At 64.5% G+C, this 55,893-nt stretch carries 55 protein-coding genes (1 of these 55 only partly in view); 32 read left to right on the top strand and 23 right to left on the bottom strand.

What is annotated here, in order from left to right:
- Window positions 1–831: the 3' portion of an AEC family transporter gene (locus ASG57_RS31605; protein WP_024341100.1), read on the top strand. The gene continues 93 nt to the left of window position 1, outside the view; only the last 831 of its 924 coding nucleotides appear in the window; the start codon falls outside the window, past its left edge; it ends in the stop codon at window positions 829–831.
- On the opposite strand, the gene ASG57_RS31600 is transcribed toward ASG57_RS31605, so the two are convergent.
- From ASG57_RS31600 to ASG57_RS31585, 4 genes are all read right to left on the bottom strand, one after another.
- Window positions 828–1,592: a CPBP family intramembrane glutamic endopeptidase gene (locus tag ASG57_RS31600; protein WP_024341099.1), complete on the bottom strand. Its 765-nt coding sequence runs from the start codon at window positions 1,590–1,592 to the stop codon at window positions 828–830. The genes ASG57_RS31605 and ASG57_RS31600 overlap by 4 nt on opposite strands.
- A gap of 135 nt (window positions 1,593–1,727) precedes the next feature.
- Window positions 1,728–3,371 (bottom strand): isovaleryl-CoA dehydrogenase, encoded by a 1,644-nt coding sequence (locus tag ASG57_RS31595; RefSeq protein ID WP_024341098.1) that lies wholly within the window; start codon window positions 3,369–3,371, stop codon window positions 1,728–1,730.
- 97 nt (window positions 3,372–3,468) lie between these two features.
- The gene (locus ASG57_RS31590) at window positions 3,469–4,242 is read right to left on the bottom strand and encodes a M15 family metallopeptidase (protein WP_057198847.1); all 774 of its coding nucleotides are present in this window, start codon (window positions 4,240–4,242) and stop codon (window positions 3,469–3,471) included.
- Window positions 4,239–5,540 (bottom strand): NADase-type glycan-binding domain-containing protein, encoded by a 1,302-nt coding sequence (locus tag ASG57_RS31585; protein ID WP_051350486.1) that lies wholly within the window; start codon window positions 5,538–5,540, stop codon window positions 4,239–4,241. Before ASG57_RS31585 ends, ASG57_RS31590 begins: the two co-directional genes overlap by 4 nt.
- 264 nt (window positions 5,541–5,804) lie before the next feature.
- Here ASG57_RS31585 and ASG57_RS31580 point away from each other — a divergent pair, with 264 nt between their 5' ends.
- The 4 genes from ASG57_RS31580 to ASG57_RS31565 all read left to right on the top strand — a co-directional run bounded on the left by ASG57_RS31580 (window position 5,805) and on the right by ASG57_RS31565 (window position 10,070).
- Complete coding sequence (locus ASG57_RS31580; protein WP_024341095.1) at window positions 5,805–6,752, top strand: aspartate carbamoyltransferase catalytic subunit; 948 nt, start codon at window positions 5,805–5,807, stop codon at window positions 6,750–6,752.
- A gap of 5 nt (window positions 6,753–6,757) precedes the next feature.
- Window positions 6,758–8,059, top strand: a complete 1,302-nt coding sequence (locus tag ASG57_RS31575) for a dihydroorotase (RefSeq protein WP_024341094.1) — start codon at window positions 6,758–6,760, stop codon at window positions 8,057–8,059.
- A gap of 47 nt (window positions 8,060–8,106) precedes the next feature.
- A complete protein-coding gene (gene plsY / locus ASG57_RS31570; protein WP_024341093.1) occupies window positions 8,107–8,703 on the top strand; it encodes a glycerol-3-phosphate 1-O-acyltransferase PlsY in 597 nt (198 codons plus the stop codon).
- Between the two features lie 383 nt (window positions 8,704–9,086).
- The gene (locus tag ASG57_RS31565) at window positions 9,087–10,070 is read left to right on the top strand and encodes a patatin-like phospholipase family protein (RefSeq protein ID WP_433994145.1); all 984 of its coding nucleotides are present in this window, start codon (window positions 9,087–9,089) and stop codon (window positions 10,068–10,070) included.
- On the opposite strand, the gene ASG57_RS31560 is transcribed toward ASG57_RS31565, so the two are convergent.
- A complete protein-coding gene (locus tag ASG57_RS31560) occupies window positions 10,067–11,311 on the bottom strand; it encodes an amidase (protein ID WP_024341091.1) in 1,245 nt (414 codons plus the stop codon). The genes ASG57_RS31565 and ASG57_RS31560 overlap by 4 nt on opposite strands.
- Before the next feature lie 90 nt (window positions 11,312–11,401).
- Here ASG57_RS31560 and dprA point away from each other — a divergent pair, with 90 nt between their 5' ends.
- The gene (dprA, locus tag ASG57_RS31555) at window positions 11,402–12,544 is read left to right on the top strand and encodes a DNA-processing protein DprA (protein WP_029674290.1); all 1,143 of its coding nucleotides are present in this window, start codon (window positions 11,402–11,404) and stop codon (window positions 12,542–12,544) included.
- A gap of 94 nt (window positions 12,545–12,638) precedes the next feature.
- Here dprA and ASG57_RS31550 read toward each other — a convergent pair whose 3' ends face one another.
- On the bottom strand, window positions 12,639–13,061 hold the full coding sequence (locus ASG57_RS31550; RefSeq protein ID WP_024341089.1) for a winged helix-turn-helix transcriptional regulator: 423 nt from the start codon (window positions 13,059–13,061) through the stop codon (window positions 12,639–12,641).
- Window positions 13,062–13,145: 84 nt separating this feature from the next.
- Here ASG57_RS31550 and ASG57_RS31545 point away from each other — a divergent pair, with 84 nt between their 5' ends.
- The gene (locus ASG57_RS31545) at window positions 13,146–13,754 is read left to right on the top strand and encodes an FMN-dependent NADH-azoreductase (RefSeq protein WP_024341088.1); all 609 of its coding nucleotides are present in this window, start codon (window positions 13,146–13,148) and stop codon (window positions 13,752–13,754) included.
- A 68-nt stretch (window positions 13,755–13,822) separates the two neighbouring features.
- Here the strand turns inward: ASG57_RS31545 and ASG57_RS31540 are convergent, their stop codons facing one another.
- Complete coding sequence (locus ASG57_RS31540) at window positions 13,823–14,596, bottom strand: glucose 1-dehydrogenase (RefSeq protein ID WP_024341087.1); 774 nt, start codon at window positions 14,594–14,596, stop codon at window positions 13,823–13,825.
- A gap of 119 nt (window positions 14,597–14,715) precedes the next feature.
- Between ASG57_RS31540 and ASG57_RS31535 the strand changes: the two genes are divergently transcribed.
- The gene (locus ASG57_RS31535; RefSeq protein WP_024341086.1) at window positions 14,716–15,195 is read left to right on the top strand and encodes a winged helix-turn-helix transcriptional regulator; all 480 of its coding nucleotides are present in this window, start codon (window positions 14,716–14,718) and stop codon (window positions 15,193–15,195) included.
- On the opposite strand, the gene ASG57_RS31530 is transcribed toward ASG57_RS31535, so the two are convergent.
- Both ASG57_RS31530 and ASG57_RS31525 read right to left on the bottom strand, forming a co-directional pair.
- Window positions 15,192–15,521 carry a hypothetical protein gene (locus ASG57_RS31530; protein WP_024341085.1) on the bottom strand — a complete coding sequence of 110 codons (330 nt, stop codon included), beginning with the start codon at window positions 15,519–15,521 and terminating at the stop codon, window positions 15,192–15,194. The two genes, ASG57_RS31535 and ASG57_RS31530, sit on opposite strands and share 4 nt — an antisense overlap.
- 65 nt (window positions 15,522–15,586) lie before the next feature.
- A complete protein-coding gene (locus tag ASG57_RS31525; protein WP_024341084.1) occupies window positions 15,587–15,826 on the bottom strand; it encodes a hypothetical protein in 240 nt (79 codons plus the stop codon).
- 228 nt (window positions 15,827–16,054) lie between these two features.
- On the opposite strand from ASG57_RS31525, the gene topA reads away from it, so the two are divergent.
- The 7 genes from topA to ASG57_RS31490 all read left to right on the top strand — a co-directional run bounded on the left by topA (window position 16,055) and on the right by ASG57_RS31490 (window position 25,750).
- Window positions 16,055–18,793, top strand: a complete 2,739-nt coding sequence (gene topA / locus ASG57_RS31520) for a type I DNA topoisomerase (RefSeq protein ID WP_024341083.1) — start codon at window positions 16,055–16,057, stop codon at window positions 18,791–18,793.
- 7 nt (window positions 18,794–18,800) lie between these two features.
- A complete protein-coding gene (gene rnr / locus ASG57_RS31515; protein ID WP_024341082.1) occupies window positions 18,801–21,164 on the top strand; it encodes a ribonuclease R in 2,364 nt (787 codons plus the stop codon).
- Entirely contained in the window at window positions 21,158–21,598 is a 441-nt protein-coding gene (locus tag ASG57_RS31510) for a DUF983 domain-containing protein (RefSeq protein WP_024341081.1), read from the top strand. Before rnr ends, ASG57_RS31510 begins: the two co-directional genes overlap by 7 nt.
- Before the next feature lie 34 nt (window positions 21,599–21,632).
- Entirely contained in the window at window positions 21,633–22,385 is a 753-nt protein-coding gene (locus ASG57_RS31505; RefSeq protein ID WP_024341080.1) for an NUDIX hydrolase, read from the top strand.
- A gap of 251 nt (window positions 22,386–22,636) precedes the next feature.
- Window positions 22,637–23,962 (top strand): LLM class flavin-dependent oxidoreductase, encoded by a 1,326-nt coding sequence (locus tag ASG57_RS31500; protein WP_024341079.1) that lies wholly within the window; start codon window positions 22,637–22,639, stop codon window positions 23,960–23,962.
- A 125-nt stretch (window positions 23,963–24,087) separates the two neighbouring features.
- The gene (rpmG, locus tag ASG57_RS31495; RefSeq protein ID WP_007603295.1) at window positions 24,088–24,255 is read left to right on the top strand and encodes a 50S ribosomal protein L33; all 168 of its coding nucleotides are present in this window, start codon (window positions 24,088–24,090) and stop codon (window positions 24,253–24,255) included.
- Window positions 24,256–24,508: 253 nt separating this feature from the next.
- Window positions 24,509–25,750: an acyltransferase family protein gene (locus tag ASG57_RS31490; RefSeq protein WP_082529090.1), complete on the top strand. Its 1,242-nt coding sequence runs from the start codon at window positions 24,509–24,511 to the stop codon at window positions 25,748–25,750.
- On the opposite strand, the gene ASG57_RS31485 is transcribed toward ASG57_RS31490, so the two are convergent.
- Entirely contained in the window at window positions 25,722–25,901 is a 180-nt protein-coding gene (locus ASG57_RS31485; RefSeq protein WP_155248601.1) for a hypothetical protein, read from the bottom strand. The genes ASG57_RS31490 and ASG57_RS31485 overlap by 29 nt on opposite strands.
- A 343-nt stretch (window positions 25,902–26,244) precedes the next feature.
- On the opposite strand from ASG57_RS31485, the gene ASG57_RS31480 reads away from it, so the two are divergent.
- The gene (locus ASG57_RS31480; protein ID WP_063997034.1) at window positions 26,245–28,179 is read left to right on the top strand and encodes an AI-2E family transporter; all 1,935 of its coding nucleotides are present in this window, start codon (window positions 26,245–26,247) and stop codon (window positions 28,177–28,179) included.
- A 163-nt stretch (window positions 28,180–28,342) separates the two neighbouring features.
- Here the strand turns inward: ASG57_RS31480 and ASG57_RS31475 are convergent, their stop codons facing one another.
- Window positions 28,343–29,581 (bottom strand): MFS transporter, encoded by a 1,239-nt coding sequence (locus tag ASG57_RS31475; protein WP_024341075.1) that lies wholly within the window; start codon window positions 29,579–29,581, stop codon window positions 28,343–28,345.
- A gap of 129 nt (window positions 29,582–29,710) precedes the next feature.
- Between ASG57_RS31475 and ASG57_RS31470 the strand changes: the two genes are divergently transcribed.
- A complete protein-coding gene (locus ASG57_RS31470; protein ID WP_024341074.1) occupies window positions 29,711–30,319 on the top strand; it encodes a TetR/AcrR family transcriptional regulator in 609 nt (202 codons plus the stop codon).
- A gap of 327 nt (window positions 30,320–30,646) precedes the next feature.
- Here the strand turns inward: ASG57_RS31470 and ASG57_RS31465 are convergent, their stop codons facing one another.
- Together ASG57_RS31465 and ASG57_RS31460 are read right to left on the bottom strand one after the other, a co-directional pair.
- Complete coding sequence (locus tag ASG57_RS31465) at window positions 30,647–32,020, bottom strand: PleD family two-component system response regulator (protein ID WP_024341073.1); 1,374 nt, start codon at window positions 32,018–32,020, stop codon at window positions 30,647–30,649.
- Between the two features lie 14 nt (window positions 32,021–32,034).
- The gene (locus ASG57_RS31460; RefSeq protein ID WP_008130064.1) at window positions 32,035–32,400 is read right to left on the bottom strand and encodes a response regulator; all 366 of its coding nucleotides are present in this window, start codon (window positions 32,398–32,400) and stop codon (window positions 32,035–32,037) included.
- A 241-nt stretch (window positions 32,401–32,641) separates the two neighbouring features.
- Between ASG57_RS31460 and ASG57_RS31455 the strand changes: the two genes are divergently transcribed.
- The 3 genes from ASG57_RS31455 to ASG57_RS31445 are packed head-to-tail and all read left to right on the top strand — an operon-like array spanning window position 32,642 to window position 34,637.
- Window positions 32,642–32,953 (top strand): DUF3572 domain-containing protein, encoded by a 312-nt coding sequence (locus ASG57_RS31455; protein ID WP_024341072.1) that lies wholly within the window; start codon window positions 32,642–32,644, stop codon window positions 32,951–32,953.
- A complete protein-coding gene (locus tag ASG57_RS31450; protein ID WP_057198845.1) occupies window positions 32,950–34,239 on the top strand; it encodes a DNA polymerase IV in 1,290 nt (429 codons plus the stop codon). The genes ASG57_RS31455 and ASG57_RS31450 overlap by 4 nt, the downstream gene beginning before the upstream one ends.
- The gene (locus ASG57_RS31445) at window positions 34,239–34,637 is read left to right on the top strand and encodes an ACT domain-containing protein (RefSeq protein ID WP_024341070.1); all 399 of its coding nucleotides are present in this window, start codon (window positions 34,239–34,241) and stop codon (window positions 34,635–34,637) included. Before ASG57_RS31450 ends, ASG57_RS31445 begins: the two co-directional genes overlap by 1 nt.
- A gap of 32 nt (window positions 34,638–34,669) precedes the next feature.
- Here the strand turns inward: ASG57_RS31445 and ASG57_RS31440 are convergent, their stop codons facing one another.
- Complete coding sequence (locus tag ASG57_RS31440; RefSeq protein ID WP_024341069.1) at window positions 34,670–35,071, bottom strand: RidA family protein; 402 nt, start codon at window positions 35,069–35,071, stop codon at window positions 34,670–34,672.
- Between the two features lie 127 nt (window positions 35,072–35,198).
- A complete protein-coding gene (locus ASG57_RS31435) occupies window positions 35,199–36,044 on the bottom strand; it encodes a cell envelope integrity EipB family protein (protein ID WP_057198844.1) in 846 nt (281 codons plus the stop codon).
- A 222-nt stretch (window positions 36,045–36,266) separates the two neighbouring features.
- Between ASG57_RS31435 and ASG57_RS31430 the strand changes: the two genes are divergently transcribed.
- The 4 genes from ASG57_RS31430 (at window position 36,267) to ASG57_RS31415 (ending at window position 39,374) form a co-directional block, all read left to right on the top strand.
- A complete protein-coding gene (locus ASG57_RS31430; protein WP_024341067.1) occupies window positions 36,267–36,734 on the top strand; it encodes a RidA family protein in 468 nt (155 codons plus the stop codon).
- Between the two features lie 5 nt (window positions 36,735–36,739).
- Window positions 36,740–37,486 carry a glycerophosphodiester phosphodiesterase gene (locus ASG57_RS31425; RefSeq protein WP_024341066.1) on the top strand — a complete coding sequence of 249 codons (747 nt, stop codon included), beginning with the start codon at window positions 36,740–36,742 and terminating at the stop codon, window positions 37,484–37,486.
- 156 nt (window positions 37,487–37,642) lie between these two features.
- Window positions 37,643–38,884 carry a GNAT family N-acetyltransferase gene (locus ASG57_RS31420; protein WP_057198843.1) on the top strand — a complete coding sequence of 414 codons (1,242 nt, stop codon included), beginning with the start codon at window positions 37,643–37,645 and terminating at the stop codon, window positions 38,882–38,884.
- A gap of 61 nt (window positions 38,885–38,945) precedes the next feature.
- Entirely contained in the window at window positions 38,946–39,374 is a 429-nt protein-coding gene (locus tag ASG57_RS31415) for an HIT family protein (protein ID WP_024341064.1), read from the top strand.
- Window positions 39,375–39,487: 113 nt separating this feature from the next.
- On the opposite strand, the gene tsaA is transcribed toward ASG57_RS31415, so the two are convergent.
- The 4 genes from tsaA to ASG57_RS31395 form a co-directional block, all read right to left on the bottom strand.
- The gene (gene tsaA / locus ASG57_RS31410; RefSeq protein WP_057198842.1) at window positions 39,488–39,979 is read right to left on the bottom strand and encodes a tRNA (N6-threonylcarbamoyladenosine(37)-N6)-methyltransferase TrmO; all 492 of its coding nucleotides are present in this window, start codon (window positions 39,977–39,979) and stop codon (window positions 39,488–39,490) included.
- Between the two features lie 32 nt (window positions 39,980–40,011).
- Entirely contained in the window at window positions 40,012–40,362 is a 351-nt protein-coding gene (locus ASG57_RS31405) for an AzlD domain-containing protein (RefSeq protein ID WP_057198841.1), read from the bottom strand.
- Window positions 40,359–41,099, bottom strand: a complete 741-nt coding sequence (locus tag ASG57_RS31400) for an AzlC family ABC transporter permease (protein WP_057198840.1) — start codon at window positions 41,097–41,099, stop codon at window positions 40,359–40,361. Before ASG57_RS31400 ends, ASG57_RS31405 begins: the two co-directional genes overlap by 4 nt.
- Before the next feature lie 157 nt (window positions 41,100–41,256).
- Complete coding sequence (locus tag ASG57_RS31395; RefSeq protein WP_244490951.1) at window positions 41,257–42,168, bottom strand: transglycosylase SLT domain-containing protein; 912 nt, start codon at window positions 42,166–42,168, stop codon at window positions 41,257–41,259.
- Between the two features lie 132 nt (window positions 42,169–42,300).
- On the opposite strand from ASG57_RS31395, the gene ASG57_RS31390 reads away from it, so the two are divergent.
- A complete protein-coding gene (locus ASG57_RS31390; RefSeq protein ID WP_024341060.1) occupies window positions 42,301–42,939 on the top strand; it encodes an HAD family hydrolase in 639 nt (212 codons plus the stop codon).
- 31 nt (window positions 42,940–42,970) lie between these two features.
- Here the strand turns inward: ASG57_RS31390 and ASG57_RS31385 are convergent, their stop codons facing one another.
- On the bottom strand, window positions 42,971–43,987 hold the full coding sequence (locus ASG57_RS31385; RefSeq protein ID WP_024341059.1) for a carbon-nitrogen hydrolase family protein: 1,017 nt from the start codon (window positions 43,985–43,987) through the stop codon (window positions 42,971–42,973).
- A gap of 182 nt (window positions 43,988–44,169) precedes the next feature.
- On the opposite strand from ASG57_RS31385, the gene ASG57_RS31380 reads away from it, so the two are divergent.
- From ASG57_RS31380 to ASG57_RS31355, 6 genes are all read left to right on the top strand, one after another.
- A complete protein-coding gene (locus ASG57_RS31380; protein ID WP_024341058.1) occupies window positions 44,170–45,126 on the top strand; it encodes an AraC-like ligand-binding domain-containing protein in 957 nt (318 codons plus the stop codon).
- A gap of 195 nt (window positions 45,127–45,321) precedes the next feature.
- Window positions 45,322–46,716 (top strand): methyl-accepting chemotaxis protein, encoded by a 1,395-nt coding sequence (locus tag ASG57_RS31375; protein ID WP_024341057.1) that lies wholly within the window; start codon window positions 45,322–45,324, stop codon window positions 46,714–46,716.
- 174 nt (window positions 46,717–46,890) lie between these two features.
- Complete coding sequence (locus ASG57_RS31370) at window positions 46,891–47,916, top strand: aldo/keto reductase (RefSeq protein WP_057198839.1); 1,026 nt, start codon at window positions 46,891–46,893, stop codon at window positions 47,914–47,916.
- A 165-nt stretch (window positions 47,917–48,081) separates the two neighbouring features.
- Window positions 48,082–48,420, top strand: coding sequence for a c-type cytochrome (locus tag ASG57_RS31365; protein WP_024341055.1), 339 nt, complete (start codon window positions 48,082–48,084; stop codon window positions 48,418–48,420).
- An 89-nt stretch (window positions 48,421–48,509) separates the two neighbouring features.
- Window positions 48,510–49,931: an MFS transporter gene (locus tag ASG57_RS31360; protein WP_051160700.1), complete on the top strand. Its 1,422-nt coding sequence runs from the start codon at window positions 48,510–48,512 to the stop codon at window positions 49,929–49,931.
- Window positions 49,932–50,057: 126 nt separating this feature from the next.
- A complete protein-coding gene (locus ASG57_RS31355) occupies window positions 50,058–50,507 on the top strand; it encodes a hypothetical protein (protein WP_024341053.1) in 450 nt (149 codons plus the stop codon).
- Between the two features lie 79 nt (window positions 50,508–50,586).
- On the opposite strand, the gene clpA is transcribed toward ASG57_RS31355, so the two are convergent.
- Together clpA and clpS are read right to left on the bottom strand one after the other, a co-directional pair.
- Window positions 50,587–52,995 carry an ATP-dependent Clp protease ATP-binding subunit ClpA gene (gene clpA, locus ASG57_RS31350; RefSeq protein ID WP_024341052.1) on the bottom strand — a complete coding sequence of 803 codons (2,409 nt, stop codon included), beginning with the start codon at window positions 52,993–52,995 and terminating at the stop codon, window positions 50,587–50,589.
- 290 nt (window positions 52,996–53,285) lie between these two features.
- Window positions 53,286–53,618 (bottom strand): ATP-dependent Clp protease adapter ClpS, encoded by a 333-nt coding sequence (gene clpS / locus ASG57_RS31345; RefSeq protein ID WP_024341051.1) that lies wholly within the window; start codon window positions 53,616–53,618, stop codon window positions 53,286–53,288.
- Between the two features lie 477 nt (window positions 53,619–54,095).
- On the opposite strand from clpS, the gene ASG57_RS31340 reads away from it, so the two are divergent.
- Window positions 54,096–55,757 (top strand): TadE/TadG family type IV pilus assembly protein, encoded by a 1,662-nt coding sequence (locus tag ASG57_RS31340; protein ID WP_024341050.1) that lies wholly within the window; start codon window positions 54,096–54,098, stop codon window positions 55,755–55,757.
- On the opposite strand, the gene ASG57_RS38975 is transcribed toward ASG57_RS31340, so the two are convergent.
- A partial coding sequence (locus ASG57_RS38975; RefSeq protein ID WP_210169300.1) for a hypothetical protein occupies window positions 55,694–55,893 on the bottom strand: 200 nt, incomplete at its 5' end. The two genes, ASG57_RS31340 and ASG57_RS38975, sit on opposite strands and share 64 nt — an antisense overlap.

The raw sequence follows: 55,893 nt of genomic DNA, 5'->3' as shown, positions 1-55,893 counted from the left end.
TGGCACGGGTTGGAGCTGCTGACATATTTCGTGTTGTTTCCGATGCTGCTGATCCAGACCCTGGTGAAGGCCGACCTGTCCAAGGTGCCGGTCGCCGGCGTCGGCGGCGCGCTGCTGCTGTCGGCACTGGCGATGTCGCTTTTGTGCCTCGCGCTGCGCCCAGCCCTGTCGCGGCTCGGCGTTGACGGCCCCGCCTTCACCTCGATCTTCCAGGGCGCGACGCGCTGGCAGACCTTCGTGGCGCTGTCGATCGCCGCCAATCTGTTCGGCGATGTCGGGCTGGCGCTCGCCTCCGTGGCGATGGTGGCGATCATCCCGCTCGTCAACGTGTTCAGCGTCTCGGTGCTCGCTCGCTACGCATCGCCGGAAAAGCAATCCGGCCGCGCCATCGTCATCACCTTGGTTCGCAATCCCCTGATCTGGGCCTGCATCATCGGCCTTACCGTCAATGTCACCCACCTGCCGCTGCCAAGGCTCTGGCATGAGGTTGCAGACGCGCTCGGCAGTTCCTCCCTCGCCATCGGCCTGCTCGTCACCGGCGCGGGGCTGCATCTCGAAGGGCTCTTCCGTCCAAGCCTCGGTGCAGCCGTCGGCGTCGTTTTCAAGCTCTTGCTGATGCCCGCGCTCGCGATGGGGCTCGGTTTCTGGTTCGGGCTGTCCGGCAACAGCCTCGCGATCGTGGCGATCTGCTCGGCGGTGCCGACCTCGTCCAGCGCTTATGTCCTCGCCCGCCAGATGGGCGGCGACGCGCCGCTGCTGGCCCAGATCATCACGCTGCAGACGATCTTTGCAGCCATTACGATGCCGATCGCGATCGGGCTGGCGGCCTAGCTCCCCAGCCACATCGTCAGCACCACTGCTGTCAGGTTGTTCAACGCATGGAGCATGATTGTGAGCCAGAGAGAGTTGGCACGATAGCGCATGTAGCCGAACCAGAGGCCGATGGCGAAGACTTCGGCGAGGAAGTACATGTCGTATTGCAGGTGGACGATTGTCCAAACCAGCGACGACAGGAGGATCGCACCGGGTATGCGCAGGAAGCTCGCCGACCAGCCGCGATAGAGGAAGCCCCGCGCCAGAATCTCTTCCGACGTCGGCGCGGCTACGCTGAAGGCGAACAGAAGCAACAGCGCGGCGCCCTTGTCTCGTCCTGACTTCAACAGATCGGTCATGAAACCCGGCGTCGCTTCGCGCCCGAGCGCGCGTGACATGGTCTCCCAGACCACCACGATCAGGATAAGGCCGATGGCGCCGAACAGCAGCTGCTTCCACGACGGCCAATGCAGCGCGAGATAGTCGACGAAAGAAGCCCTCTTGATGCGAATGGCGAGCCAAACCGCAAGAAGCGTCGCCGGCAGTCCCATGATGACCGAGAACGCGAGCGTCTGGGGCTCGCGACCGACGAGCTGGAGCGAGGCGAGGTCCATTGGAAGACCGCGCTGCGCCGCGAGCACGATGACGGCGCCGATCTGCCCGACGAACATCGCGACGAAGATGAAGAGCCCCCAGAGCGCAGTGCCCCAGAACTTCCAGACGCGTGGCGCGACAGGAGCTTCCGTCAGTGGCGGATGATCGGGATTGAGGGAGTCCATCAGGAGGCTTTCGTTAGAGCTTCACCGTCATTCCGGGGCGATGCGCAGCATCGAACTCAGGTGCGCAATTGCGCGCCCGAGACTCTCGAGATCCCGGGTTCGTCCTTCGGATCGCCCGGACCACAGATCAAACACTCATGGCAGCGCCCGCTCCAGCAGCATGCGCACATCGGCACTCTCGAGTTCCACCGCGCCGTACATGCTGGCATGATTGGTCGCAAGCCGCGTGCTCGCAAACAGTTCGGCATTGTGTGGGGACACCGCCTGGAGCGCCGCCGCAGCGGCGAGCAACGCCAGCTTCTCGACCGCCAGGCGCGCGACGCGCTCGCCGTCGGCGCGGCGGAAGGTCTTGCCGATGAACGCAACCGCTTGCCCTGCTCCCGGCAAGCCCTTGGTTTCGGCTGCCAGCGCGTGCAGCACCGTCATCGCCGCGTCCGGCTCGCGCGAGAGCGCGCGGAGCACGTCGAGGCACATGACGTTGCCCGAGCCTTCCCAGATCGCGTTGACCGGCGACTCCCGATAGTGCCGCGCCAGAATGCCGTCTTCGACATAGCCGTTGCCGCCGAGGCATTCCATGGCCTCATAGAGGAATGGCGGCGCACTCTTGCAGGTCCAGTATTTGATCGCCGGCGTGAGCAGCCGCATATAGGCAGCTTCCGCCGCATCGCGCGGCGTGCGGTCGAAGGCGCGGCAGAGCCGCATCACCAGCGCCGTGCTCGCCTCCACATGCAGCGCCATGTCCGACAGCACCGCCTGCATCAGTGGCTGATCGGCAAGATGCTTCTGGAAAACGCTGCGGTGCCGCGCATGATGAAGCGCATGCGCGAGCCCCGAACGCATCAGCCCGACGGACGCAATCGCGCAATCCTGCCGCGTCAACTGCACCATCTGTATGATGGTGCGGATGCCCTTGCCTTCCTCGCCGATCCGTTCGGCATGAGCGCCGACGAACTCGACCTCCGACGAGGCGTTGGAGCGGTTGCCCAGCTTGTCCTTCAATCGCTGGAACTGGATGGCGTTGACCGAACCGTCCGGCGCGAAGCGCGGCATGAAGAAACAGGTCAGCCCGCCATCCGCCTGCGCCAGCACCAGGAACGCGTCACACATGGGCGCCGACATGAACCATTTGTGACCGGTGATGCGATACGCATTCCCGTCGCGAACTGCGCGCGTCATGTTCGCGCGCACGTCGGTGCCGCCCTGCTTCTCGGTCATGCCCATGCCGAGCGTCATGCCGCGCTTGCCCCACCACGGCGCAAAGCCGGGATCGTAGCTCTTCGTGGACAGCACCGGCATGACGCGCGCCAGCAAGTCGGGCTGCATCGCCAGCGCACCAACGGAAGCGCGCGTCATCGTGATCGGGCAGAGGTGGCCGGTCTCGACCTGCGCAGCCATGTAGAATTTTGCCGCGCGGATGACCTCGGCGGCATCGTCCGCCGGTCGTCCATCGGCCGTCCACGTCGAATTGTGCACGCCTGCATGCGCACTGTGCGCCATCAGTTCGTGATAGGCGGGATGAAACTCGACCTGGTCGCGCCGGTGACCCTTGGCATCGAAGCTGCGCAGCTTCGGCGTGTTCTCGTTCGCGAGGCGCCCGCGATCGGCCATCGCCGCAGAACCCCACTCCTTGCCGAACGCGGACAGTTCCCGTTCCGCCGCCGCGCCGCCATTGGCCTTCACCGCCGCGACCAACGGCTGGTCCAGGGTAAAGAGATTGACGTCCTCGAAGGGCGGTGACTGGTTGAAGACTTCATGGGTCGCAAAGTTCGGCTGGGTCATGGGGTAATTCCGATCGAATTCATCTCGACGCGAGCAGTGCCGCCTCTCCCGTCGGGAGAGATAAACCTGCTCGCGGCTGCATCCGCTTCAATTGAATCTACCTCGTCCGCGGCTGGATCGGGAAATCATAGGCCGCCCCGCCCGCCCCCGGCAGGGAAAAATGCCACCACTCCTTCGAATAGTTCACAAAGCCTTGCCTGGCCATCGCGGCCACCAGCCGCTTGCGCCAGGCACGCTGCTCCGGATTGATCGATGGTGCCGCCGTATGGCCCCTGACGTCGGTACAGTCGTAGCCTGTGCCCATGTCGACGCTGCCCTCCGGCGCCCGCACCTCGGCCGGCGCCGTACAATCGGCATAGCTCTTCGACGGATCATATTTGGCGGAATTGTCAGCCTTGAGGTCGACCAGCGTGAGATCGAGCGCCGCGCCGGTCGAATGCTGCGAGCGGCTCGCGATGTAGCCGAGGCGGAACAGCTCGGTCTTGGGAATCCTCGGGTTGTAGCGCCGCTCGGCCGCCGTCTCATGACCGTTCTGCGACCATTTCACCATGTCGAGCGAGGCCCGCGCCGGCCGGTAGCAGTCGAACATCTTCAGCGACAGATTCTGGGCGGCGAGCTCTTCTTGCACCGCCTTCAGTCGCAGCCCTACCTCGCGCTTCACGACGCACTCGCCCGCGCCATAGCCGGCGAGCGGACGGCCGACGAAATTGTTCGATGTGGCGTAGCGGATATCCTGGATGATGCTGGGTTCGATGTCGCGCAGATAGACGAAGCCGCCGGGCAAGGTCTGCGCGCGCACCGGGGCGAGGACAAATGTTGCAAGCAACGCGACGAGCGCGGCCCGCGCCGTGATGTCCTTCCTTGCAATCATTGCACCGGATCCGAGTTGACCAGAAGCTTCGTGATCGCGGTGTCCGTATATTTGTTGCCGGCCCAGACGTCGTCGATGACGAATTGCAGCCAGTAGGCCGTAACCGGCGACCGCAACGTCAGGAGCTGCGCTGAAAACTTGTCGTCGAGGGTGAAGGTCTGCGACTCTCCCCCGGAGAACTGCAATCGGATCTGGCGAACCCTGTTGTTCTTGGCAAAGATATCGGGAGTTTTCTGATAGCCGTTCTGCACATGGATCGATTTGACCCGCCGCGGGGCCTCGAACTCGATGGTGATCCATTCGCCGATGCCGCTGCCCGAGGCGCCCTCCACCCATGCCGTTCCCGTCGAGGCGTCGAACAAGTTCGCCACGCCGTATGAGTTGCCGAACTGCGGCTTCAGCATCGAGCTGACGCAATAGGTCGCGAAGCCGCTGCGGGCGCAGCTTTCGCCTGCCGCGGACGGACGCGGTGGACGCATGGCCGCACGCTCCGCAACCGCCGGTCTCGCTTGCGGCTTCACCAACATGCCTGCCACCGGCCGCTCCGACGAGAGGGACGCCCAGAGATAGATCCGCCCGCCGAGCGTCTGGTCGTAATAGGCCGGCGTCTGGTCGTGCGGCACGGGCTCTCCGGCGCCATCGCTCGCCGTCAGCGCCAGCGCCGCCACGCGCTCGCGCACCTCGACTGCGAGATCGCCGAGATGCAGTTCAGGCCGCTTAAGCTGCTCGACGAACACCCGCGTGAACACCGAATTATGCGCCGTATCGTTGCTGCTGAGCTGGTCGAGCGCGGTCTGACCTATCCCGGCGGAATAGAGCGTGAAGATCCCGCGTGCCGGCTTCGAATCCGCAAGCCCCCGCGTGTTCCCGATCGAACGGCCCGCGGCGCGCGGGAACGGATTGTCGCGGCAGGCATCGATCACGACGAACGCGACCCGCACCGACTTCGCCTGAAGCTCCGCGATCACATCCGGCTCCGCAATGGAGGCGCCGCGCACCCGCGCTTCGGCGCCCTCGTTGACGGTCGGCACATCGCTGGGCACGAGGTAGTTCACGCCCGCGATCGCAACGCCGTGTCCGGCATAGAACACCGCGGCGGTATCGCCTGGCTCCAGCCGCGCCGTGAAATCCGCGAGACGGTCGATCATTGCCTGGCGGCCGAGATTGGTCCCCAGCACGATCTCAAAACCAAGTGATCTCAGCGCGTCGGCCACCGACGTCGCGTCATTCGCCGCTTTCTTCAATTGCCGGTCGGCCGGCAGGTTCGGATAGAGATCGTTGCCGATGACCAGCGCCACGCGTTTCTCCGCCAGTGCGGGCGCCGCCAAACCGACAACGCACGCGGCCGCCATGGCAGCAACACAGCGCGCCAGTCGATTAAGATACCGCGTGCTCCTCATACTCCAGCCCGTGACGCAACGTACGGCGCGAGTCTAGCGCAAAGCGGCCGCCGCGGACACAGGCTGGCGGCGCCGTCCCGCCTCTAAAGCGCCGTGGATAAGTCCAGCTGCGGGATTTGAAGCTTGCTCCCCCCGCCATCCCCCCCTATAGCTCTGCTTTTAATGACATCGAAATCGACCTTCGTCCTCGGCCACCGGCATTTGCTGGGCATCGAGGGCCTTTCCGCCGCCGACATTACCGGCCTCCTCGACCTGTCGGAAGAATATGTCGAGCTCAACCGCCAGGTTGACAAGAAGCGCACCGTCCTGCGCGGACGGACGCAGGTGAACCTTTTCTTCGAGGCCTCCACACGGACCCAGTCCTCGTTCGAGCTCGCCGGCAAACGGCTGGGCGCCGACGTCATGAACATGTCGGTGTCGTCCTCCTCGATCCGCAAGGGCGAGACGCTGATCGATACCGCCGTGACGCTGAACGCAATGCACCCTGACATCCTGGTGGTGCGCCATCACGCCTCCGGCGCGGTGGAACTGCTGGCGCGCAAGGTCGACGGTTCCGTCATCAATGCCGGCGACGGCGCGCACGAGCATCCGACCCAGGCGCTGCTCGACGCGCTCACCATCCGTCGCAACAAGGGCCGGATCGAGGGGCTGGTGGTCGCGATCTGCGGCGACGTGCTGCACTCGCGCGTCGCCCGCTCCAACATCATCCTGCTCAATACCATGGGCGCCCGCGTCCGCGTCGTCGGTCCCTCCACGCTGCTGCCGCCCGGCATCGAGCGGATGGGCGTCGAGGTGGCGCGCGACATGCGCGCGGGACTGGAAGGCGCCGACATCGTCATGATGCTGCGGCTCCAGCGCGAGCGCATGAACGGCTCCTTCGTGCCCTCGTCATCGGAATACTTCCACTATTTCGGGCTCGACCAGAAGAAGCTCGCCTATGCCAAGCCGGACGCGCTCGTGATGCATCCCGGCCCCATGAACCGGGGCGTTGAGATCGACTCGATCGTGGCCGACGGCGCGCAGTCCCTGATCCGCGAACAGGTGGAGATGGGCGTCGCCGTGCGCATGGCCGTGCTGGAAGCGCTCGCCCGCAACCTGCCGAACGCGTGATGCCGATGTTGACCGACCGCCGCCCCATTCTGCTCGCCAATGCTCGCATCGTCGATCCCAGCAGGGATTTCGACGGCATCGGCGACGTTCTCATCGCCGACGGCACCATCCGCGAGACCCGCCGCGGCATCGGCGCGGCCGGCGTCCCCGAGGGCACGGACATCATCAACTGCTCCGGCAAGATCGTGGCGCCCGGCCTGATCGACATGCGCGCCTTCGTCGGCGAGCCAGGGCTCAGCCACCGCGAGACCTTTGCCTCCGCGAGCCAGGCCGCCGCGACCGGTGGCATCACCACCATCATCTGCCAGCCCGCCACCTCGCCGGTCATCGACAATTCGGCGACCGTCGACTTCGTGATGCGTCGCGCCCGCGACACCGCGATCGTCAACATCCAGCCGATGGCCGCGCTCACCAAGGGGATGCATGGCGAGGAAATGACCGAGTTCGGCCTCCTGAAAGCCGCGGGCGCGGTGGCTTTCAGCGACGGCGACAAGAGCGTGACCAACGCCCAGGTCATGCGTCGCGCGCTGACCTACGCCCGCGACTTCGACGCGCTGATCGTGCATCACACCGAGGACCCCAACCTCGTCGGCGAAGGCGTGATGAACGAGGGAGAGTTCGCGACCCGGCTCGGCCTGATGGGCATCCCGAATGCCGCCGAAGCCGTGATGCTGGAGCGCGACCTGCGCCTCGTCGCGCTGACCGGCGGCCGCTATCACGCGGCTTCGCTGACCTGCATCGATTCGCTCGACATCCTCCAGCGCGCCCGCAGTGCCGGGCTCGCCTGCAGCGCCTCGGTCTCGATCAACCATCTGGCATTGAACGAGAACGATATCGGTCCTTACCGTTCGTTCCTGAAGCTCTCGCCGCCGCTGCGGACCGAGGACGATCGCCGTGCGCTGGTGGCAGCGATCTCCTCCGGCCTGCTCGATGTGATCATGTCCGATCACAATCCTCAGGACGTCGAGGTCAAGCGCCTGCCGTTCGCGGAAGCCGCGCCCGGCGCCGTCGGACTCGAAACGATGCTGCCGGCCGGCTTGCGGCTGGTGCATAATGGCGAACTGGAGCTGAAGACGCTGATCCGCGCGATGTCGACGCGGCCCGCCGAGTTGCTCGGCCTATCAGGCGGAACCCTGCGGGCCGGCAGCCCGGCCGACGTCATCGTGATCGATCCCGACACGCCCTGGGTGGTCGATCCCGCCGTCCTCAAATCGCCCTGCAAGAACACGCCGTTCGACGAGGCCCGCTTTACAGGCCGCGTGGTGCGCACCATTGTCGGCGGCCGGACGGTCTATGAGCATGTCTGACACGCACGATCGTTCGATATCGGAATTCTGCCTCTGGAGCTGCCGCCATGGCGCTTGAAGCTTTTCTGCCGGTGGCCTTCGTCATCGGCTACCTCCTCGGTTCGATTCCGTTCGGGCTGATCCTGACCAAGCTCGCGGGCACGCAGGATATCCGCTCGATCGGCTCCGGCAGCATCGGCGCCACCAACGTGCTGCGCACCGGACGCAAGAGCCTTGCGGCGGGCACCCTGCTGTTCGACGCGCTCAAGGGCACCGTGGCCGTGGTGATCGCCGGCTATATTGCAGGGCCCAATGCCGCGATGGTGGCCGGGCTCGGCGCTTTCCTCGGGCATCTCTTCCCGGTCTGGCTCAAATTCAAAGGCGGCAAGGGAGTCGCGGTCTATATCGGCATCCTGCTCGGCCTGTTCTGGCCCGGCGCCGTGGTGTTCTGCCTGCTGTGGCTGGCCACTGCCTTCACCACCCGCTATTCCTCGCTCTCGGCGCTGGTGGCGGCGTTCATCACACCGATGTTCCTGTGGTGGTTCGGCCACCTCGCCTTGTCCGCACTGGCGGCGGTGCTGACGCTGCTCTTGTTCTACGCGCATCGCGAGAACATCAGGCGCCTGCAGACCGGCAAGGAAAGCCGGATCGGCGAAAAGGCTTAGAGCGTTTTCGGCGAAGCCGGGCATCTACGGATACCGGAGCACCGCTTCTGCATTATATGCCAAATCCTGTTCGCAACTTGCGGCCGAATCACGGTTGTATTGGCGAGCGGGTTCCGATCCTGTCATTGTGACAGCGGAAATGGCGGCGGTTGCTCAGAATGAGCGAGAAGATTTTCGGCGCGCAGGACGGGGTTGGTTCGCTGGGTGGTTCTGGCACCGCGGCGAGCCGGCTGCTCTCGTCAACCAATGTCTGGTGCGATGCGCCCTCCCCGCCTGCCGAGCCAAAGCCTCTCCCCATTTCACCGCCAGCGTCGGTGCCTGATTCCGTTGCGAAAGCGCCTGTTGCAGTTGATGTCGTAACCACGGCTGCGCCGATTGTGCCCATGCAGCCCCGATCCAACCAGTGGCCACCGCGACGATTGTCACTCGCTCTCCAGGGTGGCGGCACCTTTGCCGCCTTCACCTGGGGCGTCCTGGAGCGGTTGCTGGAAGAGACGTCCATTGAGATCGACACCATCAGTGGGGCCAGCGCCGGCGCCATCAATGCGCTGCTGCTCGCCAGCGGTCTTGCCGAAGGCGGACGCGAAGGTGCCCGTTACCGGCTGAACCGTTTCTGGGTCCGGCTGATGCACGAGGCCTCGTTCCGCTCGCTGATGCTGGTCGGCGGCTTTTCGCCCGCGGGGAGCTCGGTCGCGTTCGGCCCGACCCTGCGCTCCGGCCAGTTCGATCCGTTCGATCTCGACCCGCTGCGGCAGGCGGTCTCGCGCGACATCAACTTCTCCGTCCTGCGCGACACGCGCTGCCCGAAGCTGCTGATCGCAGCGACGCGGATCCGCGACGGGCGGCCGCAGATCTTTTCCAACGACGCCATCACCGCTGACGTCGTGCTGGCCTCGACCTGTCCGCCGCTGGTTCACTGCGCCGTCGAGATTGACGGCGAGGCCTACTGGGACGGCGGCTTCGGCGGCAACCCGCCGCTGCTGCGGCTGGTGCAGGAAACGACGACGTCCGATGTCCTGCTGGTCCAGGTTACGCCGACGCGCGACACTTACGTGCCGATCACGCTCGCCGCGATCGACCGCCGGCTCGACCAGATCGCGGCCAACGCCGCGCTCAACGCCGAGGTCGCGGCAATCGAATGGGCGCAGGCCCATGCCGCGCCGTTGCTGCGGCTGTCCCGGATTGCCGCAGAAGACTCGGTCGATGGGCTGGCGCAGCGCTCGTCCACCGATCTCGGCCGCGGCTTCATTCGCCTGCTGCACCGAAGCGGCCGCGAGGCGGCCGGGCGCTGGCTCGGACAAGGTGCGGACGGCAGCGCGCCCGCGCGCACGCGAGAGGCGGCTCGGGCGGAACCCGCGCTAGTCTAGCCTGATTTCGCCAGCGCTTCTTCCAGGAACCAGGCGACCGCAAGTGCGAGCGGATCGTTGCCGAAGCGCGCGATCACCTGCACGCCGACAGGCAGGCCGGCGGCCTTCAGCACCGGTACATTGACGCAAGGATTGCCCATCAGCGTCCAGAGCCGGTTGTAGCGGGGATCGCCGGTGGTCGCGAGCTCCTTGGCCGGCGCAGTGCCCGGCGCGGAATAGGTCAGCAGCACGTCGACGCTCTCGAAGACCTCACCGAGCTCGCGGCGGCCGCGACGGCTGATCCGGCGCGCCTCATCATATTCCTTCGGCGTCAGCCCGACCGTCGCATCGAGGCTGGCGCGCAGCATCGGCGCGATCTCGTCGTGACGCTCGGAGAACTCCCAGGCCAGCGCGCGATGCGCCTCGAAGTCCTGGATGACAGGATGGATGCGCCAGGCCTCCTGCACCGCTTCGGGCAGATCGATCGTCTGAACGCTGGCACCGGCGCGCTCGGCGGCCTTGATCGCAGCTTGCAGTCCCTCTTCGGCCGCCGGCTCCACCGCGCCGGCAAATTCCTGCCTGACGACGCCGATGCGGGGTGACTTCGCCGCGACGATGCCGGAGAACTCCGTACGTCCCGTCATCGCAAGCAGCCCGCGCGCGAGATCCTCGGCGCGTGCGCCGAACAGGCCGACCGTGTCGAGCGCCCACGAATAGCATTTCACGCCGACCGTCGGCAGCATCCGGAACGACGGCTTGATTGCCGCGGTCCCGCAATAGGCGGCAGGCCGGATCACCGAGCCGCCGGTCTGGGTGCCGAGCGCCAGCGGGATCATGCCGGCGCCGACGGCCGCCGCCGAGCCTGCGGACGAGCCGCCCGGCGAATGGCCGAGATTGTGCGGATTGAGCGTCGGCGTCGGATCGCGCGAGGCAAACGCCGTGGTCGTGGTCTTGCCGATAATGGTGGCACCAGCCCGCTTCAGCATCATCACGACCGGCGCATCGGCGCGCGGCTGCCAGCCGCGATAGATCTCCGAGCCCATCTCGGTCGGCATGTCGGCGGTGTCGATGATGTCCTTGATGCCGACCGCGATGCCGCGGAGCGGGCCGGAGCCTTGCGCTTTCGCCGACTTGTCGTGCCGCACGAAGGCACGGATGTCCTTCTCCTTGGCCTCGATCGCGGCGTGCGATTGCGCGATGGCGGCATCGGGCGAAAGCTCCCCCGCCTCGATGCGGCGCTGGAGGTCGGCAAGTGAAATCATGGCAAGATCCTTCTTATTGGGACCGCTTTTAGCACCGGGGCAAGGTCGCGCAAGCACACCCCCTGTTGCGCAACGCCCTCAGGTTGTTCCATGCTGCCCCCACAAGGAGACACCGTGGACGTCATCAATCCGAGCGTGGAGCTGACCGAGCAAGAGCGGATCGACCGCCTGCGGCTGATCCGCTCCGACAATGTCGGCCCGCGCACCTTCCGCTCGCTGGTCGATCATTTCGGCACCGCGCGGGCTGCACTGGAGCGGCTGCCTGATCTGGCGCGCCGCGGCGGTGCGCAGCGATCGGGCCGCATCTGTAGTGCCGACGAGGCCCGGGCCGAGCTTGCCGCAAGCCGCAAGTTCGGCATCGCCTGGCGCGCGCCCGGCGAGGATGGCTATCCGACGCGGCTGGCGATGATCGACGACGCGCCGCCGCTGCTCGCCCTGCGCGGCGACGCCAAGACCCTGATGCGGCCGACGATCGCCATCGTCGGCTCGCGCAATGCCTCCGGCGCCGGCTTGAAGTTCGCCGGCCAGCTCGCGCGCGAGCTCGGCGAAGCCGGCTTTGTCGTCATCTCGGGCCTCGCGCGCGGCGTCGACCAGGCCGCGCATCGCACGAGCATCGAGAGCGGCACGATTGCGGTGCTCGCCGGCGGACATGACTGCATCTATCCGCCCGAGCATGGCGATCTCCTCGCCGCAATCCTCGACCACGCGGGTGCGGCGATCTCCGAGATGCCGCTCGGTCATGAGCCGCGCGCCCGCGACTTTCCCCGCCGCAACCGCTTGATCTCCGGAGCCTCGCTCGGCGTCGTCGTGGTGGAAGCCGCGCACCGCTCGGGCTCGCTGATCACCGCGCGCATGGCCGCCGAACAGGGCCGCGAAGTGTTCGCGGTGCCGGGCTCGCCGCTAGATCCGCGTGCCGCCGGCGCCAACGATCTGATCAAGCAGGGCGCAACGCTCGTCACCGAAGCCGCCGACATCATCAACGCGGTGCAGCCGATCATGGAGCGACCCCTGATGCACCCCGCAGGCGAGCCCGACAGCGAGCCGTTCGAGAGCGATCCGCAAGGCCACGACCGCGACCAGATCACAGGCCTGCTCAGCCCCGCCCCGATCTCGATCGACGACCTCGTGCGGATGTCCGGCGCCTCGCCTGCGATCGTGCGCACTGTGCTCTTGGAGCTCGAGCTGGCCGGAAAGCTCGAGCGTCATGGCGGCGGGTTGGTGTCGCTGCTTTAGTGCTGGACCCCGACGTCTCTTCCTTGACCTGAAGGCGTCATTCCGGGGCGGCTCGAAGAGCCGAACCCGGAATGACCGAATGGAAGGCGCGACTCTACCGGTCGTTCCGCTCGTCGAAGCGCGTGCGCGCTGCCGCGATCTGCTCCTGGTGTTCGATCGCCCACTCGCCCAGCGCCTTCACCGGCTGCTGCAATCCGCGGCCGAGATCGGTCAGCTCATAGTCCACGCGCGGTGGAATGGTCGGAAAGATCGTGCGCGTGACGAGGCCGTCGCGCTCCAGCCCGCGCAACGTCAGGGTCAGCATCCGCTGCGAGATGCCGTTGATCATGCGCTTCAGCTCGTTGAATCGCTTCGGCCCGTCGCTCAGCATCATGATCACGAACACGCTCCATTTGTCACCGACGCGGGACAGCACGGAAGCGACCCCACGGCAGTCCGCATGGTCGGGATGCGGCATGGGATCCGGCCTCGGCGATGCAGGAAAACCGGTGTTCTCAGGTTTCAAGGATGTGCCCATGGCTCAAAAAAGTGCGTTCTTGCGGGGATTTCGGTAGTCACTCATGTAGCTCTGGTTACAAACCTATACCAGGGTGACCCTCACATGAAACTCCTCCACCTCGACTCCAGCGTGCTCGGCCCCCAATCCGTCAGCCGGCAGGTTTCCGCCGCCATCGTCGACCGGCTCCGGCAGGCGACGCCCTCGCTCGAGGTTGTCTATCGCGATCTGGCCCACGCCCCGCTCGCCCATCTCTCCGGGTCGCACCTTGCGGCGGCCCACGGCGCGCCGGCGCCGGCGGAACTCGCGCCCGACCTCGCGGCGAGCGCGGTCGCGCTGGAGGATTTCCTGGCGGCCGACATCGTCGTCATCGGTGCGCCCATGTACAACTTCACGATCCCGAGCCAACTCAAGGCCTGGATCGACCGAATTCTGGTGCCTGGGAAGACATTTAAGTATGGCCCCACTGGGCCCGAGGGGCTCGCGGGCGGCAAGCGGGTGATCGTCGCAATGTCGCGTGGCGGCTTTTACGGCGCCGAGACGCCAAACGCGGCCGGCGAGCACCTCGAAACCTATCTGCGCTGGGTGTTCGGCTTCCTGGGAATCAACAGCGTCGAGTTCATCCCCGCCGACGGAATCCAGATCGACCCGGACCACCGCGAGAAGGCGCTCACCGGCGCTCTCCAGGCAGCAACGGCTCTGCGTTCAGCATAGCCCCCCGACCGCTGAACCGTCCCGCGCAACACACATGCTGCGCCGGACGACCGAGCTTGTTTGGAGCGTCAGCCGCGATAGATCGGCGCGCCGCTCGGCGAGGCCACCGCGCCGCCATCGACAAAGATCTCCTGGCCCTGCACATGCGCGGAATCGTCGGAGGCGAGGAACAGCACCGTCTTGGCGACGTGATCGGTTTCACCGATACGGCCGAGCGGCGTCGTCAGCGCGATCCGCTTCTCGAACTCCTTCTCGGCTTCCGGCGTCGCGGTGGCAGCCCCCCAGATCGGCGTGCGGATCGCGCCGGGCGCCACCACGTTGACGCGGATTCCGCGCGGCGACAGCTCCGAGGCCATGACCCGCGCCATCGCGCGCACGCCGGCTTTCGCCGCACCGTAAGCAGAGTAACCGGGAATGCCGAGCACCGAGATCACCGAGCCGTTGAGGATGATCGAGGCATTGTCGTTGAGATGAGGCAGTGCGGCTTGAACGGTGAAGAACACGCCGGTCAGATTGGTGCTGATGATCTTCTCGAACACCTCTGGTTTCGCCGATCCCAGCGGCGTGCCGCCGGCAATGCCGGCATTGGCAAACAGGATGTCGAACTTGCCGAACTTTTCCGCGCCCTGCTTGATTGCGGCTTCAGTGGCGTCGATGTCGGTGGCATCGGCCGCGAGTGCGAGCGCGTTCGACCCGAGTTCGTTCGCGGCTGCCTCCAACGTCTGCTTGTTGCGCCCGGTGATCACCACCTTCGCGCCCTCGGCCACGAACAGCTTTGCGGTCGCAAGCCCGATGCCGCTGTTGCCGCCGGTGATCAGTGCTGCCTTGTTCTTCAGTCTCACGCTCGCCTCCTTAAGTTTCATAATGAAACTAGATTGCCATCTAGGGCATTTGGTTTTATTATGCAACCACACAAGCGCGTGATCGGCTCAGGCGCCGTGCGAACGCGGGAGAGCGAGCGATGGTGAAAAGAACGAGCTTCGAAGGCGATGCATGCCCGATCGCGCGGTCGCTAGAGGCCCTCGGCGACTGGTGGTCGCTGCTGATCATCCGCGAGGCGCTGTTCGGCGTACGCCGTTTCGGCGAATTTCAGAGCAAGCTCGGCATGGCCAAGAACATTCTGGCCGCGCGCCTGCGGTCACTGGTCGAGCACGGCATTTTGGCGACCGCGCCCGCTTCCGACGGCAGCGCCTACCAGGAATATGTGCTGACCCCGAAGGGCCGCGGCACCTTTCCGATCCTGGTCGCGCTGCGGCAATGGAGCGAGGAGTACGACGACCACCCCGAGGAGATCGCGACCATCCTGGTCGATCGCGAGAAAGGTCGCCCGGTGAAGAAGCTGGAAATGCGCGCGGAGGACGGACGCCTTCTCGCGCCAGCCGACACGACGATCAGACCACGCCAGCCATCGAAGGGAGTAAGCCGGAGTCGGTCGGGCTAGCACCGGACAAGAGTGAAACTGCGAACCGCCTTCCAGGGATTGTGACCCTGCCGACCAAACCCGGCGTCATAGTTGAGAGCGTAGACACAGCCGATCTTCATCGCATCAAATTCTGCGTTTCGCTCGATCACGTAATTGCCGGGGGGCTCCGTGTTGAGATGGACGCGACCGGGCTCGGACCATGCCTTGTCGACACCGCGATAGATGACGCGGTCGGACCGGCCTGCGATCGCAAACCAGAGGATCAGTCCTCCGATCAGGCAGGCCGCGATGACGAGACCGCGAACGTCGTTACGGAACTGGTCCGCCGGGATCGAGAGGATCATCGTGTTTCTCACATGGGCTTGGTCGCCGGCGAGAGCGCGGCAGTTCAAGTCAATGTGGAAGCTCCTCACGACAGCTTGCGCTTGGTCCGCAGTCGCATGTGCTCGTCAGCCTCCAGCTTGGTCATACCCAGCAGATAATGCAGCACGGCGAGCTTGTGGCGCTCGGCCAGCTCGCGCAATGCCCCGGTCTGCTCGGCGATGAAGGCCACCGCCTCGTCAGCGCCGCCCTCCCCCGGTTCCTCGTGACGCGAGCCCCCTGGCGAGCCTGATCCAGCACGCGCCCGTTTCTTTCCTGGCCTTGTCACCAGACCCCACCCGAATCCATGCGCCCAATGAGACATTACGCTCACATCACCCGCAACTCCAAGGTGGTATTTTGCAACTTTCCAGATATAGAACTCTCCCCTCCAGAGCGTAGTCCTACACCCCTCGATTTGACAGCGGCGGCCTCACCACCCATGTTCGGGGCGAAACGGCCGACCCGAATCCTTTCGTTTTCGGCCCCATATTTTCCCGTAAGTTACTGGAACTACATGAATATCGTCATCGTGGAGTCGCCGGCGAAAGCCAAGACGATCAACAAGTATTTGGGCTCGTCCTATGAGGTTCTGGCCTCGTTCGGCCATGTCCGCGACCTGCCCGCGAAGAACGGCTCCGTCGATCCCGATGCCAATTTCAAGATGATCTGGGAGGTCGACCCCAAGGCGGCCGGCCGGCTCAACGAGATTGCCAAATCCTTGAAGGGTGCCGACCGCCTGATTCTCGCCACCGACCCCGATCGCGAGGGCGAGGCGATCTCCTGGCACGTGCTGGAGGTGTTGAAGGAAAAGCGCGCGCTGAAGGACCAGAAGGTCGAGCGGGTCGTCTTCAACGCCATCACCAAGCAGGCGGTGTCGGATGCGATGAAGCATCCGCGCCAGATCGACGGCGCGCTGGTCGACGCCTACATGGCGCGTCGCGCCCTTGATTACCTGGTCGGCTTCACCCTCTCCCCCGTGCTGTGGCGCAAGCTGCCGGGTGCCCGCTCGGCTGGCCGGGTGCAGTCGGTGGCACTGCGCCTCGTCTGCGACCGCGAGCTCGAGATCGAGAAATTCGTGCCGCGCGAATATTGGTCGCTGATCGCAACCCTGCTGACGCCGCGCGGCGATGCCTTCGAGGCCCGGCTCGTCGGCGCCGACGGCAAGAAGATCCAGCGCCTCGACATCGGCACCGGCGCCGAAGCCGAGGACTTCAAGAAGGCGCTGGAGGCCGCCAGCTACATCGTGACCGCGGTCGATGCCAAGCCCGCCCGCCGCAATCCGCAGGCGCCCTTCACCACCTCGACGCTGCAGCAGGAAGCCAGCCGCAAATACGGCTTTGCGCCGGCGCACACGATGCGCATCGCCCAGCGCCTCTATGAAGGCATCGACATCGGCGGCGAGACCACCGGACTCATTACTTATATGCGTACCGACGGCGTGCAGATCGATCCGTCCGCGATCACCCAGGCGCGCAAGGTGATCGGCGAGGATTACGGCAACGCCTACGTTCCCGATGCTCCCCGCCAATACCAGGCCAAGGCGAAGAACGCCCAGGAAGCGCACGAGGCGATCCGGCCGACCGACCTGTCCCGCCGCCCCGACAGCCTGAACCGCAGGCTCGATGCCGACCAGGCGAAGCTCTACGAGCTGATCTGGAAGCGCACCATCGCAAGCCAGATGGAGTCGGCCGAGCTCGAGCGCACCACGGTCGACATCACCGCGAAGGCAGGCTCCCGTACGCTGGAGCTGCGCGCCACCGGCCAGGTCGTCAAGTTCGACGGCTTCCTCGCGCTTTATCAAGAAGGTCGCGACGACGAGGAGGACGAGGATTCCCGCCGTCTGCCCGCGATGAGCCCAAACGACGCCCTGAAACGGCAGAGCTTGTCGGTCACCCAGCATTTCACCGAGCCCCCGCCGCGCTTCTCCGAGGCCTCCCTCGTCAAGCGCATGGAAGAGCTCGGCATCGGCCGGCCCTCGACCTACGCCTCGATCCTGCAGGTGCTGAAGGACCGCGGCTACGTCAAGCTGGAGAAGAAGCGTCTGCACGGCGAGGACAAGGGCCGCGTCGTGATCGCGTTCCTGGAGAGCTTCTTCAGCCGCTACGTCGAATACGATTTCACCGCCGCGCTGGAGGAGCAGCTCGACCGCATCTCCAACAACGAGATCTCTTGGCAGCAGGTGCTGAAGGATTTCTGGCGCGACTTCATCGGCGCGGTCGACGACATCAAGGATCTGCGCGTCGCCCAGGTGCTGGACGTGCTCGACGAGATGCTGGGGCCGCACATCTATCCGCCTCGCCCCGATGGCGGCGATGTCAGGCAATGCCCGAATTGCGGCACTGGCCGGCTCAACCTCAAGGCCGGCAAGTTCGGCGCCTTCGTCGGCTGCTCGAACTACCCGGAGTGCCGCTACACCCGTCAGCTCGCCGCCGACGGCGAGGCCACGGCCGACCGTTCGCTTGGCCAGGACCCTGAGACGGGTCGCGATGTCTGGGTCAAGGCCGGCCGCTTCGGCCCCTATATCCAGCTCGGCGAGCAGAAGGATTATGAGGAAGGGGAGAAGCCGAAGCGCGCGGGCATTCCGAAGGGCACTTCGCCCAGCGACGTCGACCTCGAGCTTGCGCTGAAGCTGCTGTCGCTGCCGCGCGAGATCGGCAAGCATCCGGAGACGGGTCTGCCAATCACCGCCGGCCTCGGCCGCTTCGGGCCGTTCGTCAAGCACGACAAGACCTATGCGAGTCTCGAAGCCGGCGACGAGGTGTTCGACATCGGGCTCAACCGCGCGGTGACGCTGATCGCCGAGAAGGCGGCGAAGGGCCCGAGCCGCCGCTTCGGTGCCGATCCAGGCAAGGCCATCGGCGATCATCCGACGCTCGGCACCGTTACGGTCAAGAGCGGCCGCTACGGACCCTACGTCACAGCCGGCGGCGTCAACGCGACGATTCCCGCCGAGTTCGAGAAGGACGCCATCACGCTGGCGCAGGCGATCGCGCTGATCGACGAGCGTGCGGCCAAGGGCGGCGGCAAGACCAAGGCGAAGAAGGCGGCCAAGCCGGCCAAGACCAAGAAGGCTGCAAACGGCGAGGATGCCTCGCCGAAGCCCAAGAAGCCGGCCGCCAAGAAAGCTGCGGCCAAAACCAAATCCGAATCCACCAGCAAGGCGCGCGCTGCCGTGTCGTCGACCGCGAAGACGTCGCCGACCAAAGCGGCCGCGACCAAGGCTCCGGCCAAAAAGAGTGCCGGCAAGAATTAGAGGTTAAGTGAAACGCAAGAATGACCTTGGCTTTCCCGACCGGAACGCCATCGTCGCCTTCATCAAGGCCAATCCGGGAAAGGTCGGAACTCGCGACATTGCGCGCGAGTTCGGCCTGAAGAATGCTGATCGCGCCGAGCTCAGGCGCATGCTGCGCGAGCTCGCCGACGACGGCATCATCAAGAAGAAGCGCCACAAGGTCTCCGAGCCGGAGGCGCTGCCGCCGACACTGCTTGCCGACATCACAGGCCGCGACAGTGACGGCGAATTGATCGCCTCGCCCGCCGAATGGGACGAGGTCGAGAGCGGCGAGCCACCAAAGATCCTGATCGAGATGCCGCGCAAGCCGAAGCCGGGCACCGCGGCCGGAATCGGCGACCGCGCCCTGCTGCGCGTCGAGCGATCCGACGAGACCGAAGGTCCGGCCTGGCGCGGCCGCATCATCAAGGTCATCGACAAGGCCAAGAGCCGCATTCTCGGCGTCTTCCGCAGCCTGCCTGAAGGCGGCGGCCGGCTCGTCGCCGTCGACAAGAAGTTCGCGGACCGCGAACTGAACATCGCCAAGACCGATACCCAGGGCGCGCAGGACGGCGATCTCGTGAGCGTCGACATCGTCCGCTCGCGCGGCTTCGGCCTCGCATCGGGCCGGGTCAAGGAAAAGCTCGGCTCGGTCAAGTCCGAGAAGGCGATCAGCCTGATCGCGATCTATGCTCACGACATCCCGCTGCAATTCTCGTCCGCGGCCGAGCGCGAGGCGGAAGCCGCCGAGCCCGCGAACCTGAAGGGGCGAGAAGACTGGCGCGACGTCCCGCTCATCACCATCGATCCGCCCGACGCCAAGGATCACGACGACGCGGTCCACGCGCAGCCCGATGACGATCCCAACAACAAGGGCGGCTTCATCGTCAACGTCGCCATCGCCGACGTGAGCTTCTACGTGCGGCCGGGCACCGCGCTCGATCGCGACGCGCTCGATCGCGGCAACTCGGTCTATTTTCCCGACCGCGTCGTGCCGATGCTGCCCGAGCGCATCTCCAACAATCTCTGCTCGCTGGTGCCGGGCGAGCCGCGCGGCGCGCTCGCGGTGCGGATGGTGCTCGGCCCCGACGGGCGGAAGCGTTCGCACAGCTTCCACCGCATCCTGATGCGCTCGGCGGCGAAGCTGAGCTACGCGCAGGCGCAGGCCGCGATCGACGGAAAGCCTGACGACACCACAGGCCCCCTGCTCGATCCGATTCTCAAGCCCCTCTATGCCGCTTACGCCTGCGCCAGGCGGGCGCGCGACGAGCGCGATCCGCTCAACCTCGATCTCCCCGAGCGAAAAATTCTCTTGAAGAGCGACGGCACGGTCGACCGCGTCGTCGTGCCGGAACGCCTCGATGCGCACAAGCTGATCGAGGAGTTCATGATCCTCGCCAACGTCGCCGCGGCGGAGATGCTGGAGAAGAAGTCGCTCCCGCTGATCTACCGCGTCCACGACGAGCCGACGCTGGAAAAGGTCCATGCGCTCGCAGAGTTCCTGGAGACGCTGGACGTCCCATTCACGAAGTCAGGCGCGCTGCGCCCGACGCTGTTCAACCGCGTGCTGGCCCAGCTCGAAGGCCATGACTATTACCCGCTGGTGAGCGAGGTCGTGCTGCGCGCCCAGGCCCAGGCGGAGTACTCTTCCGAAAATTACGGGCATTTCGGCCTGAACCTGCGCCGCTATGCGCACTTCACCTCGCCCATCCGCCGCTACGCCGACCTTGTCGTGCACCGTGCACTGGTCCGCGCGCTCGGCCTCGGCGAAGGCGCCCTGCCCGACAGCGAGACGCCGGAATCTCTCGGCGAGGTCGCCGCGCATATTTCGCTGACCGAACGGCGCGCGATGAAGGCGGAGCGCGAGACCGTCGACCGGCTCATCGCGCATCACCTCGCCGACCGCATCGGCGCCAGCTTCCAGGGTCGCGTTTCGGGCGTCACCCGCGCCGGCCTTTTCGTCAAGCTGAGCGAGACCGGCGCCGATGGTCTGATCCCGATCAGATCCCTCGGCACGGAATATTTCAACTATGACGAGAGCCGCCATGCACTGGTCGGCACGCGAAGCGGGACCATGTATCAGCTCGGCGACGTCGTCGACGTCCGTCTGGTCGAAGCGGCTCCCATCGCCGGCGCACTGCGGTTCGAGCTGCTGTCGTCGGAGAGCGAGGGCGGCCCGCGCACGCGCGGATCTTTCCGCCCGCAGCGCAAGCCATCAAAAGCTCATCCCGGACGCAGCCCGGAGAAAAAACGCAAGCCGGAGAAGCAAAAGCCTGCCAAAGGCAAGAAGGCCAAAGGAAACCGGGCCAAAAGGAAGAACAAGAGCAAAGGACAGAAGGGCAAGGCATGGTGATGATCAGCACGGCGCCAAAGATCTGGACGCGCGAGACGGGTCTCGTCGAGCAGCGCGACCTGTGGACGGCGATGAAGCGCGGCTTTCGCGGCCGCTGCCCGCGCTGCGGCGAGGGAAAGCTGTTCCGTGCTTTCCTGAAGACGGCAGATCATTGCGCCAAATGCGAGCTCGACTTCACGCCGCACCGCGCCGACGATCTGCCCGCCTATCTCGTCATCGTCATCGTCGGCCACATCGTGGTGCCGGCCATCCTCTGGATCGAGACCAACTATTCGACGCCGGTCTGGCTCAGCTTCGCGGCCTATCTGCCCTTCACCTTCATCGCCTCGCTCGCACTGTTGCAGCCGGTAAAAGGAGCTGTGGTCGGCTTGCAATGGGCTCTGCGCATGCACGGGTTTGACGAGAACCCTCCGGATGGTATTCCGCCTGTGTAAGCAACAAGCAAGAAAACGGGTTTTGGGTGAGGACATGACGGATATTTCGCAGGCCGAGGAGAAAACCAGGGTTCACGAGGAGAAGGAAGCCGATCACCATCCCTACTTCCGCCCGAGGGATGCGGCGACACTGATCCTGGTCGATCGCAGCGGCACCACCCCGAAAGTGCTGGTCGGCAAGCGGCACGACAAGGTCGTGTTCATGCCCGGCAAGTTCGTCTTTCCGGGCGGACGCGTCGACAAGGCCGATTATCGCGTGCCCTGTGCCGCCCCCATCACGCCCGAGCTGGAGGCCAATCTCGCCAAGGGCAGCCCGAAGACGCCGGCTTCGCGCGCGAAGTCCCTCGCCATTGCCGCGATCCGCGAGGCCTGCGAGGAGACCGGCCTCTGCCTCGGCCGCAAGGCCGAAGGCAAGGTGACAAAGCTCGAGGGCCCCTGGAGGCCGTTCGCCGATGCCGGCCTCCTGCCCGATCCTTCCAGCCTGTTCCTGATCGCGCGGGCGATCACCCCGCCGGGCCGGGTCAAGCGCTTCGACACGCGCTTCTTCACCGCCGATGCCTCCGCAATCACCCATCGCGTCGAGGGGGTGATCCATGCCGATGCCGAGCTGGTGGAGCTGGTCTGGGTCGAGCTCGGCTCAAAGCCGCTCGCCGATCTGCATCCGATGACGCGCAACGTGCTCAACGAGCTCGACACCCGCCTTGCCACCGGCCCGCTTCGTCATGATGCGCCGGTGCCGTTCTTCCATTTCTACGGCGGCAAGATGCAGAAGGATGTGTTGAGCTGACGCTGACATTGCGGAGGCACGGCTCCCTCCTCCGTCATTCCGGGGCGCGCGTAGCGCGAGCCCGGAATCCATTCCTCCACTGTCTCCGCGGTTCGATGGATTCCGGGCTCGCCGCTGCGCGGCGCCCCGGAATGACGTGAATTTGCTGAGCGCGCATCCAAAAACAAAATAATCTTTCCACCCCCGCCAATGGCGGAGTTCCGCCGCGTCCCTATGTCTTTCCGAACGGCACCAAGAACGGACACCGGGCGATGGCACAACGGCAACTCAAGCTTGGCGCGTTCATGCGCCCGATCAGCATCCACACCGGCGCCTGGCGCTATCCCGGAGCCTGGCCCGACGCCAATTTCAACTTCTCGCGCATCAAGCAGCTGATCCAAAAGCTCGAGGCCGGCAAGTTCGACGCCTTCTTCATGGCCGATCACCTCGCCGTGCTGAACATGCCGATCGATGCGCTCAAGCGAAGCCACACCGTGACCTCGTTCGAGCCGTTCACGCTGCTGTCGGCACTCTCGGCGGTCACCGAGCGCATCGGCCTGATCGCGACAGGCTCCACCACCTTCGACGAGCCCTATCACGTCGCGCGCCGCTTCGCCTCGCTCGATCATCTCAGCGGCGGGCGTGCGGGGTGGAATATCGTCACCACCTCCAACCCGGACGCGGCGCTCAATTTCGGTCTCGACGACCACATGGAGCACGCCGAGCGCTACAGGCGCGCCCGCGAGTTCTACGACGTCGTCACTGGCCTCTGGGATTCCTTCGCCGATGATGCCTTCGTGCGCGATGTCGAGAGCGGGCTGTTCTTCGATCCCGCGAAGATGCATACGCTCGACCACAAGGGCAAATATCTGAAGGTTCGCGGCCCTCTCAACATCGCCCGACCCGTGCAGGGCTGGCCCGTGATCGTGCAGGCCGGCGCCTCCGAAGACGGCAAGCAGCTCGCGGCCGAGACCGCGGAAGCCGTCTTCACCGGCGGCGGCAGCCTCGCCGACGGCCAAAAACTCTATGCCGACATCAAGCGCCGCATGGAGAAGGCCGGCCGTGATCCCGAGCATCTCAAGATCCTCCCCGGCGCCTTCGTCGTGGTCGGCGACAGCGTGGATGAGGCCAGGGAAAAGCGCGCGCTGCTCGACAGCCGCGTGCATTACGACAGCGCCATCGCTTCGCTCTCGGTGATCCTGGGCACCGACGCCTCCGGCTTCGATCCCGATGGCCCTCTCCCCGCGATTCCCGAGACCAACGCCAGCAAGAGCGGCCGCCAGCGCATGGTCGATCTCGCCACGCGCGAAAAGCTCACCGTGCGCCAGCTCGCCCAGCGTGTCGGCGGCTATGGCGGCCTGTCCTTCGTCGGCACTGCCAAGACCATCGCCGACCAGATGGAGGAATGGCTGGTCGGGCGCGGCTCGGACGGCTTCAACATCATGTTCCCGTTCCTGCCCGCCGGCCTCGACGATTTCGTCGACAAGGTCGTCCCGGAGCTGCAGCGCCGCGGCATTTTCCGGAAGGAGTATGAAGGGGCCACTTTGAGGGAGAATCTGGGCCTGCCGCGGCCGAAAAATCGCTTCTTCGAGGCCTAATGGGCCCGTTTCGGGTGCTTTTCCGGGTGTAAAACCTTGACATCAGGCGGTTTCTGGCTAGGTTGCCGGCCAACGCGGGCCGTTTGGCCGGCTCCAGATTCCCCTGATATTCTGAGGTACAGAACATGGCCAAAGCGGTCACCATCAAGGTCAAGCTCGTGTCCTCGGCCGACACCGGCTTCTACTACGTCGCCAAGAAGAACTCGCGCACCATGACCGACAAGCTGGTCAAGAAGAAGTACGATCCGGTTGCGCGCAAGCACGTCGAATTCCGCGAAGCCAAGATCAAGTAAGATCGCGGGACGTTGAAGACTTTGACGGGGCCCTCTGGGCCCCGTTTTCATTTTCTCCGCAGCGTGTCTCGGACGCGCTGCCGCTTGCAAGGCTGCTGGCGGAGCCGCGGGCTACTGCGGGCTTCCGGCTACGGACACCCTGCTCTCCATGATCGGTGCTTGGCGGGCGAAGCGAGTGTGACCCGCCTCGCAGAGCACCTCGACCGGATTCAATATCTCGAACGGGATCGTTGCATGAATCTGGTCCATTGCCGTGAAAAGCCATTTGCCCCTGCTGGATCCGCTGCGCTTCGGCGCTGCGCTTGGCGTCGCCGTCTTTCACCAGATGTTCTGGTCCTGGGCCTGGGTCTCGATCGGCGTCCCGGGCTTCGAGCGCTACGTCGCCGCCGATGTCCTCTACCCGTCTGCCGCGCCCTTCACATGGTTCGGCTGGGTCGGCGTCGAAATCTTTTTCGTCATCTCTGGTTTCGTCATCGCCAATTCCGCGGCTCAATCCTCGCCGGGCGGCTTTCTTCTGGGCCGTGCGCTCCGGCTTTATCCGGCGGTCTGGGTGTGCGCCACTGCGACGTTTCTCGTCCTGCTTCTCTTCGGCAGCGGACCCGTCTCCGAAATCATCCAGCCCTACATCCACGCCATGCTGATGGTGCCCAAGGGCGTCACGGGCCATTGGCTTGACGAGGTCTATTGGACGCTGGCGGCCGAGATCGCGTTCTATGGTCTCGTGTTTTGCGCGATGCTCACGAAGAGGATCACTCTGCGGCACCTCGCCTTCGGCCTCACCATCTACAGCGCACTGTTCAACGCGGTCGCGCTGGCGGTGCTGTCATGCGCGACGCCATCCGACCTGCCTTATCTCGTCATCCTGATGTTTCGGGTGCCATGCGCGGCGTTTCTGTTGACGCATGGCTGCTTCTTTGCGCTGGGGATCTGGCTGTTCATTCTCTCGAACAGGCAATTGACTGCGCTGGAGCAGGTCGCCGTCGCCGTCGCCTGTCTTTCAGGCGCGGCGGAGATCTACTTCTTTGCATCTTTCCTTCTGACGTCCATACCCGCGATCGCCGATCAATCGGCGCTCGTGCCGATCATGGTTTGGGCGGCCGCGGTGCTGCTCATTGCGCTTGCCGCAAACCGCAACAGACGGTTCGCCGGCATCGCTTCCCCTGAGGCACCTGCCTATCTGAGAACGCTTGGGCTGATCACCTATCCGCTCTATCTCACCCACAACGTCATCGGCGCGGCGGTCATTCGTGCATTGGTCGACGCCGGTCTCGATGCGACCTCTGCGCTTTGGATCGCACTTGCCATGCTCATCCTGGTCTGCTGGTTCATTTGCGCGAAGATCGAGCCGGCCGTCAGGTCCGCACTGATGCAAATCCTTTCGCGCTTCGGAAAGCTGCCGCAGAGACACCCGGTAACGCGCCGCCCTGCGTTCGCCCGGGGGCTTCGCCTTCCGCTGCCCGTCTCGGTCAAGGTGAAGGTAGCGGCAGCGGCGTAATGACAATGGTGAGCCGCCCGGGCGACGCGTTTGCAGCGCATCCGCCATGCGCCCAGGGGCCGAATGCGACCGGCCCGATGCCGACGGCGAGACCAATCGCGACGCCGATGCGCCAGGCCATCGCGTAGGATTCGAGCGCGTCGTACAGCACCCCCGCCTCCATGAGCGCCGCGGAAGCTGCCGATCGAGTGGCCCTGGATCATCGCCTGGCCACGCCGCCCCCCGGCGCAAGCGAGGTGGCGCATCGCGCCATTTCATAGCTCACAGGAACCTTTTCAGGGCAGGAGCGGTTGGCGTGCGATAGCGCGCGACCGGAGTAACGGCCGCCGCCATGAAGACCGCGCGGACTAGTGCCCTGGGCGGCTGTCCTATGCAGCCTCGTCCTGGCCCCTCGCAGCTGAAATCAGTGAGCGCTCAGTCCACGGCGGGACAGGAACAGCAAAATGAGGCCCGTAGCGAGACAGCCCTTCAAGCCACGCACCACCGAAGAGCTGATGGCGCTGCTGAGTGCAGTAGCGACCGGGATTCTGACCGTCATCATTATCTCGATGCTCTATTTCGGTCGAGACATCTTCGTGCCCGTTGCGCTGGCTATTCTTCTCAGCTTCGTGCTGGCGCCGCTGGTCGGAATATTGCAGCGGATCCATGTCCCGCGGGGACTGGCAGTCGTGAGCGTGGTTGTCGTTGCGTTTATGCTGATCTTCGCGATCGGCAGCCTTCTCGCCACTCAACTGACGCAACTCGCCGGTGACCTGCCCCGATATCAATCGACGATCAGCGACAAGATCCAGGCATTCCGGGATACCAAGGCCGGGAGGGGCACGCTGGAGCGTGCTTCCGATATGCTGAAGGATCTCAGCGAGGAGCTTGATAAACCGAAAGACGCGCCATCCGCGCCGAGGACCGGCGTTGTCCCCGGCTCAAATGCCTCCCCGCCACCGGTCCCAGTCGAGGTACGCCAGCCTGATCCCGGCGCGTTGGAGAGTCTGCGAACCCTGATTTCTCCGCTCATTCATCCGCTCGCTACCACCGGCATCATCATCATTTTCGTCATATTCATTCTCATTCAGCGCGAGGATCTTCGGAATCGCTTCATTCGGCTGGCGGGCTCGCTGGATCTGCAGCGTACGACCGCTGCGTTGGACGATGCAGCGAGCCGCCTCAGCAAGCTGTTTCTGACCCAACTCATCCTGAACGGCGCATTCGGCGTGGTGATCGGCACCGGCCTCTGGTTCATCGGAATTCCCAGCGCGATCCTTTGGGGCATCCTCGCGGCCGCGCTTCGCTTCGTCCCTTATGTCGGCGCCGTTATCGCTGCCGCATTCCCGCTGGCGCTCGCGGTCGCCATCGATCCCGGCTGGTCGATGCTGCTTTGGACTCTCGCTCTATTTCTTGTCGTTGAACCGCTCGTGGGCCATGTCATCGAGCCGATGGTTTACGGCCGCAGCACAGGGCTTTCCCCCGTTGCCGTGGTCGCGTCGGCAACGTTCTGGACGGCGCTCTGGGGACCAATCGGGCTCGTCCTCGCGACCCCCCTCACGATCTGCCTCGTGGTTTTGGGGCGGCATGTGGAGCGATTGGAATTCCTCGACGTCATGTTTGGAGACCGACCGGCGCTTTCTCCGCCGGAAATGTTCTATCAGCGGATGCTGGCGGGGGATCCGACCGAAGCGGCCGAAAAGGCCGAGGAGTTTCTGAAAGAGCGTTCGCTGGCTTCGTACTATGATGAGGTCGCCCTGAAGGGTTTGCACTTGGCGCAAGCCGACGTGGAGCGCAATGCGCTTGACCAGGAACGTCTCATGAAGATTCGAGATGCCGTCAGCGAGTTTGTCGCCGATCTTGCCGATCAGGACGACCGGCCGCCCCCGAGGAGTAGTTCCACCACTGATGCTGAAGCATCATCCGCGGTCGAAGGCATTGCCGAGAATGCGGCCAATGAACGCTTGCCTTACCTGCGTAGCGAAACGCTACCGCCGGATTGGCAGGGTGAACACCCTGTCCTGTGTGTGGCCGGACGCCCCCTGATCGATGAGGCGGCCGCGATCATGCTGGCTCAGCTCTCGACTGAGCACGGCCTCGCTGCGCGAGTCGAAGGCGCAGCATCGCTTTCCACGACGAATGTCTTTCGCCTGGATACAACGGGCGTTGCGATTGTCTGCTTGGTCTACCTCGATGCCCGCGCTGCGGCACACATGCGGTACTCCGTCCGGCGTCTGAGGCGGAAACTGCCGAAGGCAACCATCATCCTGGGCTGCTGGGTCAACGACATTGACCAGGCCGCCATGGAATTGTTGCGGACAGGCGCCAAAGCTGACCTCATTGCGACGAGCATCGGTGAGGCCGTTAGGCTGTGCATCGAAGCGACAGGGATAACGGAACAGGGGCACGAAGCCCCCGGGCAGGACAAGCCCACAACGGCTGCGGCGTGAGATTCTCATCGCGGCTGTCGATGTTTCGCGTCTCCCTGGCGCACTCGGCAACGTCCCGACCGTTGGCTTCCCGGTCAAGTGAATATCGGTTGGCAACGCCGCGCTTCAGCATCAGGCCCTCGCTGCGGAGCGCAGCTCCGCAGGCGACCCAACCCTCTTCCTGCTAGGCCGTCCGCAGCACCGGGGCCGGCGGTTGCGACGGCCGGATCAGCGCGAACGCCACCTGCACGATGCCGCCGGCAAGGCCGAGCGCGACGCCGATGCGCCAGGCCATGGTGTAGGAGCCGAGCGCGTCGTAGAGCAGCCCGCCACCATAGGCACCGAGGAAGCTGCCGATCTGGTGGCTCATGAAGGCAAGGCCCTGGATCATCGCCTGCCAGCGCAGGCCGAACATTTCGGCGACGGCGCCCGCGACGAGCGGGCCGACGCCCATCCAGAGGAAGCCCATGATCGCTCCGAACAGAAGCGTCGAGAACGGACTGGCCGGCAGCGTGAAATACCAGGCCAGCGCGAGCGAGCGCAGGATGTAGATCGCGCCCAATAGCGCCAGCTTGTTCCAGCGCTGGCCGGCCCAGCCGAAGAACAGCGAGCCCAGCACGTTGAAGCCGCCGATCATGCCGAGCGTCTGCGCGCTGAGCATCGGATCGAGGCCGCAGATCGCCAGATATGACGGCAGATGCGTGGTGAGAAACACAAGCTGCATGCCGCAGACGAGATAGGCGCAGGTCATCACGACGAAGGACGCGTTGCCGAACGCTGTCTTCGCCGCGATCGCAGCCGTGGCATCGCCGAGGTCGGCGGCGGCGGGCTTCGGCAGCGGGATTTTGTCGACGCGCCCGGCATACCACGCGGCCGGGATCATCAGCAGCGACATGACGACGAAACCGGCAAGCCCGACGCGCCAGCCAAAGCCCTCGTTGAGCATCTGTCCGATCGGCGCCGACAACAGCGCGCCGAGCGAGCCCGCGCCGGAGACGATGCCCAGCACGGTCGAGCGCACGGTCTCCGGCACTGCGCGCGCCGCCACCGACATCGCGATCGCCGCGGCGGTGCAGGCCATCGAGGTGCCGATCAGCACGCCGGCGCCGATCATGATGCTGACGAGCCCGTTCGCCGTTGCCATCAGCACGAGGCCTGCGATGTACATCAGTGCGCCCACGATCATGATCGGGCGGAAGCCGTAACGCACGGTGAGTGCGCCGGCGGGGGGCTGCAGGAAGCCCCAGGCAAGGTTTTGCACGGCCAGTGCCAGCGTGAAATCCGAGATCGAAATATGGATGTCATGCGTCAGCGGCTGCATGAAGATGCCGAGCGACTGCCGCAACCCCATGCTCAGCGTCAGCATGACCGAGGCACCGATCAGGATGGGCAAGGTCGGGCGCAGGACCTGCAGCAGGGGCATTTTCTTCTCCCTTTTGGGCACGGCGCAATTGCCGTCGTCTGCTGTTGCCACCGATTTTGGTTACACAGACCTGTTTACTTAGGCTATGGTTGGATGTTGCTGTCAAGCGAACAGGACGCCTTCCGCTGCATGGCTCCCCCGCCCGCCCCACAGACGATGAAAGAGCGGATCCTCGAGACCGCCGACAAGCTGTTCTATCTGCAAGGAATTCGCGCCATCGGTGTGGATACCATCGCGGCCGAGATCGGCATCTCCAAGCGTACGCTCTACAATCACTTCCCCTCCAAGGATGCGCTGATCGCGGCCTATCTCGAGCGCCGCTTCGTTCACGCACGCCCCTCCGACAAGCCCCCCGCCGAGCAGATCCTCGCGACGTTTGATTCGCTGGAGCGGCGTTTTGCAGCCAAGGATTTTCGCGGTTGCCCGTTCGTGAATGCGGTGGCCGAGCTCGGCCCTCAGGACCTCGCCGTGAAGAAGATCGCGATCGCCTTCAAGGAAAGCCGACGCCTCTGGTTTCGCGACCGCCTGAGCGAGCTCGGTGTTGCCAATGCGGATGCACTGGCAACGCAGCTCGTGCTGCTCGTCGACGGCTCCATCGCGCAAGATCTGGTGCGCGATGATCCGGCCATGGCGCGCGCGGCCAAGGAAGCGGCGAAGGTGTTGTTGCGGAATGCGGGCGTGGATGTGTCGGATGGTGCGGAGAGGCCGGCGGCATCAGGTAAGCGCGCGCCCCGATAAAAGCTGTCGCCGCCAATTCGGTGTCATCGGCCGCGAAAGCGGGTGATCCAATATTCCAGAGACGGTCGTCATTGAACCGAGAGGCCGCGGCGTACTGGATTCCCCGTCTTCGCAGGGAGCGACAGCGGGATTCCTGGAAGTACCCGAGCGTCGCAATGAGCATCGCCACAGGCACGTCCCGACCCTACCAGCATGCTCCTGTTTTGCCCGACAGGTCAAACGGCGCCGCTGCCGGCGCAATCTGTCCTGCCCCCCGCGCAAGTCCTTGATCCGGCTGGCGCCGGCTACTGTGCATGGGGTTGTTTTTGAGTTTCGGGCCGCGGCCGCTCAGGCCGCCTGCGAGACCACGCGGTTACGGCCGTCGTGCTTGGCCCGATACAGCGCGGTGTCGGCGCGCTTGAGGACGTCGGCGACCGCCTCGCCCTTCCGCTCCAGCGTGGTGAGGCCGATCGAGATCGTGACCTCGATGCGCTTGGCGCCCTTGTGGATCGCGAACGGCTCGCCGGCGATCGAGCGGCGCAAACGCTCGGCGACCATGCCGGCGACGTGCAAATCGGTCTCCGGCATCACGATGACGAATTCCTCGCCACCGTAGCGGCAGGCCAGGTCGATGCCGCGGATCGACTTGCGCACCCGCACCGCGAACTCGCGCAGCACGTCGTCGCCGGCGTCATGGCCGTAATTGTCGTTGATCGATTTGAAGTAATCGATGTCGAGGATCATCAGGGCCAGCGGCTTGCCGCGGATGGAGGCCTGCTCGGCGAGAGTCGCCAGATGGCTCTCCATGTAGCGGCGATTGTGCAGACCGGTGAGCGCGTCGGTGATCGCCATCTCGATCGAGTTCTGCACGTTGTCGCGCAAGTGATCGGTGTAGCGGCGGCGGCGGATCTGGGTGCGGGCCCGGGCCAGGAGTTCGGTCTTGTCGATCGGGCGCAGCAGGTAGTCGTTGACGCCGATCTCCAGACCGCGCAGCAGCCGCGTCGAGTTCTCGGGGTCGGCTATCGCGAGGATCGGCACGTGCCGGGTGCGCTCCAGCGAGCGCGCCTGGCTGCAGAGGCGGAGGCCGTCGAAATTGTTGAGGTCGAGCGAGACGATCAGCAGGTCGTAATTGCCCTCGGCGGCGTGGAACAGCGCTTCCGTCGGATTCGGCTCGACGTCGATGGTGTGCTCGGCGGCGAGGATCGTCGCCAGCCGCTCGTAGGAGGACTCGCGGTCGTCGACCAGCAGGATGCGGCCGCCCTTGCCGGTGTCGGCCACGGCGCTGCGCTCGGGCGCCTGCATGCCGATCTCGAGCGAGGTGATCGCGCGCATGCGCAATTCGTCCGTCATCATCTTCAGCCGCGTCAGCGAGCGCACCCGCGCAATCAGCACGACGTCGGACACCGGCTTGGTGAGGAAATCGTCGGCGCCGGCTTCGAGACCACGGTTGCGGTCGGCGGGGCTGTCGAGCGCCGTTACCATGACGACGGGAATGTGATGCGTAGCCGGATCGGTCTTGAGGCGGCGGCAGACTTCGAAACCGTCCATGTCCGGCATCATCACGTCGAGCAGGATGATGTCGCACTCGGCGCGATGACAGATCGCCAGCGCCTCGGTGCCGTTCGAGGCGGTCATCACGTCAAAGTATTCAGCGGACAGGCGGGCTTCGAGCAGCTTGACGTTGGCAGGAACGTCATCGACGACCAGGATACGCGCGGACACTGTGAACTCACTTCCTATCCGATAAAACGCCGGACCGTCTCAATGAATTTGCCGACCGAGATCGGCTTGGACAAATAGGCTTCGCAGCCGCCCTCGCGGATGCGCTCTTCGTCGCCCTTCATCGCGAACGCCGTGACCGCGACGACGGGAATGCTGCGCAGCTCCGGATCGTCCTTGATCCAGCGCGTCACCTCGAGCCCTGAAACCTGCGGCAATTGGATATCCATCAGCACGAGGTCGGGCCGCATCTTGCGAACGAGGTCGAGCGCCTCGTAGCCGTTGCTGGTGCCCGAGGTCTGGTAGCCGTGCGCCTCCAACAGGTCGCGGAAGAGCTTCATGTTGAGCTCGTTGTCTTCCACGATCAGGACGGTCTTAGCCATCCCGCCCTCCTGAAAGGTCCGCAGACCGGTACATATGACGCCTCAGACGCCGCTTCCCGGCGTTTCGAAAACTGGATTCAAACTAGCCTCAGATTCGCTTGAGTTTCGTTAAACCCGAGGGCCGACTTTCCGCGATGTGGTTTCCAGTTGCTTGTCTGGGCTCGGAAGACTTGAGGACGAGACTCGGGCATGATGATTCCAAATTAGAGACCGAAAGTTAACGGAAAGGCAAACCGTCCCCGTGAAAAAGCCTGTTCACAACCCCCGCGAAGTTGCTGAAATCGTTGCGATTCAGGCCCTGTCCTTCGTCGCGAGCGATCCCGAGCGGCTCGGCCTGTTCCTGGCCGAGACGGGGGTCGGTCCAGAGACCCTCCGCAATGCCGCCTCGGATCCGAACTTTCTCCTCAGCGTGCTCGATTTCGTGATGCGGGACGATGCCACCGTGAAGGCCTTTGCCAGCTCGGCCGAACTGCATCCCACCAACGTCGCCGGGGCCCGACAGGTCCTGGGCGATGCCCTCGGCGATTCCTCCTGGGAGCGCGACGTGCCGTGACCAAATCCGACCCGGCCGGGCCCCGCTGCTTCTGCCGGGATTGTCTGGCCGATTTGGATGTGGGCGTGCGCCGCTGTTCCGCCTGCGGATCCCCTCGCCTCGTCCGCCACGCCGCGCTCGCGAGCCTGACCATCGCCCATATCGACTGCGACGCCTTCTACGCGACGGTCGAGAAGCGCGACAATCCCGACATTGCCGACAAGCCCGTCATCATCGGCGGCGGCAAGCGTGGCGTGGTGTCGGCAGCCTGCTACATCGCCCGAACCTATGGCGTCCGCTCCGCCATGCCGATGTTCAAGGCGCTGGAAGCCTGCCCGCATGCCACCGTGATCCCGCCTGACATGGCCAAATACGTCCGCGTCGGCCGTGAAGTGCGTCAGGCCATGCAGGCGCTGACGCCGCTCGTAGAGCCGCTCTCCATCGACGAGGCCTTCCTCGACCTCTCCGGAACCGAGCGCGTCCACGGCATGATCCCGGCAAAGGTGCTGGCGCGCTTTGTCCGCGAAATCGAGCGCGACATCGGCATCACCGTCTCGGTCGGCCTGTCCTGCAACAAGTTCCTGGCCAAGATCGCGTCCGACCTCGACAAGCCTCGCGGCTTTGCCGCGCTCGACCAAGAGGAAGCCCGTTTGATGCTGGCGGAAAAGCCGGTCGGCTTCATCTTTGGCGTCGGGCCGGCAACGCAGGAGCGCCTCGTGCAGCGTGGCTTCCGCGTCATCGCCGACCTCCAGAAGGCCGACGAGATCGAGATGATGCGGCAGTTCCCGAGCGATGGACGCAGGTTATGGAGGCTCGCGCGCGGCATCGACGACCGCCTCGTCGAGCCTGACCGCGGGGCCAAGACGATCTCCAGCGAGACCACATTCGAGACCGACATTCGTGATTTCCCGACGCTGGAGAAGATCCTCTGGCGGCTGTGCGAGAAGACGTCGTCCCGCCTCAAGAGCGCCGAGCTCGCCGGCTCGACGGTCACGCTGAAGCTGAAGACCGCCGATTTCCGCCAGCGCACGCGCTCGCAATCGATTGCCGCGCCGACGCAGCTCGCTGCAAAGATGTTTGCGATCTGCCGCGAGATGCTGGCGAAAGAGATCGACGGCACCGCCTTCCGCCTGATGGGCGCCGGCGTCAGCGCGCTGCGCGAGGGCTCGGCCTCCGACGATACCGATATGCTAGACCGCCGCGCTGCGCACGCCGAACGCGCCGTGGACAGCCTGCGCAAGAAGTTCGGCAGTGCCGCTGTCATCCGCGGCATTGCGTATGAAGGGCCGGAGAAGGCGCCGGAGTGATGATAGGTGAACGCGATCTCGCCGCGCTGCTTAAACACATTGAGCCGGAGCTGCGGCCCGGCATCTTCGTTTTCTGCAGGCTTTCGAAAAGCGAGGGGATCCCCTCAGCACTAGATCCGCTCCTGACGTTTCGCGAGCAGGAAGGCACGACGCTGGTGATCTCTCAAGAAGCGGCTGAGCGCGCAGGCTTACGCTATCAATTCGTCTCGCGCCTGATCACCCTGACGGTCCACTCCGCACTCGATGCGGTTGGCCTTCTGGCGGCAGTCACGTCACGTCTGGCCGAAGCCGGCATCAGCGTGAATGCCGTTTCGGCCTTCTATCACGATCACCTGTTTGTGCCGGTGGACAGGGCCGACGAGGCGATGGCCGTTCTACTAGAGCTAGCCAACTACTAGAGCTAGCCAAAGCCAGGTCGGCGTAGCCCGGCTCAATCCGCGACGGCTACCGCCTCGATCTCGATCAGCCATTCCGGCGCGGCGAGTGCGGAGACGCCGACGAGCGTCGAGGCCGGCGGCTCCATGCCTTCGAAGAACGCGGAGCGGGCCTTGCCGATGATCGGGCGCAGCTCCGGCTTGTAGTTCACGACGAAAGTCGTGATCTTGACGATGTTGGCGTAGTTGGCGTTGGCCGCTTTCAGCGCGTGGCCGAGATTCTGCATCACCTGCGTCGTCTGGGCGGCAATATCGCCCTCGCCGACGATCCGCCCCTCCTCGTCGACCGAGACCTGTCCGGAGATGTAGATGGTGCGGGCGCCGGAAGCTGTGACGACGTGAGAATAGGCCGGATTGTTATGCAAACCGCTGGGGCGGAGATGATCAAGCTTGGGCATGGGTGCCTCCCGGATTTTTGTAGGTTGCAATCGAGCGTAGCTGGAGAGCGAGCCGAGAGCCAGTGCCGTCATTGCGAGTCTGGATAGCTTCGCTTCGGTCGCAATGACGGAGGACAGAGCGCGCCCCTCAATTGCAGGGCTTGCTGTCCTTCACGTCGAACTTGCCCATCGCGCCGGAAATCACGAAATCGTTGTAGTCGAGCACGAGCTGGCGCGAGACGCCGTTCTCGTAGAGCTCGAACGCCATCGCATAAACAGGCGTCTGCTCGCCTTCCTTCTGCTGGGCGTCGCGGTCGAAATAGCTGACGGTGACTGGCCAGCGCTTCAGGGATTTCATGTGCTCGTCCGCGGTCGACGGGTCCGAAGACGTGGCACGGTCGGCGGGGATTGGCTGACCGATCACGGTCAGCGTGTTGTAGACCTTCTGGCCGTCGTCCGAGCCGTCATAGACGGAGAGCTCGAGCAGCGACTTGCCCTCCTTGGCGGCCGCGATGATGCGCTGGATCTGCTCGGTCGGGAATACGATCTTGCCGTCGAGCGTAAAGCTTTTCGGTGCCGGCAGCTTCAGCTTGACGTTGATTTGGTCGCCGTCGCGCTCGGCCGAGCCGTCGACACGGCCGGCATCGGCCTCATTCATCCGCGTCTCGATCTTGAAGCGATAGCTCTTGCCGGCGGCATCCTCCCAGGAATTGGAGCGGAGGTCGCTCAGTGTGACCTTGCCCTCGCCGCTGTCGAGCTCGGACACCTGGCGGAATTCCGAGGTATAGCCCTCGCAGGCATTCCCTGTGAAATTGTAGAGGATTCGGCCGCGGGCGCTGTTGACCGAATTGGAGCGCGATTTGACGAGGCTGAGGTCGTAGAGCGCCTGATGCGCGAGAAACGGACCGTTGGCGGCCAGCGCCCCGCAGCCGGGGCCAAAAGTGGCCGCCGCGAGCGCCATCACACCGAGCGAAGTCCGGAAAAGGTGCACCATGTCTGTTCCCTGAGGAAAGCGCAGATTGGACATTTTAATGACCGTTCCATTGCGTCGCAACTGAGACCGTTTCAAGTCAAGTTGACTGAACCGGGTGCTCTGTCTCAACCAAATGCAGGCCCATCCAGTTGCTTGCATGTGCCGGCACGATGGGCGAAACAGGGCCTGCCCGGGTCTCAAGCGAACGCGCCGGGGCGAATGATTTGGACAACGAGGTCGGACATGGCGGGCACGGTCGAGCAGAAACTGGCGGAACAGGGCATCAAGCTGCATGAGGCCCCCACTCCCGTCGCCAACTACGTCCCGTTCGTGCGCACCGGCAATCTGCTGTTCGTCTCCGGCCAGGTCTGCTTCGATCCCACCGGCAAGCTGATCGCCAAGGGCAAGCTGGGTGCCGGCGTCTCCATCGAAGACGGTGCGGCGGCCGCCCGCGGCTGCGCGGTGAACCTGCTGGCCCAGGTCAAGGCCGCACTCGGCGACCTCGACAAGGTCGTCCGCGTGGTCCGTCTCGGCGGCTTCATCAATTCAGCGCCCGACTTCCTGGACGGACCGAAGGTGCTCAACGGCGCCTCCGATCTCATGGTGGCCGCCTTCGGTGACAAGGGCCGCCATGCCCGTACCACCGTCGGCGTCGCCTCCCTGCCGGCCGACGCGGCAGTCGAGGTCGAAGGCGTGTTCGAGGTCGCCTGAGACGAATGCGCGCCCCGGATTGGCTGACAGCCCGGCCGGTCGCCCATCGCGGCCTGCATGACATCTCGCGCGGCATCGTCGAGAACATGCCGGGCGCGGTACAGGCTGCGATTGCGGGCAATTTCTCCATTGAGGTCGATATCCAGCTCTCGTCCGATGGCGAGGCCATGGTGCATCATGATCACGCGCTGGGCCGTCTCACCGAGGCCACGGGGGACGTCATCTCGAAGACCGCTGCGGAGCTGAAGGCGGTCAAGTTCAGGGACACCGCCGAGCGAATGATGTCGCTCAGCGATCTCTGCGCCATGGTTGCCGGCCGGGTGCCGCTGGTGATCGAGGTAAAGAGCCATTTTGGCGGCGACCGCAAGCTGGTGAAGCGGATGGCCGAGGTGCTGGCGTCCTATGACGGCCCCGCGGTCGGCATGTCGTTCGATCCCGACCAGGTACTGGCGCTGCGCCAGTTGCTTCCCTCCCGTCCGCGCGGCATCGTCGCGCAACGGACCTATGAGGACGAGTACTGGGCCAACCTGACCCCGGAGCAGCGCGACAGCATGCTCTACCTGCGCCACGGCTTCCAGACCCAGCCCCACTTCGTCGCTTTCAAGGTCGACCACCTTCCGGCCCCGGCACCCTGGATCGCCCGCAACGTCTTCGGCTGCGCCCTGCTCGGCTGGACCGTGCGCACGCCGGAGCAGCGGGCGCGGGTCGGGCGGTATGCAGATCAGATGATCTTTGAGGGGTTCGTGCCGTAAGGGGACGGCCTGCGCTATCATTCCTGTTCCGGACAGGCTGCAACGCGGTAGCGTTGCGGTGGCGATACGGGACTGCAGCGCACCGCCGAGGACGCGCTGCACGCGTATGGCTCCAGCCCCTTGAAGTCGCTGCTGCGATGCACGATCTTGGGCGCAATGGCATCATCCGACATTACGCTCGAGGCCGTACCGTCCATTGGCGAAGTCTCGCCCGAGGATTGGGACGCTTGCGCCGGTCCCGGCGACAAGTGCAAGGGGCATGGCGCAGGAATCTCATCCGCCATTCCAGGCGATTCCCTCGGCCTCTCAAGACCTGCCTATAACCCGTTCGTCTCGCACGCATTTCTATCTGCCGTCGAGAGATCGGGTTCGGCGACCATCCGCACCGGCTGGGGTCCGCGGCATCTCGTGGCCAAGGTCGGCGGCCGCGTCGCCGGCGTCGTGCCCTGCTATCTGAAATCGCACAGCCAGGGCGAATACGTCTTCGACCGCGGCTGGGCGGACGCCTATGAGCGTGCCGGCGGGCGCTATTACCCGAAACTTCAGGTCTCCGTTCCCTTCACGCCGGCGACCGGGCCGCGGCTGCTGGTCCGCAACGGCGTCGACCGTGCGCAGATCACCGAAGCCTTGGCGAGCGGACTGGTGGCGCTGTGCGGCGTCACGAAGGCGTCCTCCGTCCACGTCACCTTCGCGCGGGAGGCCGAATGGAAGCTGCTCGCCGAGCACGGCTTCCTCCAGCGCACCGACCAGCAGTTCCACTGGCATAATGAGGGCTTTGCGACTTTCGACGATTTCCTGGCGACGTTGAACTCGCGCCACCGCAAGTCGATCAAGCGCGAGCGTCGCGATGCGCTCGCCGCCGGGATCACCATCCACTGGCTGACCGGCAAAGACATTACCGAGGACGCCTGGGACGCCTTCTTCGACTTCTACATGGAGACCGGCTCGCGCAAATGGGGCCGGCCGTACCTGACGCGCGAGTTCTTCTCGCTGATCGGCGAGACCATGAGCGAGGACGTGCTGCTGGTGATGGCGCGCCGGAACGATCGCTGGATCGCGGGCGCGATCAACTTCATCGGCTCGGACACGCTGTTCGGCCGCAACTGGGGGGCGCTCGAGCACCATCCCTTCCTGCATTTCGAGGTCTGTTATTACCAGGCCATCGATTTTGCGATCAAACACGGATTGAAACATGTCGAGGCCGGCGCGCAGGGCGAGCACAAGATCGCGCGCGGCTACCTGCCGCGCACCACCCATTCCGCCCACTTCATCGCCGACCCTGGCCTGCGCCGCGCTATCGAAGATTATCTCAAGCGCGAGCGCGCCTATGTTGCGGAGGCCGGCCGGGAGCTGGCCGAGTTCGGCCCCTTCCGCAAAGGCGCCGACGAGGCGCCTTGACGCCTTGCCGGTGCTGGTGACAGTAAGCGCAAAATCTCGAGGAGCCGCCGAGGAGCTACCAATGACCGCCTACGACACCAACAACATCTTCGCAAAGATCCTGCGCGGCGAGCTGCCTTGCCACAAGGTGTACGAGGACGAGCACGTCTTCGCCTTCCTCGACATCATGCCCCGCGTCCCAGGCCATACGCTGGTGATTCCGAAAGCCCCTGCCCGCAACATCCTCGACATCAAGCCGGACGACTACGCACATGTCGCCCGCGGCGCGCACAAGATCGCAGCGGCCGCGATGAAGGCGTTCAATGCCGACGGCATCACCGTGCAGCAGTTCAACGAACCGGCCGGCGGACAGGTGGTGTTTCACCTGCACATGCACGTGATGCCGCGCCACGATGGCGTCGCCATGCTGCCCCCGGCAAGCCGCAAGGAAGATGACAAGCTGCTGCAAGACCACGCAGCCAAGCTGATCGCGGCGTTGAAGGCGGGCTGATTGCCTCACACTCCGTCATTGCGAGCGAAGCGAAGCACTCCAGACTGCGCTCACGGCGACAGTCTTGATTGCTTCGTCGCAAGGGCTCCCTGACGGGCTAGACCGGCGCGCTATTACTCCGTCTCGAAATCACCCGTCTGCGGCGCGGCCAGCGGCGTGAACTCGCAGCGGTCGGGCTTGAGATCGATCAGCGGCGTGTTGTCGAGGCAGTCGAGGCCGCGCACCAGGATCGCGTTGCCCTCGATCCCGACCAGCTTCACGATCGACGTGCCGATCGGATTGGGCCGAACCGGCGAGCGCAGTGAAAATGTCCCACGGGTCTTCTCGTTATTCTTCGGACTCTGCAGGATGATGTCGCGGCGCGACTTGTCGAGCCAGTAGAGCACTTCGAGATTGCTGTAGAAATCGACGCCCTTGATTGCCGGGACAAACGGCTCGAAGATCTCGAGCCGGCATATCGGGCCGTCCTGACGCCCCTGCCGCGGCGTCTCCAGCCGTGACGTCCAGGGGGTGCGGATGCGGCCAATGAAGACGAGACCGGCATCTTGCGCCGGCGGCAGCTCGATGGCGACCTCGCCCTCGCGGAGATCCTGTTCGCGGACCATGTGTTCAGTTCCTTAGCTGTTCGCCGGCGGTTTTAGCCCAACCACCACTTGCCGGCCAGCATGAAGACCTCGCCCGCGACCACGCCCGCAAAGATCGAGCGGCGGGTCAGCAGGAAGACGACAAGGCCAGCAGCGACCGCGCCGTAGCGCAGAACATCAGACACGCTGGCAAGCGCGCCTGGCGGCTGGACCACGATCTGGGCGATAACGCCCGCGAGGATCGCCGTTGCGACCGCCCTCACCCAGACCAGCAGCTCCGAGCCCTCGTCGATGCCGCCGCCGAACCAGAGGCCAAGCATGCGCCAGATCTGGTTGGGGACGACGCCGGCAACGAACAGCACGACAAGCGCGTGCCAGTCACCGACCGCCTGCGCAAAGCTCATGAGCGCACCTGTCGCCACCAATGCACGCCATAGGCGATCGTGCCGGCGAGGACGCCACTGACCAGGATGTCGAGGCCCGAGTTCATCTTGGCGGCCACCGGATAGAGCACGATGCCCAGTACGAGCGCGACGACATCGGCGATCTCGCGGCTGTTGCGCGCGGTCGAGAACAAGAAGGACAGCGGCGTCAACAGCAGGATCGCCGCTCCAAGCGTCTGCGTCAGGTTGGCGGCGAGGACATAGCCGACTGTGTTGGCGACGAGGCAGACCGAGACGAGGCCGCAGCCGAGGCCATGAACGAAAGCGATGCGCCGCTCACGCGGCACCTGCGGCAGGAAGCGATGGCACTCAACCCACAGCGTCACGGCGGTGAGATGTGCGGCAAATATCAGCTCGCGCCGCTTGGTCGTCGGCGTGCGCATCAGCGGCAGCACCGAGACCACCATCGGAAACAAACGGATCGCGCTGACGGTCACTGCGATCGCCGCTTGAACAATGGTCGCGCCAGAGCCGAGCGTCGTGATCAGAATGATCTGCGCCGGACCTGCCCAGACGAACAGCGTCGAACACAGCGCCCAGATCAGGCTGAAGTGAGTGTCATGCGCCAACGCGCCGATGCCGAGATAGGTCACGAAGAGCACGATGGTGAGGATCGTCTGTGTGATCGAGCGCAGCCCCCAGCCGAAGGCAAGCCAAGGGCTATTCCATTGTGGTGAATCGAGCGGAGGAAGCGCCACTGAAGATCTTGGCCGGGTTGCGGAATCGAGCCTGCATAACGGGCGAGACGGCGTCGCGCGTCAAGCAAGGGGGCGGCGGGGCTGGCATGCATTGCTCCGAGATCCAGCGCTGTCATTCCGGGACGCCACTTGGCGCGAGCCGGGGACGACGGGGCGCCTAGCCCGGCAACCCTCGGTTCTTCAACACGAAGCACGCGCCACCCGCCTTGCGGATGCGGTTGCACAGATCATCGGCCTCGGCGCGCGTATCGGCACCGATGCGCACTTGATAGAAGGCGCGCGTGCCGCGGCTGCGCATCACGGACGAGAGCAGGCTCGGGTCGCGCTCGCCGATCACGGCGCTCAGCTTCGTAACCGCTCGGGAGTACATCGCAAGCGCCTTGTTGCGATCGAAGCCGGCCGCGAGCTGCACGCCCCAACTCTTTGCAGCGGCAAGCTCCACATGCTGCTCGAGCTCGGCGACGAACGGATTCGGCGCCCGTTTGAGCAGCGCCATCAGATCGCCACAGCTCGTCGGCGGCGAGCTCGGCGGGCCCTTGCCGGTCGAGCCAGCCTTGGCCCAGGCATCGATGCTGGTACCGGTGATCGCATAGACGTAATTGCGGGTTTGCTCCGGCATTCCACCGGTGCCCGCGAGCCATTCCTGCACCCGCCGCGGACCGGCATTGTAGGCGGCCGCGGCAAGGCCGAGATTGCCGAACTGGTTGCGCAGCTCATTCAGGAACTCCGCCGATTTCGGCAACGCCTGCACTGGATTGAACGGATTGAGCAGCCCGCGCTCACTTGCCGTCCCCGGCATGAATTGCGCGATTCCTTGCGCGTGCTCGCCGCTGCGCGTCATGGGGCCGACCGCATCGGCCTGGAAGCGACTCTCCTGCCAGATTACGCGCGCGAAGAACTCCAGCGGCAGGTTGTTGTCGCGTGCGGCCGCCTCCACGATCAGGCAGATCGACTGGCGTGTATCGCTCTCGCGGGCGTCCTCCGATTTCTCCGTCGGCTTCGCAGTTTCCTCGGCATTCGCGGGCGCGGCGGCCGGCGGTGTCTCCTCCGCGAGCACCGGCGTGAACATGAGCGTTTGGCACACGACAGCGATGATCAGAGCTATCCGCATGGCATCGACGTTATCAGGACAAATGGGACCTTGACTTGGAACCCCAGCCAACTAGCAACGACCGGCAGTATCAACGCAGGTCCCGGTCCCATGGTGACAATCTTTTTTGATCTCGACGGCACGCTGACCAACCCCAAGCCGGGGATCACCCGCTCGATTCAATACGCACTGGAGCGGCTCGGCGTTCCGGTGCCGAACGAGGACGAACTGACCTGGTGCATCGGCCCTCCGCTGCTTGCGAGCCTCAGAAAACTCACGGGAACCGATGAGCTCGCCGACCGGGCGCTGCTGCTCTATCGCGAGCGCTTCAGCGATATCGGCCTGTTCGAGAACGAGGCCTACAGCGGAATTGCGGACACATTGACGTCGCTCGCAGCGACGGGCCAGCGCATGTTCGTCGCGACCAGCAAGCCCGCCGTCTACGCCACCCGCATCGTCGATCATTTCGGCCTGAAACCGTATTTCGAGCGCGTATTCGGCTCCGAGCTCGACGGGACCCGCGTCGACAAGCGCGACCTGCTCCGCTACGCGATCGAGGAGATCAAGATCAATCCCGCCGGTGCGATCATGATCGGCGACCGCAGCCATGACGTGGTCGGAGCCAGGAGCAACGGCATGACCGCCATCGGCGTACTCTATGGCTACGGCAGCGAGGCCGAGCTTCGCGATGCCGGCGCGCACCACATCTGCGCCGCACATCCTGAGCTGCTCGGCCATTGCGCCGCATAGCGGCGACGGCGGGTCGTCTCGCGCTCCTTGGTCAGTTCGCCGCCGCGGCGATATCAGTGGGCTCAACGGTGTCGACGGGCAACGCAAATTGCTCGACGCGCTGGGACCTCTTCTTGTTGAGCAGCAACCGCGTCACATCCGGCCGTGAATAATGACCGGCGGGATCTGCCGCGTTCTTGGCAACACCGATAGCGCCCAGATCAATCTCGGCGATCAGCAGGCCCTCCTGATCCGGCGCCAGCTTCTCGCCGATCTGGCTGCCGTCGGGGCCATAGATCGCGGCAAAGCCTCCGCCGGCATGCAGCAGCGCATGCTTATCGGGCCGATCGCAGAGTTCGTCGATCATGGCCTGCGACACCGTCGCGCAAGGCGCGAGCACGAAGCAGGAGCCCTCCACCGCATAGACGCGCGAGGCAGCGTTGTTGACCTCGGCGCCGAGCGCCGGGGCGAAGGGATCGTAGAGCGAGAAGCTCGGCCAGGCCGCGACGTGGACCTGCTCGTTCTGGGCGTACATCGCGTACTTCGACAAGGGCTGAAGATGCTCCCAGCAGCACAGCGCGCCCAAGCGACCGATGTCGGGCCGGGCATGTACGGCCAGATCGCTGCCGTCGCCTTCGCCATAGACGGTGCGCTCGGCATGGGTCGGCCGCAGCTTGCGGCGCTTGGCAATGGTCTCGCCGTCGGGCCCGATCGACCATTGCGCCAGGTAAAGGCTGCCGCCGTCGCGTTCGGACAGGCCGATCACGGCGGTGAGCTTGGCCTGGCGCACAGCATCACGCAGCCGCTCGGCCTGGGGACTGTCGTAGGAGAGCGAATTGTCGAAATAGCGCTGGACGAAGCCGCGGCCGATCGCCCAGGCCGGCGAGTCCATCCAGATATGCCAAGGGTAACCGGGGATGAAGGCCTCCGGAAAGGCGATCAGCTTGGCGCCCTTGTCCGCGGCCTCCTTGATCAGGCCGATGGACTTGTCGATCGAGGCGTCGAGGTCGAGCCAGGCCGGCGCCGCCTGCACCACCGCCACCTTGTATTTCGGATGTTCGATGCCCATTGCCGCCTCCATTGCCGGTTGATCGCAAGCCACGTCCGATGCAGTCTATTTGGCAAGCCGGAGAGGCAGGCGCTCGACCGCGGCGGAACAAAAACTCGACTGGACGCGACGCCGGCCGGTACGGGATTTGCTTCGGTTGGCGTCCCAAGCCAATTGCAGGATGTGAAAGGGAGGCTCTCCAAATGCCGATCCAGTTCACGACAGACGGCAGCCCCGGCCATCGGCGGCTAGCCCTCTGGCAGAACATCGTCTGCGACGTCTTCGTCGGGCTCGATTGCAAGTCGGACCTCGGCAGTGCCTTCCACGGCTCGGTTACCCAGGCTTCGCTCGGCAAGGCGGTGTGCTCCGAGGTCTGCTCCGACCGCCAGCACGTCTTCCGCACGCCCTCGCGCATCGCCCGCTCGGATCAGGATTTCGTGCTCATCGCGCTCGGCAATCGGGGCAACGGCGCCGTGGTGCAGGACGGCCGCGAGACCGTGATTCACCCCGGCGAGTTCGCGCTGTACGACACCACGCGTCCGTATGAGCTGAAGTTCAAGGACGTCTTCACCCAGAGCATCTTCAAGGTGCCGCGCGAGATGCTGCATCGCCGGCTGGCGGGCACCGAGATGCTGACCGCGATCTCGTTCGGCGCCCACGCGCCGCTCGAGCGGCTCGCCTATGATTTCATCTTTCGCCTTTGCCAAACCGCGGACGGGATGCCCCCGGATACCGCCGACGCGCTGTCGGAGCAGGCCGTTGATCTGCTTGCGATGGCATTGAGTGAGCGGCTCGGCAGAACATCGTTACCGTCCTCGACCCACCGCTCGGCCCTGCTCTTTCGACTGAAGGCGCAAATCCGCGCGCACCTCGCCGATTCCAACCTCTCGCTCGCGGAGACCGCCGCCGCGCTTGGCATCTCGCCGCGCTACGTCAACCACCTTCTCGCCGACGAGGACACCTCTTTCCAGCGTTATGTTCTTGCCGAACGCCTGGCCCGATGCCGGCGTGATCTCGCCTCACCCGTGCTCGCCCATCGCCACATCAGCGAGATCGCCTTCGCCTGGGGCTTCAACGACCTCTCGCATTTCGGCCGCGTCTTCCGCGAGCGTTTCGGAATGTCTCCACGCGACTTCCGGCAGAGCCAGTTGCGGCACTGAGATCCGTCAGGAGGTGCCCTGGCGACCTCGGTACGATGGCAGATGCCGTGGCGCACTACGCCACGCATCTCTCGGGCAACAACGCAGCCAAACGCCAGCCGTTTGCAGAATTCCGATAGGAAAGCTTACCAGCTGTTTAGTATCAGTGCCTAAATTGACTTCGGGCCTCTCTACCAAGCTTCGTCGGAAAGCCGCATGTCCATGTTCTCCAGCGCCAATCGCAAACGTTCGATCGTTGCTCTGGAGGGATCTCTCACAGCGCCGGACCAGTTGACGATGCTGCAAGCCCGTGACGAGGCTCTGGCAGAGTATATCGAGGCCTTGACCGAGGGCAATTTTCTCGCGCCTGGCTGCAAGGGAGAAGACCGCCTGTCCAAGGCCGTCGCAAATCTCGCGGCCAGATTGGCCGAAGACGCGTCGAACAAGCTGGACGCCATCGTCGATATCAACGTCCAGAGCAATGAAACCGCGATCTCCGCAGCCCGAATGCTCACCGCTTGCCGGGATGTCGACCAGCGTACGCAGGCGCTCGCCGCCGCCAGCGAGGAGATGGTCGCTTCGGTGGGACAGATCAGATCGAACGCAGAAGATGCAGCTGCAAACGCCGCGCAAATGAGAGCTGGCGCAGAACAGGGAATGTCCACGGTCCGGCTCGCATCCAAGGCGATGGAGCGGGTCGAGGCGACTGCGAACGACGCGTCGGACAAGGTCCTGGCACTCAGTGCGGCGTCCGAAGAAATTGGCGCCATCGTAGGGTCGATCGATGCGATCGCCAGGCAGACCAATCTCTTGGCGCTGAATGCAACGATCGAAGCCGCACGCGCTGGAGAAGCCGGACGCGGCTTTGCCGTGGTCGCATCCGAGGTCAAGGGACTGTCGCAGCAGACCGGCAGGGCGACGGAAGACATCCGCGAGCGGATCCAGCGCCTGAGAGACGAAGTCGACTTGATCGTGACCGCCATGTCCGATTGCAAGTCGGCGGCTGCCGAGAGCAAGGGCGTCGTCACGCAGTTGGGCGAGGAGATGTCCAACGTCGAAAATCGGACAATCACCCTGACCGGCGGCATGGACGAGATCGCCAGCATCCTCAATCAGCAAACCGATGCCTCCCGGGAAGTGGCCGAGGGCATCGCCGCGATCGCCCAGATGACGCTGGCGAACGTCGAGCAGATCAAGAAGATTTCGTCGCAGCTCGACGTCGCCCAGGGAATCGCTGGAAAACAACTTCAGGGCATTTCCGGCCTGTCCTTCGACAACAAGATTCCCCGGCTCGCCAAGGCGGACCACGTCATCTGGAAGAAGCGCCTCGCAGACATGGCAATCGGCCGCGCAACGCTCAAGGCCGACGAACTTGCCGATCATCATTCCTGCCGATTGGGCAAATGGTACTACGGCGATGGCTCTCTGGCGATGCGCAATCACCGGGCATTCGGACCGCTCGAGAAGCCGCACGCCCTCGTTCACGACCACGGAAAACGGGCCGCGAAGCTCTTCGCAGACGGCGACCTTGCCGGAGCCCTCAGGGAGATCTCGCTCGTCGAAGAGGCGTCGGTGGACGTGCTCCGGCTCCTTGATGACCTTTCTCGCTGAGGTCTGGATGCGGTGACGACCACGGGTGCTCGCTCGCCGAGCACAACGGCGTAACAAGACGGCGCAACGCAGGGCCGCCATGTGAGTGCGCAATAGTCCGGGCTGAAGGCCTGCGCTACCATCCGGCATCAGAACAGCGTGCAGCAGCCAGTCGTTCAGCCGTGGAGCAGATCAATGGAACACCGACGCCTGGGCCGTTCGGGCCTGATGGTGCCTGCTTTGAGTCTTGGAACCGGCACCTTCGGCGGCGTCGGCCGCCTCGCCGCGTGGGGGGCTACGGACGCGACCGAGGCGCGGCGCCTTCTGGACATCTGCCTCGAGGCCGGCGTGTCGATGTTCGACACCGCGAACGTCTACTCGCTCGGCGAATCCGAGCGGGTGCTCGGGCAAGCCATCAAGGGGCGCCGCGACAAGGTTCTGATTTCCACCAAGGCGACGTTCCGCTTCGGCGACGGTCCGAACGACATTGGCTCGTCACGCCAACATCTGCTGGCTGCCGTCGATGGGTCGTTGAGCCGGCTCGGCACCGACTACATTGATCTGTTCCAGCTCCATGGCTTCGACGCGTTCACCCCGCCTGAAGAGGTGCTCGCCACCCTCGACGTGCTCGTCCGTGCCGGCAAGGTTCGCTATGTCGGCGTCTCGAATTTCTCGGGCTGGCACCTGATGAAGTCGCTGGCCGTCGCGGACAGGCACGGTTTTCCGCGCTACGTCGCCAACCAGACGTACTACTCGCTGATCGGACGCGACTACGAATGGGAGCTGATGCCGCTCGGGCTCGACCAAGGCTTGGGTGCAGTGGTCTGGTCGCCGCTCGGATGGGGCCGCCTCACCGGGAAGATTCGCCGTGGCCAGCCGAAGCCGGAAGTCAGCCGACTGCCCAAGACGGCCGAGTTCGGCCCGCCCGTGCCGGACGAGCATGTCTATCAGGTCGTCGACGCCATCGATGAAATCGCGAAGGAAACGGGCAAGAGCGTCTCGCAGATCGCGCTGAACTGGCTGCTCCAGCGCCCCACAGTCTCGACGCTGATCATCGGCGCGCGCAACGAGACCCAGCTGCGCGAAAATCTCGGCGCAGTCGGCTGGTCGTTGACCAAGGACCAGATCGCAAAGCTCGACGCCGCGAGCAAGGTGACGCTGCCTTACCCCTATTGGCACCAGCGCGTGACTTTCACCGAGCGCAATCCGCCGGCGGTGTAAGATGTGTTGAGCTGCGTCAAGCCCGCTTGAATCGGCTCTGGCACGCTGCGCGCTCGAGAGTCTCGCGATGCGCCGATTTGCCACGAAGGTTCTGTTCACTGTGCTCTATGAAGAGGTGAGCGTTCGGGCAACGGGATGCTAGCGCCAGAACGATGGACAAGAACGATGAATTGCCTCGCACCGGCGCTGCTAGCGGTCGGCGTTCTCTGGAGCACCAGTAGTCAAGCTCTGGACGCCGAACAGCGGCGCGCTGAGGCGTTGCTGCAGCAGATGTGCGCGCAGTGCCATGCGGTCGGCAGGTCGGGCACCAGCCCGAACGAACTGGCACCGCCTTTCCGGAACCTCGGCGAGAACAAACTCTACGACCCCGATTTCTTGCAACGCCTGCAGGACGGCTACAGCAGCATTCACCGCTTCATGCCGACGGCGCGGTTCGGCCGCGACGACGCCGAGGGCGTGGTGAGCTATCTCAGGGCGATTCAGGAGCTGCGGAAGCCGAAATAGGGCGGAGATGGCTATGGCTCAGGCTGGAACCTTCCCGGCTCGGGCCAAGTTGCGGACCAGCAACCGCATCTCAACCGAACACGCCTTCGATGTCGTCCGCACCGATCGAGCATGCCGACGGACTTCCGCAGCCGCAGCGCAACTGGGCGGTGCTGACCATTGCGCTCGGCATCATCATGGCGGTGGTCGACAGCGCCATCGCCAATGTTGCGCTGCCGACCATCGCGGCCGACCTGGATGCAAGCCCGGCCTTCTCCATCTGGATCGTCAACGGCTACCAGCTCGCGATCACGATCGCGCTGCTGCCGCTGGCTTCGCTCGGCGAGGTCGTTGGTTATCGCCGCGTCTATCTGGTCGGGCTGGTGCTCTTCACGCTGGCATCCGCCTTCTGCGCACTGGCAGATACGCTGCCGATGCTGACCTTCGCACGCGTCATCCAAGGTTTTGGCGCTGCGGGCATCATGAGCGTCAATGCGGCGCTGGTGCGTTTCACCTATCCCCGCAGCCAGCTCGGCCGCGGCATCGGGCTCAACGCTCTCGTCGTCGCCTTTTCGGCTGCGGTCGGACCGACGCTCGCCGCCGGCATCCTCGCCGTCGGAAGCTGGCCATGGCTGTTTGCCATCAACGTGCCGCTCGGTGCAGCGACGCTGGTGCTGGGCCTGCGCAGCCTGCCGCACACCAAACCGGCCAGCCGTCGCTTTGACTGGCAAAGTGCGGGCCTGTCGGCGATCACGTTCGGCGTCGGCATCGCCGCAATCGACAGCGTCGGCCATGGCGCGCCTGCGATCACCTGGCTCGTGCAGTTCGCAATCGCTCTCGTCGCGGGTGCGCTGCTGATCTATCGCGAGACTCACATGACCTCGCCGCTCCTGCCGCTCGATCTGCTGCGCATTCCCGTGTTCGCATTGTCGATTGCCACCTCGATTGCATCGTTCTGCGGGCAGATGCTCGCCTTCGTCGCAATCCCCTTCTATCTCCAGAGCCGCTTCGGCTATTCGGCGGTGCATATGGGCCTCTTGATCACGCCATGGCCAATCGCGGTGGCGTTCGCGGCGCCCCTGGCCGGCCGCCTGGTCGAGCATTATCCGGCCGGGCTGCTGGGCGGCATCGGGCTCACGCTGTTCGCCTGCGGCCTCGCCGCGCTCGCCTTCCTGCCCGCAAGCCCCACGCCATTCGACGTGATCTGGCGGATGGCGTTGGCCGGTGCCGGCTTCGGCCTGTTTCAGACGCCAAACAACCGCACCATGATCGCGGCCGCGCCGCGCGAGCGCGCCGGCGGCGCCAGCGGCATGCTGGGGACGGCGCGCCTGCTCGGCCAGACCACGGGAGCAGCCCTGGTAGCGCTGCTGCTCGGAAGGTATCCGGTTGAGGGGACCAGGCTGGCACTCCTCGCCGGCGTCGGCTTTGCGCTCTGCGGCGCGGTGCTGAGCATGCTGCGGCTATCTCCTGCGGGCGCACGGGGGGCCGAGCACGTTCGCGTGCAGGACGACCAGCGTCTGCGGGGAGACTAGCGGGAGCCACGTCCAGGTTATCCCAGTTCCGTGCACAACCGCTGCGAGATTTAACTATCGGGACCTACGACCTATTGCCCTCGCGCTCCGGTTGCGCTTGAGTGTGGCCGGGACAAGGGGCATTTCATGCGTTCATTTGGAATTGTGGCGCTCAGCGTCATGCTGGGCGGCTGCGCGTCGGTCACGCGCGGCACGACCGAGAACATCAGTATCGCATCGACACCGTCAGGCGTGGAAGCCGTGGTGAGCGGGCTCGAGGTGCCCACCACCTGCACCACGCCATGCGCCATCGTCGCCAAGCGCAGCGCCGACATTACGATCACTTTCGAGAAGGAAGGCTACCAGTCGCAAAAGGTGCAACTCACCAAGGAAGTGTCTGGCACCGGAGCCGCCGGCTTCGCCGGCAACCTCCTCGCAGGCGGCCTCATCGGCATGGGGGTCGATGCCGCGACGGGCGCAGCAACCGATCACAAGCCGAATCCGGTCATCGTGACGATGCAGCCGTCGGTCCCCCACGCAGCACCGCGCGCACCGCGGAAGCCGCGGCCGCCGCGCGAACCGCAGGCCGGAACGTAAGGCCTCCTGGCGCAGCCATCGGCGCAAGCAAAAAAAGGCCGGCTCTCAGCCGGCCTTTTCGATTTGTCACCCTTGCAGATCAGGCCTTGACCAGCGGCCCCTTGGAGGTCGGCCCCTTCGAGCCGCCGGGACCTCCCGGCTTCGACTTGCCCGACGGGCGCTTGCGGGCGCCGGGGAGCTTCTCCTGCTTCGGCGTAACCGGACCTTCGACGAACTCGAAGCCGATCTTCTCCTTGGTCTCGTCGGCCTCATCCTTGACGAGAACGACGCGGACGTGGCCGCCGCCCTTGAGCTTGCCGAACAACACCTCGTCGGCCAGCGGCTTCTTGATGTGCTCCTGGATGACGCGGGCCATCGGACGTGCGCCCATCTGCTCGTCGTAGCCGTGCTGGACCAGCCAGGCCTTGGCTGGCTCCGACAGTTCGATGGTGACGTCACGATCGCCGAGTTGCGCCTCCAGCTGAAGCACGAACTTCTCGACGACGGTTCCGATCACTTCGACGCTGAGATGGCCGAACGAGACGATGGCATCGAGACGGTTGCGGAATTCCGGCGCGAACTGCCGGTTGATCGCCTCGTGGTCGTCGCCTTCCCGCTTCGTGCGCGTGAAGCCAAACGCCTGCTTGGCGAGATCCGCCGCACCTGCGTTCGTGGTCATGATCAGGATCACGTTACGGAAGTTGACCTGCTTGCCGTTGTGGTCGGTGAGCCGTCCGTGATCCATGATCTGGAGCAGCACGTTGTAGAGGTCCGGATGCGCCTTCTCGATCTCGTCCAAGAGCACCACGCAATGCGGATGCTGGTCGACGCCGTCGGTGAGCAGGCCGCCCTGGTCGAAGCCGACGTAGCCGGGAGGCGCGCCGATCAGGCGCGACACGGTGTGCCGCTCCATATACTCGGACATGTCGAAGCGCAGGAGCTCGACTCCGAGCGTCGCCGCGAGCTGCTTGGCGACCTCGGTCTTGCCAACGCCGGTCGGACCCGAGAACAGGTAGCAGCCGATCGGCTTCTCGGGCTCGCGCAGGCCGGCACGCGCCAGCTTGATCGAGGCCGCGAGCGACTCGATCGCCCTGTCCTGGCCGAACACCGTGCGCTTCAGGGTCTGCTCGAGATGCTTGAGCACCTCGGCATCGTCCTTCGACACGCTCTTCGGCGGGATCCGCGCCATCGAGGCGATCGTGGTCTCGATCTCCTTGATGCCGATGGTCTTCTTGCGCTTGTTTTCGGCCACCAGCATCTGCGCCGCGCCCGACTCGTCGATCACGTCGATCGCCTTGTCCGGCAGCTTGCGGTCGTGGATGTAGCGAGAGGAAAGCTGCACCGCAGCCTCGATCGCCTCGTTGGTGTACTTCAGCCGATGATAGTCTTCGAAGTACGGCTTGAGACCCTTGAGGATCGCGATGGCGTCCTCGACCGTCGGCTCGTTGATGTCGATCTTCTGGAAGCGCCGCACCAGCGCGCGGTCCTTCTCGAAGTGCTGGCGGTATTCCTTGTAGGTCGTCGAGCCCATGCAGCGGATCGTGCCCGAGGCCAGCGCCGGCTTGAGCAGGTTCGAGGCATCCATCGCCCCGCCCGACGTCGCACCCGCACCAATCACGGTATGAATCTCGTCGATGAACAGGATGGCGTTGGGATGCGCCTCGAGTTCCTTCAGCACCTGCTTCAAGCGCTCTTCGAAATCGCCGCGATAGCGCGTGCCCGCGAGCAGCGTGCCCATGTCAAGCGAGAACACAGTGGCAGCCGCGAGCACCTCCGGCACCTCGCTGTCAACGATGCGCTTGGCGAGGCCTTCTGCGATCGCGGTCTTGCCGACACCGGCTTCGCCCACGAACAGCGGATTGTTCTTCTGCCGGCGGCACAGCACCTGGATGGCGCGGTTGATCTCGGAATTGCGTCCGATAACCGGGTCGATCTTGCCGTCGCGCGCCTTCTTGTTCAGGTTGACGCAATAGGTCTCGAGCGCCTCGCCCTTCTTCTTGGCGTCCTCGTTGCCCTTGGTCTCCGTCTCCTCGTCGACGCCGCGCACGGGTCGCGCCTCGGATACGCCCGGCCGCTTGGCAATGCCGTGGCTGATGTAATTGACCGCGTCGTAGCGCGTCATGTCCTGCTCCTGCAGGAAATACGCCGCATGACTTTCGCGTTCGGCGAAGATCGCGATCAGCACGTTGGCGCCGGTCACCTCTTCGCGACCGGACGACTGCACGTGGATCACCGCGCGCTGGATCACGCGCTGAAACCCGGCGGTCGGCTTGGCGTCGTCGGCACCATCCGTCACCAGGTTCTCGAATTCCGTTTCGAGATAGTTGACGAGGCTCGTACGGAGCTTGTCGAGATCGACGCTACAGGCGCGCATGACGGCGGCTGCATCGGAGTCGTCGATCAGAGAGAGCAAGAGATGCTCGAGCGTCGCGTATTGGTGATGACGCTCATTTGCGATCGCCAGCGCACGATGCAGGGATTGTTCAAGGCTTTGGGAAAAAGTCGGCATTCGCGTCCTCTATGGCCCCCACCATCATGGTCGTGATCGCCCGGTCAGGCAACAACAACCTTTGTCACATATAGTTATACAAGATCGCGGCGAAAGACCGGTTCCGCGACTCGGCGGCGACACACCTGCGGTATTTTCGATGCAAAACCCGTTCCGATTTAGGCGGAAGCGGCACCGGCGTAAAATTCCGTAGTTTGCCGGCCGAGGGCTTTCGCGCGGGGGGCCTCACGCGACGATCACACGCGACTCGCACGAGAGCGGGGTTCGACCAACGCGCCGTCGCAGGCGTCCTATTTCTTTTCCATCACGCATTGCAGCGGATGCTGGTGCTTGCGGGCGAAATCCATCACCTGCGTCACCTTGGTCTCGGCGATCTCGTAGGTGAACACGCCGCACTCGCCGATGCCGTGATGATGGACGTGGAGCATGATCTTGGTCGCGGCTTCGACATCCTTGTTGAAGAACTTCTCCAGCACGTGCACGACGAACTCCATCGGTGTGTAGTCGTCGTTCAGGATCAGCACACGGTACAGGTTCGGGCGCTTGGTCTTCGGCTTGACCTTGGTGATCACCGAGGTGTTCGGACCTGAAGGGTTGCCCGAACGGTTCTCGTCATTGCTCATGCGAGGAGCGTCGGCAGCGGCTGGCGCGGGCAGATCAATACTGAAAGTCAATTGCGGCATGGCACAGGCGTTCAAATTCCCCACGGAAGCGAATGGCGGCGACCGCGCAGCCCGCCCTTTGGGCCTTGCGCAGGCGCGCCGCTTTGTTGGATCGCCGCTCCCGATAATCCGGCCAAGCCGGATTGTTCGCCAGCAATATGGGCCCGCCTCAGGCTGGCCGCAAGCACGCGAAGGCTGGGCCGATGCGGCGGCGGCAGCCCGATTCCCGGTCCGGGCGATCCCCCTCAGGTTAATCAATCCGGACCGATTTGACAAAAAATTCCAGCTCTCGTGTTTAGAACGTGTTGACCAGGAACCCGGGTATTAACTGGCCTGCGACAGTTTTCCCGCGATGGCCCCGGATTTCTACGGTTCAATTTACCTGACGTTCAAAGGCATGCCCCGAAATCAGGCAAAGCACAGATTTCGGGGATCGTCATGTCTCGCCTGCCCCTCGTCAGCCGCCTTGGTCGACAACTCGCCCGCTTTGCAGCGGCCGAGCAAGGCAATATCGCCGTCATCTTCGCCATAGCGCTGGTCCCGGTGCTGGGTTTCGTCGGCGCCGCGGTGGATTACAGCCGCGTCGTCCAAGCCCGTACCTCGCTGCAGGTTGCGCTCGACTCGGCGGCGTTGATGGTTTCCAAGGACCTGACCAACGGCGTCATCTCGGAATCCCAGATCGAAGAGAAGACAAAGTCCTATTTCAGCGGCCTCTACACGGGCCGCACCGGCACGGTTTCGACCGCAGATATCCATGCCAGCTACACGCCGAAGGACTCCAGCGGAATCTCCAATATCGTGGTCACAGGATCGGGCACCATGCCTACCGATTTCATGAAGATCGCGGGGTTTCCGAAGTTAGGATACAACGTGAGCTCGACTGCGGCATGGGGAAACACCCGCATGCGGGTGGCGATGGTCCTGGATAATACGGGATCGATGGCCCAAAACGGCAAAATGGCGGCAATGCAAGCCGCGGCGAAGGACATGATCGACACCCTGTCGAACTACAACAAGCAGACGGGCGACGTTTACATTTCCATCATTCCATTCTCGAAGGACGTCAACGTCGGCACGACCAATGTAGGTGCGTCCTGGATCAACTGGACCGAATGGGAGGCCGAGCCTCCGATCCTGGTGAACAATAAGTCGAGCGCCTTCAATTCAGCGGTCGGCGGGTCGGATTGCCCCTTCACGAAGAGCACCCACGGCTTCACCTGCATGGACCGACCAGCGACCCTGCCCGGCGCCAAGGCTGCGCCGTACGGTAAGATACCGTCGACCGGCACGTACGCTGGATATATCTGTCCCAGCGTAGACAGCGGCAACAAGCGGGCAGGCAAAGCCGGCATCTACTACAATGGTTGCTACACCACCGCCACCGGGTCGGGCGCAAGCTGCGGATCGAGCACGAGTTGCACCTGCACAGGCAGCGGCTCGGGCAAGATCTGCCATCTCTGGCGCGGCGACGGCACGGCGGCGACGGCGGCGGCAGCGCCAGACCGCAGCACCTGGACCGGCTGTGTCAACGATCGCGATCAGGACTACGACACCAAGAACTCGGCCCCCGGCTCGGGCGGCGGGACCCCCTCGTCGCAGTTCTATGCTGAGCAATGGTCAGGCTGCCTGCCGGCCACCGTGTTTCCGATGAGCAACCAGTGGCAGACGCTCAAGGACCAGATCACGGCGATGGTACCGAGCGGCAATACCAACCAGGCCATTGGTCTTGCGTGGGGATGGCAATCTCTCAGCACGACCAATCCGCCGATCTCGGCGCCGAGCAAGGCCAGCAACTACGTCTACAAGGACTACATTGTGCTGCTGTCCGACGGCTTGAATACCCAGAACCGTTGGAGCACGAGCCAGTCCAGCATCGACGCCCGCCAGGCGATCCTCTGCCAGAACATCAAAGCCGACACGGCAAACCCGGTCACGATCTTCACGATCCAGGTCAACATCAACAATGCGGACGCGAAATCTCAGGTGCTGCAGGATTGCGCGACCAATGGGAACTTCCAGATGATCACGAGCGCCTCTCAGACCTCGGACGCGTTCAAGAATATCCTGACGCAGATTTCCAAGCTGCGCGTGGCGAGATAAGCCAAGCCCGCACCGCAAACGAAAAACCCGGCCAGTGTCAGGCTGTGTGGAAAGCCGGGCAAATCGGCTAGGATGGCCGCCTCGGGAACGGGGTGGCCATTTTCATGGGATACATAGCCGGCGAGGATCGGGATCA

Origin of the sequence: Bradyrhizobium sp. Leaf396 (assembly GCF_001424605.1) — a bacterium.
Classification (GTDB): Bacteria; Pseudomonadota; Alphaproteobacteria; order Rhizobiales; family Xanthobacteraceae; genus Bradyrhizobium; species Bradyrhizobium japonicum_C.
Note: the sequence above shows the minus strand (reverse complement) of the source record. Positions and strands in the feature narration are given on the sequence as shown.

What these genes read in the sequence shown, in the direction of transcription:
- ASG57_RS31600 (WP_024341099.1), bottom strand. Translation starts at nt 1,592, where the DNA reads ATGGACTCCCTCAATCCCGATCATCCGCCACTGACGGAAGCTCCTGTC.
- ASG57_RS31595 (WP_024341098.1), bottom strand. Translation starts at nt 3,371, where the DNA reads ATGACCCAGCCGAACTTTGCGACCCATGAAGTCTTCAACCAGTCACCG.
- ASG57_RS31590 (WP_057198847.1), bottom strand. Translation starts at nt 4,242, where the DNA reads ATGATTGCAAGGAAGGACATCACGGCGCGGGCCGCGCTCGTCGCGTTG.
- ASG57_RS31580 (WP_024341095.1), top strand. Translation starts at nt 5,805, where the DNA reads ATGACATCGAAATCGACCTTCGTCCTCGGCCACCGGCATTTGCTGGGC.
- ASG57_RS31575 (WP_024341094.1), top strand. Translation starts at nt 6,758, where the DNA reads ATGTTGACCGACCGCCGCCCCATTCTGCTCGCCAATGCTCGCATCGTC.
- plsY (WP_024341093.1), top strand. Translation starts at nt 8,107, where the DNA reads ATGGCGCTTGAAGCTTTTCTGCCGGTGGCCTTCGTCATCGGCTACCTC.
- ASG57_RS31565 (WP_433994145.1), top strand. Translation starts at nt 9,087, where the DNA reads ATGCAGCCCCGATCCAACCAGTGGCCACCGCGACGATTGTCACTCGCT.
- ASG57_RS31560 (WP_024341091.1), bottom strand. Translation starts at nt 11,311, where the DNA reads ATGATTTCACTTGCCGACCTCCAGCGCCGCATCGAGGCGGGGGAGCTT.
- dprA (WP_029674290.1), top strand. Translation starts at nt 11,402, where the DNA reads ATGCTGCCCCCACAAGGAGACACCGTGGACGTCATCAATCCGAGCGTG.
- ASG57_RS31550 (WP_024341089.1), bottom strand. Translation starts at nt 13,061, where the DNA reads ATGGGCACATCCTTGAAACCTGAGAACACCGGTTTTCCTGCATCGCCG.
- ASG57_RS31545 (WP_024341088.1), top strand. Translation starts at nt 13,146, where the DNA reads ATGAAACTCCTCCACCTCGACTCCAGCGTGCTCGGCCCCCAATCCGTC.
- ASG57_RS31535 (WP_024341086.1), top strand. Translation starts at nt 14,716, where the DNA reads ATGGTGAAAAGAACGAGCTTCGAAGGCGATGCATGCCCGATCGCGCGG.
- ASG57_RS31530 (WP_024341085.1), bottom strand. Translation starts at nt 15,521, where the DNA reads ATGATCCTCTCGATCCCGGCGGACCAGTTCCGTAACGACGTTCGCGGT.
- topA (WP_024341083.1), top strand. Translation starts at nt 16,055, where the DNA reads ATGAATATCGTCATCGTGGAGTCGCCGGCGAAAGCCAAGACGATCAAC.
- ASG57_RS31510 (WP_024341081.1), top strand. Translation starts at nt 21,158, where the DNA reads ATGGTGATGATCAGCACGGCGCCAAAGATCTGGACGCGCGAGACGGGT.
- ASG57_RS31505 (WP_024341080.1), top strand. Translation starts at nt 21,633, where the DNA reads ATGACGGATATTTCGCAGGCCGAGGAGAAAACCAGGGTTCACGAGGAG.
- ASG57_RS31500 (WP_024341079.1), top strand. Translation starts at nt 22,637, where the DNA reads ATGGCACAACGGCAACTCAAGCTTGGCGCGTTCATGCGCCCGATCAGC.
- rpmG (WP_007603295.1), top strand. Translation starts at nt 24,088, where the DNA reads ATGGCCAAAGCGGTCACCATCAAGGTCAAGCTCGTGTCCTCGGCCGAC.
- ASG57_RS31480 (WP_063997034.1), top strand. Translation starts at nt 26,245, where the DNA reads ATGGCGCTGCTGAGTGCAGTAGCGACCGGGATTCTGACCGTCATCATT.
- ASG57_RS31475 (WP_024341075.1), bottom strand. Translation starts at nt 29,581, where the DNA reads ATGCCCCTGCTGCAGGTCCTGCGCCCGACCTTGCCCATCCTGATCGGT.
- ASG57_RS31470 (WP_024341074.1), top strand. Translation starts at nt 29,711, where the DNA reads ATGGCTCCCCCGCCCGCCCCACAGACGATGAAAGAGCGGATCCTCGAG.
- ASG57_RS31460 (WP_008130064.1), bottom strand. Translation starts at nt 32,400, where the DNA reads ATGGCTAAGACCGTCCTGATCGTGGAAGACAACGAGCTCAACATGAAG.
- ASG57_RS31445 (WP_024341070.1), top strand. Translation starts at nt 34,239, where the DNA reads ATGATAGGTGAACGCGATCTCGCCGCGCTGCTTAAACACATTGAGCCG.
- ASG57_RS31440 (WP_024341069.1), bottom strand. Translation starts at nt 35,071, where the DNA reads ATGCCCAAGCTTGATCATCTCCGCCCCAGCGGTTTGCATAACAATCCG.
- ASG57_RS31435 (WP_057198844.1), bottom strand. Translation starts at nt 36,044, where the DNA reads ATGGTGCACCTTTTCCGGACTTCGCTCGGTGTGATGGCGCTCGCGGCG.
- ASG57_RS31430 (WP_024341067.1), top strand. Translation starts at nt 36,267, where the DNA reads ATGGCGGGCACGGTCGAGCAGAAACTGGCGGAACAGGGCATCAAGCTG.
- ASG57_RS31425 (WP_024341066.1), top strand. Translation starts at nt 36,740, where the DNA reads ATGCGCGCCCCGGATTGGCTGACAGCCCGGCCGGTCGCCCATCGCGGC.
- ASG57_RS31420 (WP_057198843.1), top strand. Translation starts at nt 37,643, where the DNA reads ATGGCATCATCCGACATTACGCTCGAGGCCGTACCGTCCATTGGCGAA.
- ASG57_RS31415 (WP_024341064.1), top strand. Translation starts at nt 38,946, where the DNA reads ATGACCGCCTACGACACCAACAACATCTTCGCAAAGATCCTGCGCGGC.
- tsaA (WP_057198842.1), bottom strand. Translation starts at nt 39,979, where the DNA reads ATGGTCCGCGAACAGGATCTCCGCGAGGGCGAGGTCGCCATCGAGCTG.
- ASG57_RS31405 (WP_057198841.1), bottom strand. Translation starts at nt 40,362, where the DNA reads ATGAGCTTTGCGCAGGCGGTCGGTGACTGGCACGCGCTTGTCGTGCTG.
- ASG57_RS31395 (WP_244490951.1), bottom strand. Translation starts at nt 42,168, where the DNA reads ATGTTCACGCCGGTGCTCGCGGAGGAGACACCGCCGGCCGCCGCGCCC.
- ASG57_RS31390 (WP_024341060.1), top strand. Translation starts at nt 42,301, where the DNA reads ATGGTGACAATCTTTTTTGATCTCGACGGCACGCTGACCAACCCCAAG.
- ASG57_RS31385 (WP_024341059.1), bottom strand. Translation starts at nt 43,987, where the DNA reads ATGGGCATCGAACATCCGAAATACAAGGTGGCGGTGGTGCAGGCGGCG.
- ASG57_RS31380 (WP_024341058.1), top strand. Translation starts at nt 44,170, where the DNA reads ATGCCGATCCAGTTCACGACAGACGGCAGCCCCGGCCATCGGCGGCTA.
- ASG57_RS31375 (WP_024341057.1), top strand. Translation starts at nt 45,322, where the DNA reads ATGTCCATGTTCTCCAGCGCCAATCGCAAACGTTCGATCGTTGCTCTG.
- ASG57_RS31370 (WP_057198839.1), top strand. Translation starts at nt 46,891, where the DNA reads ATGGAACACCGACGCCTGGGCCGTTCGGGCCTGATGGTGCCTGCTTTG.
- ASG57_RS31365 (WP_024341055.1), top strand. Translation starts at nt 48,082, where the DNA reads ATGAATTGCCTCGCACCGGCGCTGCTAGCGGTCGGCGTTCTCTGGAGC.
- ASG57_RS31360 (WP_051160700.1), top strand. Translation starts at nt 48,510, where the DNA reads ATGTCGTCCGCACCGATCGAGCATGCCGACGGACTTCCGCAGCCGCAG.
- ASG57_RS31355 (WP_024341053.1), top strand. Translation starts at nt 50,058, where the DNA reads ATGCGTTCATTTGGAATTGTGGCGCTCAGCGTCATGCTGGGCGGCTGC.
- clpA (WP_024341052.1), bottom strand. Translation starts at nt 52,995, where the DNA reads ATGCCGACTTTTTCCCAAAGCCTTGAACAATCCCTGCATCGTGCGCTG.
- clpS (WP_024341051.1), bottom strand. Translation starts at nt 53,618, where the DNA reads ATGAGCAATGACGAGAACCGTTCGGGCAACCCTTCAGGTCCGAACACC.
- ASG57_RS31340 (WP_024341050.1), top strand. Translation starts at nt 54,096, where the DNA reads ATGTCTCGCCTGCCCCTCGTCAGCCGCCTTGGTCGACAACTCGCCCGC.